Source organism: Geobacillus sp. YF-1 (assembly GCF_052692335.1).
The window spans coordinates 2,509,429-2,567,099 of sequence record NZ_CP199850.1; the positions used below are offsets into that span (position 1 = coordinate 2,509,429).

General features: G+C 56.4%; 55 protein-coding genes, 1 pseudogene and 1 other annotated feature (2 of these 57 only partly in view). Of the genes and pseudogenes, 7 read left to right on the plus strand and 49 right to left on the minus strand.

Annotation, left to right across the window (positions count from 1 at the left end; translation table 11 throughout):
• From ACTVIM_RS12520 to nadB, 7 genes are all read right to left on the minus strand, one after another.
• Nucleotides 1-407 carry the 5' portion of a YhcN/YlaJ family sporulation lipoprotein gene (locus ACTVIM_RS12520; protein ID WP_033020224.1) on the minus strand. The gene continues 328 nt to the left of window position 1, outside the view, so 407 of the gene's 735 nt are visible here — the first part of the coding sequence; it begins with the start codon at nt 405-407; the stop codon falls past the left edge of the window.
• A gap of 306 nt (nt 408-713) precedes the next feature.
• Nucleotides 714-1,454 carry an NAD(+) synthase gene (gene nadE, locus ACTVIM_RS12525; RefSeq protein WP_445612778.1) on the minus strand — a complete coding sequence of 247 codons (741 nt, stop codon included), beginning with the start codon at nt 1,452-1,454 and terminating at the stop codon, nt 714-716.
• A gap of 41 nt (nt 1,455-1,495) precedes the next feature.
• Nucleotides 1,496-2,437 carry a phosphotransferase gene (locus ACTVIM_RS12530; RefSeq protein ID WP_445612779.1) on the minus strand — a complete coding sequence of 314 codons (942 nt, stop codon included), beginning with the start codon at nt 2,435-2,437 and terminating at the stop codon, nt 1,496-1,498.
• On the minus strand, nt 2,421-3,986 hold the full coding sequence (gene safA, locus ACTVIM_RS12535; protein ID WP_445612780.1) for a SafA/ExsA family spore coat assembly protein: 1,566 nt from the start codon (nt 3,984-3,986) through the stop codon (nt 2,421-2,423). Before safA ends, ACTVIM_RS12530 begins: the two co-directional genes overlap by 17 nt.
• 632 nt (nt 3,987-4,618) lie before the next feature.
• On the minus strand, nt 4,619-5,722 hold the full coding sequence (gene nadA, locus ACTVIM_RS12540; RefSeq protein WP_445612781.1) for a quinolinate synthase NadA: 1,104 nt from the start codon (nt 5,720-5,722) through the stop codon (nt 4,619-4,621).
• Between the two features lie 14 nt (nt 5,723-5,736).
• The gene (gene nadC, locus ACTVIM_RS12545) at nt 5,737-6,567 is read right to left on the minus strand and encodes a carboxylating nicotinate-nucleotide diphosphorylase (protein ID WP_445612782.1); all 831 of its coding nucleotides are present in this window, start codon (nt 6,565-6,567) and stop codon (nt 5,737-5,739) included.
• A 31-nt stretch (nt 6,568-6,598) separates the two neighbouring features.
• A complete protein-coding gene (nadB, locus tag ACTVIM_RS12550; protein WP_445612783.1) occupies nt 6,599-8,152 on the minus strand; it encodes an L-aspartate oxidase in 1,554 nt (517 codons plus the stop codon).
• Nucleotides 8,153-8,252: 100 nt separating this feature from the next.
• Here nadB and ACTVIM_RS12555 point away from each other — a divergent pair, with 100 nt between their 5' ends.
• Complete coding sequence (locus ACTVIM_RS12555; RefSeq protein ID WP_445612784.1) at nt 8,253-9,398, plus strand: IscS subfamily cysteine desulfurase; 1,146 nt, start codon at nt 8,253-8,255, stop codon at nt 9,396-9,398.
• Nucleotides 9,395-9,934: a transcription repressor NadR gene (locus tag ACTVIM_RS12560; RefSeq protein ID WP_445612785.1), complete on the plus strand. Its 540-nt coding sequence runs from the start codon at nt 9,395-9,397 to the stop codon at nt 9,932-9,934. Before ACTVIM_RS12555 ends, ACTVIM_RS12560 begins: the two co-directional genes overlap by 4 nt.
• A gap of 50 nt (nt 9,935-9,984) precedes the next feature.
• Here the strand turns inward: ACTVIM_RS12560 and pheA are convergent, their stop codons facing one another.
• From pheA to ACTVIM_RS12705, 29 genes are all read right to left on the minus strand, one after another.
• On the minus strand, nt 9,985-10,836 hold the full coding sequence (pheA, locus tag ACTVIM_RS12565; RefSeq protein WP_033020362.1) for a prephenate dehydratase: 852 nt from the start codon (nt 10,834-10,836) through the stop codon (nt 9,985-9,987).
• A gap of 23 nt (nt 10,837-10,859) precedes the next feature.
• A complete protein-coding gene (locus ACTVIM_RS12570) occupies nt 10,860-11,303 on the minus strand; it encodes an ACT domain-containing protein (protein WP_033020242.1) in 444 nt (147 codons plus the stop codon).
• Between the two features lie 17 nt (nt 11,304-11,320).
• Complete coding sequence (gene obgE, locus ACTVIM_RS12575; RefSeq protein ID WP_033020244.1) at nt 11,321-12,622, minus strand: GTPase ObgE; 1,302 nt, start codon at nt 12,620-12,622, stop codon at nt 11,321-11,323.
• A gap of 142 nt (nt 12,623-12,764) precedes the next feature.
• Nucleotides 12,765-13,310, minus strand: coding sequence for a sporulation initiation phosphotransferase B (locus ACTVIM_RS12580; protein WP_033020246.1), 546 nt, complete (start codon nt 13,308-13,310; stop codon nt 12,765-12,767).
• Between the two features lie 320 nt (nt 13,311-13,630).
• Entirely contained in the window at nt 13,631-13,921 is a 291-nt protein-coding gene (gene rpmA, locus ACTVIM_RS12585) for a 50S ribosomal protein L27 (RefSeq protein ID WP_008881065.1), read from the minus strand.
• Between the two features lie 15 nt (nt 13,922-13,936).
• On the minus strand, nt 13,937-14,269 hold the full coding sequence (locus tag ACTVIM_RS12590; protein ID WP_033020248.1) for a ribosomal-processing cysteine protease Prp: 333 nt from the start codon (nt 14,267-14,269) through the stop codon (nt 13,937-13,939).
• A gap of 1 nt (nt 14,270) precedes the next feature.
• Complete coding sequence (rplU, locus tag ACTVIM_RS12595; protein ID WP_033020249.1) at nt 14,271-14,579, minus strand: 50S ribosomal protein L21; 309 nt, start codon at nt 14,577-14,579, stop codon at nt 14,271-14,273.
• A 14-nt stretch (nt 14,580-14,593) separates the two neighbouring features.
• Nucleotides 14,594-14,674: a sequence feature (ribosomal protein L21 leader region), on the minus strand.
• 136 nt (nt 14,675-14,810) lie between these two features.
• A complete protein-coding gene (locus ACTVIM_RS12600; RefSeq protein WP_445612786.1) occupies nt 14,811-15,674 on the minus strand; it encodes a M50 family metallopeptidase in 864 nt (287 codons plus the stop codon).
• Nucleotides 15,667-16,434 (minus strand): peptidoglycan DD-metalloendopeptidase family protein, encoded by a 768-nt coding sequence (locus ACTVIM_RS12605; RefSeq protein ID WP_445612787.1) that lies wholly within the window; start codon nt 16,432-16,434, stop codon nt 15,667-15,669. The genes ACTVIM_RS12600 and ACTVIM_RS12605 overlap by 8 nt, the downstream gene beginning before the upstream one ends.
• Before the next feature lie 162 nt (nt 16,435-16,596).
• Nucleotides 16,597-17,400, minus strand: a complete 804-nt coding sequence (minD, locus tag ACTVIM_RS12610; RefSeq protein ID WP_033020252.1) for a septum site-determining protein MinD — start codon at nt 17,398-17,400, stop codon at nt 16,597-16,599.
• Nucleotides 17,401-17,402: 2 nt separating this feature from the next.
• Nucleotides 17,403-18,059 (minus strand): septum site-determining protein MinC, encoded by a 657-nt coding sequence (minC, locus tag ACTVIM_RS12615; RefSeq protein ID WP_269320056.1) that lies wholly within the window; start codon nt 18,057-18,059, stop codon nt 17,403-17,405.
• Nucleotides 18,060-18,139: 80 nt separating this feature from the next.
• Complete coding sequence (mreD, locus tag ACTVIM_RS12620; RefSeq protein WP_033020254.1) at nt 18,140-18,658, minus strand: rod shape-determining protein MreD; 519 nt, start codon at nt 18,656-18,658, stop codon at nt 18,140-18,142.
• The gene (gene mreC, locus ACTVIM_RS12625; RefSeq protein WP_445612788.1) at nt 18,655-19,521 is read right to left on the minus strand and encodes a rod shape-determining protein MreC; all 867 of its coding nucleotides are present in this window, start codon (nt 19,519-19,521) and stop codon (nt 18,655-18,657) included. The genes mreD and mreC overlap by 4 nt, the downstream gene beginning before the upstream one ends.
• 20 nt (nt 19,522-19,541) lie before the next feature.
• Entirely contained in the window at nt 19,542-20,564 is a 1,023-nt protein-coding gene (locus ACTVIM_RS12630; protein WP_033020258.1) for a rod shape-determining protein, read from the minus strand.
• Nucleotides 20,565-20,717: 153 nt separating this feature from the next.
• A complete protein-coding gene (gene radC, locus ACTVIM_RS12635; RefSeq protein ID WP_033020260.1) occupies nt 20,718-21,398 on the minus strand; it encodes a RadC family protein in 681 nt (226 codons plus the stop codon).
• Between the two features lie 253 nt (nt 21,399-21,651).
• Complete coding sequence (locus tag ACTVIM_RS12640) at nt 21,652-22,233, minus strand: Maf family protein (RefSeq protein WP_445612789.1); 582 nt, start codon at nt 22,231-22,233, stop codon at nt 21,652-21,654.
• 318 nt (nt 22,234-22,551) lie between these two features.
• A complete protein-coding gene (locus ACTVIM_RS12645; RefSeq protein ID WP_445612790.1) occupies nt 22,552-23,625 on the minus strand; it encodes a stage II sporulation protein D in 1,074 nt (357 codons plus the stop codon).
• A gap of 113 nt (nt 23,626-23,738) precedes the next feature.
• Nucleotides 23,739-24,200, minus strand: a complete 462-nt coding sequence (locus ACTVIM_RS12650; protein ID WP_033844222.1) for a type II secretion system protein — start codon at nt 24,198-24,200, stop codon at nt 23,739-23,741.
• Nucleotides 24,201-24,230: 30 nt separating this feature from the next.
• The gene (locus ACTVIM_RS12655) at nt 24,231-24,941 is read right to left on the minus strand and encodes a pilus assembly protein PilO (protein WP_033844223.1); all 711 of its coding nucleotides are present in this window, start codon (nt 24,939-24,941) and stop codon (nt 24,231-24,233) included.
• On the minus strand, nt 24,938-25,507 hold the full coding sequence (locus ACTVIM_RS12660) for a PilN domain-containing protein (RefSeq protein ID WP_033844224.1): 570 nt from the start codon (nt 25,505-25,507) through the stop codon (nt 24,938-24,940). The genes ACTVIM_RS12655 and ACTVIM_RS12660 overlap by 4 nt, the downstream gene beginning before the upstream one ends.
• Entirely contained in the window at nt 25,497-26,432 is a 936-nt protein-coding gene (gene pilM / locus ACTVIM_RS12665; RefSeq protein WP_445612791.1) for a type IV pilus biogenesis protein PilM, read from the minus strand. Before pilM ends, ACTVIM_RS12660 begins: the two co-directional genes overlap by 11 nt.
• Nucleotides 26,433-26,461: 29 nt before the next feature.
• A complete protein-coding gene (locus tag ACTVIM_RS12670; protein WP_445612792.1) occupies nt 26,462-27,217 on the minus strand; it encodes a prepilin peptidase in 756 nt (251 codons plus the stop codon).
• Between the two features lie 10 nt (nt 27,218-27,227).
• Entirely contained in the window at nt 27,228-27,668 is a 441-nt protein-coding gene (locus ACTVIM_RS12675; protein ID WP_445612793.1) for a prepilin-type N-terminal cleavage/methylation domain-containing protein, read from the minus strand.
• A 93-nt stretch (nt 27,669-27,761) separates the two neighbouring features.
• Entirely contained in the window at nt 27,762-28,973 is a 1,212-nt protein-coding gene (locus tag ACTVIM_RS12680; RefSeq protein ID WP_445612794.1) for a type II secretion system F family protein, read from the minus strand.
• Nucleotides 28,960-30,015, minus strand: a complete 1,056-nt coding sequence (locus ACTVIM_RS12685) for a type IV pilus twitching motility protein PilT (RefSeq protein WP_445612795.1) — start codon at nt 30,013-30,015, stop codon at nt 28,960-28,962. Before ACTVIM_RS12685 ends, ACTVIM_RS12680 begins: the two co-directional genes overlap by 14 nt.
• Before the next feature lie 12 nt (nt 30,016-30,027).
• The gene (locus ACTVIM_RS12690; RefSeq protein ID WP_445612796.1) at nt 30,028-31,692 is read right to left on the minus strand and encodes a GspE/PulE family protein; all 1,665 of its coding nucleotides are present in this window, start codon (nt 31,690-31,692) and stop codon (nt 30,028-30,030) included.
• A complete protein-coding gene (locus ACTVIM_RS12695; RefSeq protein WP_445612797.1) occupies nt 31,689-33,023 on the minus strand; it encodes a G5 domain-containing protein in 1,335 nt (444 codons plus the stop codon). The genes ACTVIM_RS12690 and ACTVIM_RS12695 overlap by 4 nt, the downstream gene beginning before the upstream one ends.
• A gap of 17 nt (nt 33,024-33,040) precedes the next feature.
• On the minus strand, nt 33,041-33,817 hold the full coding sequence (locus ACTVIM_RS12700; RefSeq protein WP_445614362.1) for a PRC-barrel domain-containing protein: 777 nt from the start codon (nt 33,815-33,817) through the stop codon (nt 33,041-33,043).
• Between the two features lie 5 nt (nt 33,818-33,822).
• The gene (locus ACTVIM_RS12705) at nt 33,823-35,547 is read right to left on the minus strand and encodes a hypothetical protein (RefSeq protein WP_445612798.1); all 1,725 of its coding nucleotides are present in this window, start codon (nt 35,545-35,547) and stop codon (nt 33,823-33,825) included.
• A 132-nt stretch (nt 35,548-35,679) separates the two neighbouring features.
• On the opposite strand from ACTVIM_RS12705, the gene ACTVIM_RS12710 reads away from it, so the two are divergent.
• The 3 genes from ACTVIM_RS12710 to ACTVIM_RS12720 are packed head-to-tail and all read left to right on the plus strand — an operon-like array spanning nt 35,680 to nt 38,559.
• A complete protein-coding gene (locus ACTVIM_RS12710) occupies nt 35,680-36,309 on the plus strand; it encodes a type IV pilus modification PilV family protein (RefSeq protein ID WP_445612799.1) in 630 nt (209 codons plus the stop codon).
• Complete coding sequence (locus tag ACTVIM_RS12715; RefSeq protein ID WP_445612800.1) at nt 36,293-36,859, plus strand: PulJ/GspJ family protein; 567 nt, start codon at nt 36,293-36,295, stop codon at nt 36,857-36,859. The genes ACTVIM_RS12710 and ACTVIM_RS12715 overlap by 17 nt, the downstream gene beginning before the upstream one ends.
• An 11-nt stretch (nt 36,860-36,870) precedes the next feature.
• Entirely contained in the window at nt 36,871-38,559 is a 1,689-nt protein-coding gene (locus ACTVIM_RS12720; protein ID WP_445612801.1) for a hypothetical protein, read from the plus strand.
• 193 nt (nt 38,560-38,752) lie between these two features.
• On the opposite strand, the gene ACTVIM_RS12725 is transcribed toward ACTVIM_RS12720, so the two are convergent.
• From ACTVIM_RS12725 to ACTVIM_RS12735, 3 genes are all read right to left on the minus strand, one after another.
• On the minus strand, nt 38,753-41,614 hold the full coding sequence (locus ACTVIM_RS12725) for a VWA domain-containing protein (protein WP_445612802.1): 2,862 nt from the start codon (nt 41,612-41,614) through the stop codon (nt 38,753-38,755).
• A 79-nt stretch (nt 41,615-41,693) separates the two neighbouring features.
• On the minus strand, nt 41,694-42,986 hold the full coding sequence (locus ACTVIM_RS12730) for a bifunctional folylpolyglutamate synthase/dihydrofolate synthase (protein WP_445612803.1): 1,293 nt from the start codon (nt 42,984-42,986) through the stop codon (nt 41,694-41,696).
• 133 nt (nt 42,987-43,119) lie between these two features.
• On the minus strand, nt 43,120-45,741 hold the full coding sequence (locus ACTVIM_RS12735) for a valine--tRNA ligase (RefSeq protein WP_445614363.1): 2,622 nt from the start codon (nt 45,739-45,741) through the stop codon (nt 43,120-43,122).
• A 713-nt stretch (nt 45,742-46,454) separates the two neighbouring features.
• Here ACTVIM_RS12735 and ACTVIM_RS12740 point away from each other — a divergent pair.
• Nucleotides 46,455-46,643, plus strand: a complete 189-nt coding sequence (locus ACTVIM_RS12740) for a hypothetical protein (protein ID WP_033844238.1) — start codon at nt 46,455-46,457, stop codon at nt 46,641-46,643.
• 119 nt (nt 46,644-46,762) lie between these two features.
• On the opposite strand, the gene ysxE is transcribed toward ACTVIM_RS12740, so the two are convergent.
• The 8 genes and pseudogenes from ysxE to hemA form a co-directional block, all read right to left on the minus strand.
• The gene (gene ysxE, locus ACTVIM_RS12745) at nt 46,763-47,794 is read right to left on the minus strand and encodes a spore coat protein YsxE (RefSeq protein ID WP_445612804.1); all 1,032 of its coding nucleotides are present in this window, start codon (nt 47,792-47,794) and stop codon (nt 46,763-46,765) included.
• 43 nt (nt 47,795-47,837) lie between these two features.
• The gene (gene spoVID / locus ACTVIM_RS12750) at nt 47,838-48,839 is read right to left on the minus strand and encodes a stage VI sporulation protein D (RefSeq protein WP_445612805.1); all 1,002 of its coding nucleotides are present in this window, start codon (nt 48,837-48,839) and stop codon (nt 47,838-47,840) included.
• A 210-nt stretch (nt 48,840-49,049) separates the two neighbouring features.
• Complete coding sequence (gene hemL / locus ACTVIM_RS12755) at nt 49,050-50,339, minus strand: glutamate-1-semialdehyde 2,1-aminomutase (RefSeq protein ID WP_033844241.1); 1,290 nt, start codon at nt 50,337-50,339, stop codon at nt 49,050-49,052.
• Nucleotides 50,340-50,354: 15 nt separating this feature from the next.
• Nucleotides 50,355-51,329, minus strand: a complete 975-nt coding sequence (hemB, locus tag ACTVIM_RS12760; RefSeq protein ID WP_339232979.1) for a porphobilinogen synthase — start codon at nt 51,327-51,329, stop codon at nt 50,355-50,357.
• A gap of 99 nt (nt 51,330-51,428) precedes the next feature.
• Nucleotides 51,429-52,094 (minus strand): annotated as a pseudogene (locus ACTVIM_RS12765) (uroporphyrinogen-III synthase); the annotation flags it as partial.
• A complete protein-coding gene (gene hemC, locus ACTVIM_RS12770) occupies nt 52,094-53,023 on the minus strand; it encodes a hydroxymethylbilane synthase (protein ID WP_061912449.1) in 930 nt (309 codons plus the stop codon). The gene hemC and the pseudogene ACTVIM_RS12765, both read right to left, overlap by 1 nt.
• Nucleotides 53,024-53,038: 15 nt before the next feature.
• On the minus strand, nt 53,039-53,905 hold the full coding sequence (gene ccsA, locus ACTVIM_RS12775) for a cytochrome c biogenesis protein CcsA (RefSeq protein ID WP_061912448.1): 867 nt from the start codon (nt 53,903-53,905) through the stop codon (nt 53,039-53,041).
• Nucleotides 53,868-55,235 carry a glutamyl-tRNA reductase gene (gene hemA, locus ACTVIM_RS12780; RefSeq protein ID WP_061912447.1) on the minus strand — a complete coding sequence of 456 codons (1,368 nt, stop codon included), beginning with the start codon at nt 55,233-55,235 and terminating at the stop codon, nt 53,868-53,870. The genes ccsA and hemA overlap by 38 nt, the downstream gene beginning before the upstream one ends.
• A gap of 226 nt (nt 55,236-55,461) precedes the next feature.
• Between hemA and ACTVIM_RS12785 the strand changes: the two genes are divergently transcribed.
• The gene (locus ACTVIM_RS12785) at nt 55,462-55,947 is read left to right on the plus strand and encodes a LiaI-LiaF-like domain-containing protein (protein WP_445612806.1); all 486 of its coding nucleotides are present in this window, start codon (nt 55,462-55,464) and stop codon (nt 55,945-55,947) included.
• Nucleotides 55,948-55,961: 14 nt separating this feature from the next.
• Here ACTVIM_RS12785 and yihA read toward each other — a convergent pair whose 3' ends face one another.
• Both yihA and lon read right to left on the minus strand, forming a co-directional pair.
• Nucleotides 55,962-56,549, minus strand: coding sequence for a ribosome biogenesis GTP-binding protein YihA/YsxC (yihA, locus tag ACTVIM_RS12790; protein WP_144975727.1), 588 nt, complete (start codon nt 56,547-56,549; stop codon nt 55,962-55,964).
• Nucleotides 56,546-57,671, minus strand: the end of a protein-coding gene (lon, locus tag ACTVIM_RS12795) for an endopeptidase La (protein ID WP_445612807.1). The gene runs 1,202 nt beyond the window's last position; only the last 1,126 of its 2,328 coding nucleotides appear in the window; its start codon lies beyond the right edge, outside the window — the gene reads right to left on this strand; the stop codon is at nt 56,546-56,548. The genes yihA and lon overlap by 4 nt, the downstream gene beginning before the upstream one ends.

Below are 57,671 nucleotides of genomic sequence, written 5' to 3' on the forward strand. Positions count from 1 at the left end.
AAGCGGCCGTCATACGTTCGATAGTAGGACGGATGCGGGTCGACGTTTAGCGAGTGCAAATGCCCGTGGTAATTGTAATCGCCATCGCCAAAATCGACATCGGGCGGAAGAGCCGGCACGCCCGTGTCAAAGCGGGTCGCCGCCGGTCCGCCAAGACGGCCGCCATCCGTCAAATAGTCGGTCGCCGGCCCGCGCCGCGTCCATAGATACCGGTTGTCATAGTTGAGCGCGTTCGTGCCATAGCGGCCGTAGCGGAAATCATCGCTCCGTTCCGTCGAGTAATAGCCGATTGGCCTTGCGCTGTCGTTGTAGCGTTGTGCGCCTTCATTTCCTTCCTGATCATTGGCGCATGAAGCGAGCAAGCCGGCCGCTGACAGCGCAGCGAGCCATTTGACCGCTTGTCTCAATGGAAAACCCCCCTTGGTTTCCTAAGCCCCGGGCTGGCCACAAACCAGCCTTACGTTTAGCTTGTGGAAAAAGGGGAGGCGTTATCGCTGTCAGTTTCCGCCAACCGGAACATTGGCGGACCATCAACGAACGGCATCTTGAGCAGGCGTTATGGCGGCCCGTTCCGTGAAAAGCGCTGTTTCTTCCATCATGGGCGGCCTATGCGTTATCGCTGTCCGTTCCCGCCAGCCGCCATTCATCCCATCTACTCTTTGGGCTTTGCCCTGCCCATTCCTTAAGATGGGACACGTCTGTCGGAAATGACGTTAAAACTTCGGCGGCGCTATAGCGAGCTGCCGTTTATGATGCGAACGTTCGTGCAGCTGTTCAATAATGTTCCGGTCCCGCTCTGGGATGTCTTCTCCTTTCAAATATTTGTCAATCATTTCATATGTCGTGCCCATCTCGCTTTCGTCCGTCTGTCCTTCCCATAATCCGGCGCTCGGTGCTTTTGTGATGATTTCTTCGGGAACGCCGAGCACGCGAGCCATTTCTCGCACTTCGCCTTTGGTGAAATGAATGAGCGGCACTAAATCGACCCCGCCATCCCCGTATTTCGTGAAGTAGCCGGTATGCCATTCGGCGGCGTTGTCCGTGCCGACGACAAGATAACCGTAGTTGTTGGCGACCGCGTACAACGTCGTCATGCGCAGGCGCGCCCTCGTGTTCGCATCGCCGAGGCGCGCTTTCTCCTCATTCCACTCCCCGCGGGCTTTCAGTTCGGCTTCCACGGCGCCGAACAGCGCCTTATGCGCCTCGGTCAAATCGATAACCAAATGGCGAATTCCGCAGCTTTCCACCACTTTCAGCGCATCTTCCATGTCTTTTGGATGGCTTTTGCACGGCATGATCAAGCCGAGCGAATCGTCCGGAAAGGCTCGCCGAATCAAATGGGCGACGACCGCCGAGTCAATGCCGCCGCTGATGCCGACGACCGCCCCGTTCAGACCGGCCGCCGCGACTTGTTCCCGCAGCCATTGCACAAGCTTCTCAATCGTTTCTTGCATTCACCTTCGACCCCTTTTCCATCGATTTCATTCCACATGTTTTATTCTAGCATAGCGCACAGGCGGCGGACAAACCGCTCCCGCTTTTCCCTGTCGATCGCCAAGCGGCGACGGCGTTCGACGGCCGGCCGCCACTCCCGAAAGATGTCAGCCGGGAAAAGGAGGGCATGCAAAAACCAGCGCTTTTCCAGCCATTGGCGGAGCGGAGCGAAACGAGCGAGCGCTGAGTACGACCAGCCGATGTGCGGCAACAAGCGGTTGGCATATTGCCAATAATCCAGCCCGGGCGAAGCCATGGCGGCGGCATCATAGTCAATGAGCCATAAATGGCCGGCAGAACACAAAAAATTATGCGGAGCGACATCGCCGTGAATGATCGCCACCGGCTCCGCCGCCAACTCGGCGGCATGCTCGGCGCACGTTGCCAAACAATCGCGCGCCCAGCGCTGCACAAACAAAATGTCTTCCTTTTCCATGATGGTTTCAATGAGCGGCAAGTGGCGACAAAACTCATCATAGCGGCGGCGCCATTTTTCATACAGATGCAGGCGCGGCAGGGCGCCGGCCGCTCGCTCCGTCCGAACAATGAACGCAGTCGCCGCATGGTAGCGCCGCAAAAGAGAGAGGCCGGCGGCGGCAGCGCGTCCATCGGCGAGCGAAAGCGGGCGCCCGTCCTTTACGTACTCCATCAGCAGCCAATAGCTCCCGCCCGCTTCCACCACGCCTCCGCAGCCGATCGGCGCGAGAGCGGGAGCGGCCAAAAACCCGGCGCGCCGCAAAGCCGAAAGCAGCCATGCTTGCCGCCAAGCGGCCGCAAACGAACGATACGCTTTGGCGACCCACATCCCTTGCCGGGCGGCGATGGCGATCACGTGCGGTTTCAATGCCACCGCCTGCTGAATGTCAAGACGGAAGCGGCGCTCAAGAAGAAAAAAGAGACGGCGGGCAGCGTCTCTTTCCATTCCGTTATTCGTTATCGCCATGTTCGCTCTCCTCATCCGGCGGCTCGCCAAACAAACGCGGGCCAGCCTCCGCAGGCCAAAACGGCGGCGCCGATCCAGGCGGGTTGGCCGGGTAACCACCTCCAGGCCACTGAAGCACAGGCGCAGTTGGCGGCAGATACCCATACGGAGCGGACGGAATGTATCCTCCGTAATACGGCGCCGGCGCATAAATGGGCATATAGCCCAATGGCGGATAGCCGGACGGCGGCGCGTACGTTGCCGGTGCGCCATAAACGGGCGCCATCGGGGCAGGATGAACGTAACCGGCGCCGATCGGCGAGGGGAATGGAGGGGCACCGTGCCCGACCGGCGGCAGAGCTGCCGATTCATCGCTGCTTTCTTGAATTCCAGGAAACGGCGCCGAACTGCTTTCCGGGCTGTCGGCAGCGGCCGGCGATGAATGTGGAATAGGCGGCGCTGTCGGCAGCGGCGGGGCGTAATATCCCGCTCCCGGCCAGACCGGAACTGTCGACACGTATCCTTGATTCGCTCCAAACGTCGGCGGAACGAACGGAGCGTTAGGAAGATGGGGCAGCGGCGGCGCCTCATCGCTTTCTTCCGCCTTCCATTCGTTCGGGCTTTCGCCGTTCTCCTCTTTCATGACGTCCGGCAAAATGTTGCTCGGCTTCGGCGGGAGCGGCGGCGCCGCAGCCCAAGACTGGGCAAACGAAAGAGGAGGCGGCGGCGTCACCGGAGGAATGGTGTGCACGAGCGGAGGCGCAGAGGCCTTTGCCTCGGCTTTCGCTGTTTCTTTTTTCTCCTCGACCGGTTCCGCCGCGGCGGGATTGGCCGCTTTGTCCGCTTGCTTCGGCGCCGGCGCTTCGTTGACGGCCGCGGGCGCTTCGTTCACCGGAACGTTGGGGAGCTTATTAACGGGAGCGGCCGCCGCTTGATTTGCCTTCGCATTCGGTGCTTGGCCGATCGGCATGCCGGATCCTGTTTTCGCTCCGGCGTTCGCTTCGTTGGCCGCTTGTTTTGCTTTGTCAACCGGGGCGGCTGGCGTGTTGTTCGCCATTTTTGGCGCGGCTGGCGTGTTGTTCGCCGCTTTCGGGGCAGTCGGCAGTTCGTTCGCCATTTTTGGCGCGGCTGACGTGTTGTTCGCCGCTTTCGCCGGAGCTGGCGTTTCGTTTGCCGCTTTTGGTGCAGGCGGCATTTCATTGGCCGGTTTCGGCGCCACTGACATGTTGTTTGTCGGGTTCGCTGCGGCCGGCGTTTGATTGGCGGCTGGCGCTTCTCCAATAGCGGCGTTGGGGGCCGAGCCGAATTCCGCTTCAAGGTCAATGGAAACAAACGGTTTCGCTTCGGTGTACGGGTGTTCTTTCACCTCGATTTTTTTGGGCGGCGCCGTCGTCTTCGCCCCTTTTTTGACCGGAACGCCGGCCGTTGGCACTTTGATTTTCATACCAGGCATGATGAGATTCGGATCGCTTAGGTGGCCATTTATTTTTTTCAATTGTTCAAAATCGACTCCATATTTTTGAGCGATTTTCCAAAGGGTGTCTCCCTTCTGAACAATATGGATTTTCACTCCGTTCCCCTCCTAAACCGAGACTGTCGGTGCTCGCTCGAACCATTGCTTGTTTCCGGCTAGTGTCTTTCAACACAATGTATGAGCGGAATGAACGATTTATGATAAAAAAATCCCTAGCCGAACGGAAAAGCTCCCGTTCAGCTAGGGAAAGCGAAAGATGCTTCGTCGCAATCGGACAGGCACCTCTTTCTTGCTGGTTTTCGCGCCCCATGCCTCGTACGTCGTCGCAAACGGACTGGGCCCCTCCCGTTGCTATAAACGTACCAGCTGTTTCTGTTGCCTTATCGTGAAAATCTCCCAAGGTTTCTCTAATTGAAAAGAGATCGAATCAGCATATTTTGCACGAAATCACCAGCCTTCTAGGAGGCTGGTGATTTAAGGGGGCAAGCCGCTTATCAAGACCGTTTCTCAAATCGAAAAGCCTTGTCGCATCACGATTACCTTTCAAACGATGCCCCGTTGCTCAAAAGAAACAACCGTTTTTCACCGACCTTCTAGAAGGCCGGTGATTTAAGGGGAAATACTGCTATCCAACATTGTTTATCGAATTGAAAAAACTTGCAACACCATCATTTTATTTCTTGTAATTTCCGACAAGTCGAATGAAGCTGGTGATTTTCACCAGCCCCCTAGGCAAGCGCCAGCATCCGCTGCAGCGCTGTTTTCGCCTCAAAAGCGACATGTTCAGGAACGGTGATCCGGTTGACGATCGTTCCTTGTTCGAGCGATTCGAGCGCCCACACGAAATGCGGCAAGTCGATGCGGTTCATCGTCAAACACGGGCACATATAGGGGTTGAGGGAAACGATTTCCTTGTCCGGATGCTCTTGTTTCAACCGGTTGACCAAGTTCATTTCCGTGCCGATCGCCCATTGGCTTCCGGGTGGAGCGTTCCGAATCGTGTCAATAATGTATTTCGTGGAGCCGGCATCATCGGCCTGCTGAACGACTTCAAAGCGGCACTCCGGGTGAACGATGATTTTCATGTCCGGCTTCGTGCGGCGAATGAACGCGATTTGCTCGACCGTGAAATTTTCATGAACCGAGCAATGCCCTTTCCAAAGAATGACCTTCACGCGCTCCAGCGCACCGGTGCATTGCAGCGTCTCTTCGTGCGGATCCCAGACCGCCATCTCATCCAGGCCGATTCCGAGCGCATACGCCGTATTTCTTCCCAAATGTTGATCAGGCAAAAAGAAAACCCTCTCTTTTTGGGAAAACGCCCACTCCATCATGCGTTTGGCGTTCGATGAGGTGACGGTCGCCCCGCCATGCCGGCCGACAAACGCTTTAATGGCCGCCGTCGAGTTAACGTATACAAGCGGAACGATCGTTTCGCCCAAGCGCTCGTTTAGCGCTGCCCAGGCCCGCTCGACTTGAAACAGATCGGCCATGTCGGCCATGGAACAGCCGGCGCGCAAATCCGGCAAAATGACCGCCTGCGCCGCGCTCGTTAACATATCGGCCGTTTCCGCCATGAAATGGACGCCGCAAAACACGATGTAATCGGCCTCGCTGTTTTTCGCCGCGAGCCTTGCAAGCTGAAGCGAATCACCGGTGGCATCGGCGAATTGAATCACTTCATCTTTTTGATAATGATGGCCCGGAATGAACAAGCGCCGACCAAGGCGTTCTTTGACGGCGCGAGCGCGCGCTTCCAGCTCATCCTTTTCCATCATTTTGTATTTTTCCGGCATTTCATCCATACGTTTCAACTGTTCGAGTACGTTCATCCATTCTCCCCCCATTATTGCAAAGAAAAACTAATATCGAGCGCCGCGGCGGAGTGGGTCAAAAAACCGAGGGAAATATAATCGACTCCGGTTGCGCCATACGCCGTGACGTTGGCGAGTGTAATGCCGCCGGATGCTTCGGTGACGATCGGCTTTGGCACGAGCGGAACAAACGTTTTCACTTCCTCAGGCGTTCGATTGTCAAACATGATCACATCCGCCCCCGCCGCGACCGCCTCAAGCACTTCCGCTTCCGTCTCCGTTTCCACTTCGATTTTCACCATATGGCCAAGCCGCTCCCGCACCGTTTTCACCGCGGCGGCAATCGACCCATAAAACGCGATATGATTGTCTTTAATCATCACGCCGTCATACAAGCCGAAGCGGTGGTTGTAGCCGCCGCCGCAAGTGACCGCGTATTTTTCCAGCATGCGCAGCCCCGGCGTTGTTTTTCTTGTGTCACAAATGCGGGTGCGGCTATCCCCGAGGCGATCGACCGCCTGCCGCGTCACCGTCGCGATGCCGCTTAGGCGCTGGAGCAGATTTAAAATGACCCGCTCCCCGGATAACAGCGACCGCACCGGTCCAGCAACTGAGGCGATCGGTTCGCCGGCGGAAACCCGTTCACCGTCTCTTTTGATCACCGATACGTCAATTTGCGGATCGAGTAGCCGATAACCGGCAGAAATGATGTCAACCCCGGCCAAAACGCCGGCCGCTTTCGCTGTAAACACGCCGGCGGCCCGTTCATGGTCTGGAAAGAGAAGATCGCTCGTCAAATCGCCATCGCCCATATCCTCAAGAAAAAAGTGCCGCAGCAGCTGTTCGAGTTTCAATCGGTTCATCGTTCATCCTTCCTTCGTTGTCTTTTTTCGCCTACCGTCCGGCCGCTTGCCACGCCCATTCCTCACGGGTCCGCACGAGGCGCCGCCCCTGCCAAGCACGGTCTTCGTACGGCACATCGCTCCGGTAATGGCTGCCGCGGCTTTCCCGGCGGCGCAGCGCGGATGAGGCCACAAGCCAGCCGGCAAGCAGCATATACCCTGTTTCAATCTGCTCGGCCGTCAACTGTTCGATGTCGCCATCTAACCAATCGGACAACGAAAACTGTTCCAACCAGCCTACGGCGGCGCGCAGCCGCTCGCCATCGCGAACGATGCCAACCTCTGTCGACAGCCGCTCGCAAAGGCGCGTCCGCTCCGGTAGCGACGGGGCAAACGGACGCCGGCGGTCGGGCCGCCGCACCGCTTGGCGCATCGCTTCAGGCCAAGCAATGCCGCGCCGGATGGCCTGCGCCACCCGATTGCCAAAGACGATCGCTTCCAACAGCGAGTTGCTCGCTAGGCGGTTGGCGCCATGCACGCCGGTGCAGGCGGCTTCCCCAACAGCGTACAAGCCCGGCACCGTCGTCTGTCCCCACTCATTGACCACGATACCGCCCATCAAAAAATGGGCGCCCGGAACGACCGGCAGACGGCCGTCTTCAAGGCGGACGCCATGGGCATCGCACAGCGCGGCAATCGTCGGAAAGCGGCGGCGGAAATTGGAAACAGCAGCAATGTTGAGTACCACGCGGCCGCCCCGATCGAGCTCGGCCGCAATGGCGCGGGCGACGACATCGCGCGGGGCTAAATCGCCAAGCGGATGAACACCCTCCATCAGCCGGCGCCCATCTTCCGTTTCCAGCACCGCTCCTTCGCCGCGCACCGCTTCAGAAATGAGCCCGACCGCTTTTCCATCGACCGCCAGCATCGTCGGATGAAACTGGACGAACTCCATGTCCGCGACCGCGGCGCCGGCCCGATACGCCATCGCGATGCCGTCCCCGACCGCGGTCGGAGCGTTCGACGTCAACGCGTACAACCCGGCGCAGCCGCCGGTCGCCACAATGACCGCCTCCGCTGCCCAAGCCGAAACGACACCGTCGCTTCGCTTTGTTTTCACGCCGACGCAGCGGCCGTTTTCGATCACCAAGTCAATGACTTGTTCACCTTCCACGATCCGCGCGTCCACTTGCCGCCGCAAAAACTCCACGAGCGCCCGCCCGGTTCGATCGCCGCCGGCATGCAAAATGCGGCGATGGCTATGTCCGCCCTCTAGACCGAAACAAAGCCGGCCAGATTCATCGCGGTCAAACTCCAGCCCGGCGCTGATCCAAGCTTGCAGCCGCTGCGGCCCCTCGCGGACAAGGAGCTCGACCATGCGTTCATCATTATGAAAGCGGCCAGCCGCCATCGTATCGCGGAGATGGGCGCGCCAGTCATCCGCTTCCGCCAGCGCCGCCGCCACTCCCCCTTGCGCCCGCCATGAATTGCTGTCGGTCAGCCCTTTTTTTGTGAAAATGGTCACATTTCTTTGCCGTTGTAAACCGTAGGCTGCGGTTAAAGCCGCCAATCCGCTGCCAACAATGATTATGCCGGCTTCTTTCACCTTGCAGCCCCCTTTCTTTTTAACTGTCTTGACATCTATATTTACACATATTTAAACTAATGGCAAGATATTTGTTCAAAAAAGAAAAGGCGGGAGAACGATGATTTATTTGGATTATGCCGCAACGACGCCGATGTGCAAGGAAGCCGTCGCCGCTTATGCGGAAGCAGCAACCGTTTATTTTGGCAATGAAAGCAGCCTCCACGACGCCGGCACTACCGCACGGAAGCTGCTCACGTTATGCCGGCGCGAGCTCGCCCTTATGATCAACGGCGAGGCGGAAGGGGTGTACTTTACTAGCGGCGGGACGGAAGCGAACGTGCTGGCCGTCCGTTCGCTCATCGCCGCCCACCGCCGGAAGGGAACCCATTTGATTACGACTGAGATCGAACACGCCTCGCTGCACCATTTATTCAAGCAGTTGGAAGCGGAAGGATACAAGGTGACGTACTTGCCAGTGGACCGCTATGGGCGCATTCGCCTCACCGATTTGGAGCGGGCCGTGACGCCAGAGACCATCCTCGCTTCCATCCAGCACGCCAACTCGGAAATCGGCACGATCCAGCCGCTCGCCGACATCGGCCGTCTCCTGCGGGCGCGCGGCGTCCTTTTTCATAGCGACTGTGTGCAAACTTTTGCTAAAATACAGCTAGATGTCAAAGCGATGGCGATCGACAGCCTCTCGGTTTCCGCGCATAAAGTGTACGGCCCCAAAGGCGTCGGCGCTGTCTACATCGACCCGCGCCGCCACTGGAAGCCCGTCTTCCCAGGGGCGACGCACGAATCAGGGTTTCGTCCGGGAACGGTCAATGTGCCGGGCATCGCCGCGTTCCTGACAGCGGCAAAACGCCTTTATGAGCGGATGGAAAGCGAGCAACTCCGTTTCGAACAGCTGCGGAGCCGCCTTCTGGACGCCATCGCCGCCAAACGGCTGCCGGTGGCGGTCGAAGGCCATCGCGACGCTCGGCTCGCCCATATCGTCGGGTTATCGGTCAACGGCTTGGAAGGCCAGTTTGTCATGTTGGAATGCAATCGCGCCGGGATTGCCATTTCGACCGGCAGCGCCTGCCAAGTAGGATTGCAAGCGCCATCGCGGACGATGATAGCCGTCGGAAAAACACCGGAAGAAGCAAGGCAGTTCATTCGCGTTTCCTTCGGCACCGCCACAACGGAAGCGGACATTGACCGCTTCGTTTCCGTCTTGGAACGGCTAGTCTCAGCAGGAAAGGGGGCGAACCAAGGGTGAAAGAGGACAAGAAAGTTTTCGGGGAAGCGCGGCGCCAACTTATTTTGCAATGGCTCAAAGAGAGCACAACGCCGCTCACCGGGGCGGAATTGGCGGCCAAAACCAACGTCAGCCGTCAGGTGATCGTTCAAGACATTTCCTTGCTTAAAGCGCGCAATGAGCCGATTATCGCCACAAGTCAAGGCTATTTGTATTTAAAGCCGGCGGCGCCGGCCAAAACGTATACGCGAACGATCGCCTGCTTCCATACGCCAGAACAGACGAAAGAAGAGCTATACCTCCTTGTCGATTGCGGAGTGACCGTCAAGGACGTCAAAATCGAGCATCCGGTGTACGGCGATTTGACGGCGTCCATCATGGTCAGCAACCGCTTCGAGGTCGATCAATTCATCGCCAAAATTAACGCGACCAAATCGGCTTATTTGCTCCAACTGACCGATGGAACGCATTTGCATACGATCGAAGCCGATGCGACCGAAAAGCTTGATGCCGCCTGCCGCGCCTTAAAACAGGCTGGCTTTCTCATTGAAGCGTAAAGCGACAAAACGGGTGTCCCCATCGCGAACGAGGACACCCTTTTGCTCCTTTATCCAACGAAGTAATACGGATAGCTGCCCAACAGCTGCACGGTGCAACCGAGCGCTTCGATTTCCGCCATCGCTCCCGGGATGAGAACGTCATCCTTCGGCGCATCGATGTCAATGATAAAAAAATAGTTGCCAAGCCCCGTTTTCGCCGGGCGCGATTCGATTTTCGTCAAATTGAGCCGCCGCCAGGCGAACGCCGACAATACTTGATGAAGAGCGCCGGGCTGGTCTTTCGGGAGCATGACGACGATGGTCGTCTTGTCGCCGGCGTAAAGCGGCGACCGGAGCGAAAGCGGTTCATTGCGCCGGCTGACAACGATAAAGCGCGTATGATTGGAATCGTAATCATGAATGTTTTCTTGGGCGATGACAAGACCGTATTCATCCGCGGCCAGCCGATTGGCGATCGCCGCCGCCGGCAAGTGCGGGTGCTCGCTCACCCATCTCGCCGCCGCGCTCGTCGAGGTGACGTGCACGTGCTTCGCCTCTTTGAGCACCGTATGCAAAAACTTGCGGCATTGCGCCATGGCGTGCGGATGGGAATACACTTCTTTCACTTCGCGCCAATGCGGGGCGTAATACGGGTGAACGAGCAAATGCTGCTCGATCGGCACGACGACCTCGCCGATAATCGGCAACGGCTGTTCATGAATTAAATAGTCGAGCGTTAAATTGACCGACCCTTCCAACGCGTTTTCCAACGGCACAACGGCCGCTTCAATTTCTCCGGCTGCCGCGGCGTCGATGCAGTCAGGAATCGTATCATACGGCGCCCGCGGCGATGACGGAAAAAGCGCGGCCGCCGCCGCTTCCGTAAATGTCGCTTTCGGTCCTAAATAGCCAATTTTCATCTCCATTTGCCTCTCCCTTTGCCTTAATACACTCCCGAACCGACAATTTCCACTTTTTCGACAAATTCAAGCTGCCGCAATTTCGCCAGCAGTTCATCGATCTCCTCGTTCATCTCGTTCGTGCTGACGGAGAGCGTCACGTTCGCCCGCCCTTGCAACGGGATTGTCTGGTGGATCGTCAGCACGTTGCAGCCGGCAGCCGCTACGACGCCAAGCAATTGGGAAAGAGTCCCAGAGCGATCTTCCAAATGAAAGAACAAGGTGACAATGTTTTCTTTCGTCACGGCTTGAAACGGAAAAATGGCGTCGCGGTATTTGTAAAAGACGCCGCGGCTGATGTTCACAAGCTGCGCCGCCTCGGCGACCGAGGCGGCTTTTTTTCGCTCGAGCAGCTGTTTGGCTTGCACGACTTTTTTCATCGCTTCCGGCAGAACGTCTTCGCGCACTAAATAAAACTTTTTCTCCACCGCACGTTCCCCCGCTTTTACCGTTCATCCCAGTCGTCGACGAACTCGAACTCGTAATCGAGCAAGCGGACGGTGTCTCCGTCTTTCGCCCCGCGCTCGCGCAGCGCGTCATCGACACCCATGGCCCGCAGTTGACGGGCGAAGCGGCGCACCGATTCTTCGCGGGAAAAATCAGTCATCTTAAACAGCTTTTCGATTTTCTCGCCTGACAAACGAAACGCCCCATCGCTGTCACGAGTGATGACAAACGGCGCCTCTTCCTTTTCATATTTATACACGACCCGCTGCACGGCCGGCTCGTTCGTTTCATGCAGCGGAAATTCCGGCGTCGCCTCCAGCAAGTCGGCGACGGCAAACAGCAGCTCGCGCACCCCTTGCCTTGTCGCCGCAGAAATCGGAAACACCGGCACCGCCGCGCCGACTTTTTCTCTGAAACGGCGCAAGTTTTCTTCAGCGTTCGGCATGTCCATTTTGTTGGCGGCGACGATTTGCGGCCGCTCGGTCAAGCGCAAGTTGTATTGCCTGAGCTCCTCATTGATGACGAGGTAGTCATCGTACGGGTCGCGCCCTTCGACCGCCGCCATGTCGATGACGTGAACGATGACGCGCGTCCGCTCAATATGGCGCAAAAACTGATGCCCTAAGCCGACCCCTTGATGAGCGCCTTCGATCAAGCCGGGCAGATCGGCCATGACAAAGCTGCGGCCGTCTTCCGTTTCGACGACGCCCAAATTCGGGGCGAGCGTCGTAAAATGATACTCGGCGATTTTCGGCCGAGCCGCCGAGACGACCGACAGCAGCGTCGATTTGCCGACGCTTGGAAACCCGACAAGCCCGACATCGGCGAGCAGCTTTAATTCCAAAATGACGTTCCGCTCCTCGCCCGGTTCGCCGTTTTCCGCGATTTCCGGCGCCGGGTTGGCGGCGGTGGCAAACCGGGTGTTGCCGCGTCCACCGCGCCCGCCTTTGGCCACGACAAACCGCTGCCCCGCTTCGGTCAAATCGGCGAGCACTTCGTTCGTATCGGCGTCGATGACGACCGTGCCGGGCGGCACTTTGACGAGCAAGTCTTCGGCATTTTTCCCGTGCTGATTTTTCGACATGCCGTTCTCACCACGCGGCGCTTTAAAATGGCGCTGGTAGCGGAAGTCCATCAGCGTGCGCAGCCCTTCATCAACGACCAATACGACATCGCCGCCTTTGCCGCCGTCCCCGCCGGCCGGCCCGCCTTTCGGGACGTATTTTTCCCGGCGGAACGCGACCATGCCGTTGCCGCCGTCCCCGCCTTTCACATAAATTTTCACCTGATCGACAAACATCGTTGTTCCTCCGCTTCGCTTCCATCATCGCAAACATTTGCGTATCCCTAATATGTATTATTGTATACAACGTCCGCTTCATGCTGTCAATAGCCGCGCCCAAGCCACTTTCGCAGCGCGATGCAGCCGCCCTTTTCAAATGTCACCAGCTGGACATCAGTTCCAGCTCCACGGTTAGTTCCCCCGGCTCGATGGCAAACGCCACAAGCCGCAGCGGCGGCGCCGGCTCGCAACGTTCCAGCCAAGCGCGAATCGCTTCGCCGTCCCGCCATGTACCGCGGTAGTCAACAAACAAAGCCGTCCGCCCGTCAGACAAGTCGACCGACACGCATACATGGTTTTCCGTTTCCGCATCAGCTTGGGCTTCAAGCAAGCGCAGAAACGCCTCGCACCATTCGCTCAACCGCTCGTCATACGGCGACAAATCGGCTTCGCCGCCCGTAATCTCATACTCGAGCGAAACGGGGCGCGGCTCCCAATTGTACGTCATGATCAGCTCCGCGAAGCGCTCGGCCTTCAAATTCGTCAGCCGCGCCTCTTGCTGCATCTCAACGACAATGCCCTCAATGATTTCTTTGACCCTCTCTACCTTATTGAGCGCCAAATGCCCTTGAATGAGCTGAATTTTATTCAGCCAGTCATGCCGGGCGTGGCGCAACACTTCAATGACAGTCCATCGCTTCTCCATCCGACGCTCCCCTATCTATCCCGCGCTCCTTAGCCGGCGCGAAGTTCCAGCACTCCCCGCAAAGGAATCGGTACTGGCTCTTTACTAAGAGTTGAACTTGACTGTTTCCAAACATCCCATACTTCCTTCTGTAAAGAAAAAACAGTAAACCGACCATTTTCATACATGGTGACACGAAAAGAAGTCTCATTTGTCAAGTACACGTTGTGGTGATAAACCTCAGTATTTTTACTATAACATTTTTTGACATCGAGCGGGAGCGCTTTTTCGCTTCAAAAAGAAAAAACCCTAACCGAACGGTTAGAGTTTTTTCGCCTTGCTTACGCTTCTTGGCTGACCGGATAGACGCTGACGCGTTTGCGGTCGCGGCCGAGCCGCTCGAAGCGGACGATGCCGTCGATTTTGGCGTACAGCGTATCATCACCGCCGCGGCCGACGTTCAAGCCCGGATGGACTTTTGTTCCGCGCTGGCGGTACAAAATCGAGCCGCCTGTGACGAATTGGCCGTCAGCGCGCTTGGCGCCAAGGCGTTTCGCGATCGAGTCGCGGCCGTTTTTCGTCGAACCGACCCCTTTTTTCGAGGCAAAAAATTGCAAATCGAGTCGCAGCATGGCAGTCACCTCCTGCTAAATGGATGTCACGCGGATGAATTTCCCGTAGTCGCGTTCGATCGTCTTTAGCGAGACGACCATCGCTTCCAACAATAACTGCACTTTTTCTGCCGCCGCTGCTTCTTCCAGCTTCGGAAGCTCACAGCGAAGATAGCCGCCGTCTTGGCCGAGGGAAACGTGCGGGCTTACGCCAACAAGCGCCTCGATGGCGTTGATCGTGCCGAACGAAACCGCCGAAGCGCCAGCGCAAACGATATCTTGGCCGCGTTCGGCAAACTCGGCGTGCCCGTCCATCGTGAACGCGCGAATGCGGCCGTCCGCTTCCCGTTCAATCGTGACGCGAATCATGTTACGCGTTAATTTTCTCGATGACGACTTTCGTGTACGGCTGACGGTGGCCTTGTTTGCGGCGATAGTTCTTTTTCGCTTTATATTTGAAGACGATGATTTTCTTTTGTCGGCCGTGCTTTTGCACTTTCGCCGTGACCGTTGCGCCTTCGACCGTCGGGTTGCCGATTTTCACCGTTTCCCCGCCGATGAACAGCACTTTGTCAAACGTCACCGTATCGCCTTCATTTGCATCCAATTTTTCGATGTAAACTTCTTGGCCTTCTTCGACTTTCAATTGTTTGCCGCCAGTTTCAATGATTGCGTACATGCCTCGCACCTCCTTCATCGACTCAGACTCGCCAGCGTCAAGGCGGTTCCGTGCCGGAACGCTTCACGACCCGCGCTGAGCGGTTGTAGTGCGGGTGCGTCTTTTTGCGACAGCCGCCCTCTTTTGCCCGTTGACGATGGGGCAAAATGTCTACAACGTTATTTATGGTAGCACAGAAACCGCTGTCCGTCAACCGTGATCTTTTTCTCCTTGGCTAGCAGGCGGCTTCGGCTATGAATAAATGAGAGCGCCAAGCGGGGCATCGGTCTGTTTTTCCGAGAAAAACGCGTGCAGCAGCTCATTCTCATCCAGCGTCGTCCGCTCACGGCCGTTGCGGACGACGACGATGGCGTGCTTTTGGCCGCGATAAAAGCGGTGCAACACGTGCGAAATGCGCTCATCGGCGGGAGCCGTGATCGTCCGCAGCCTTGCGTAGTCGCCTTTTTTTCCATAATACCGCTCCAGCAAAAAACGCATGACGACGTAAGGATGCTGCTTTTGCTCCTGCCAGATGGCATGCGCCAAAAAGGCGGCGATGGTCCACAAATCAAGCTGGCGGGGCGCAACGACGAACAGCAGAACGGCAAAAACGGCCAACAAGACAGCGGAGACGGCCACCATGTGGCGATGGGCGGCGCTGAACGGACGGAAGTAAGCCAACAGCAAAAACAACAACTTTCCGCCATCGAGCGGCCAAATCGGCAGCAAGTTCAGGCCAAGCACGGCCAGATTGTAGCGGAAAAACAACTCCCATCCTTCATCGGCTATCCAGCCGGCCTTCCATAAAAAAAACGCCGCCGCTATGAGCCACAGATGCTGGGCCGGGCCGGCGAGCGTGACGATCCACTCTTCGCGGAACGGCCGGTTCCCGTATTCTTCCACTTCCGCTACCCCGCCGAACGGCAGCAGCAAAATCCGCTTCACCCGCCACGAGAAAAACACCGCCGCGGCCGCATGGCCGAGCTCATGAACGAGAACGATGAAAAATAGAAGACAAAGCTGCTTAAAATGAGCGGTCAACACCGCCATGCCGGCGATCAGCCAGAAAAGCGGATGAACGTGCAGCTTGCCAAGCAGCTCGATATACTTATTCAAAGGAAATCACCTGGATCGGATCAATAAATTGATCGCCTTGCTTAATGGCAAAGTAAAACAGCCCTTTCTGTCCATCGGTCTTGCTTGCCCCGGCTGTGCCGACCTCCTGTCCCGTTTCCACGAAATCGTACAATTTGACAGCAATGGCGCCCAAATGCCCATACCATGTCTCACTGCCATCGGCGTGCTGAATAATGACCGTTTTTCCGGTCGATTCTTTCACGCCGGCAAAGGTCACAATCCCCTCTTTCATCGCTTCGACTTTCGCCTGCCGCTCCGTTTCGATCATCACTCCTTGGCCATTTTTCGTGAAGCTCTCCAGCACGCGGCCGGACGCCGGAACGGCGTACGAGGGCGGCGCCTTCGTCTTCGTTTCCTGTTTCGGCGCAAAAAAGGCGAGCGGCTCGCCAAACGTCTTTTCATACCACGACGAAACAGCGGCAAACTGAAACTCCTTCTCCATCGTCCGCGTGACAAACTGGCGCGCCGGCTCCAGCGCAGCGGACGGATGCTTGAACAAAATCGCCGTCACGAGCACGAGTGAGGCGGCGATGAGCGTTTTCAACAAAAACCGCTCTTTCTGAAACACCGGCCGCCCCCCGGATTCAAACGAGTAGCGATCATACGTCACGACCGGCAGCCCGTACCGCTCCTCATCGGCTATGCCCCACTCCGGCTCCTTTCGCCCCCTCGCCCCATACTGGCGTTCTTTCCGCCGCCTCTCGATCCGCTTTTTCATTTCCCGAACGCGTCGGTCCATACGTCCCCCCTCCACCTTTCTCACGGCGTTTGTACTAAATGTATGAGACAACCTGTTGGAATATGAACAAGCATTTTGGTTGAACGAAACCGAAAGCGGCCCGCTCCGCTGCGAGGCAAAAGAAAAAGGGCAAACTCCCGTTGGAATTGCCCGGTGTTTCCCCTATTTCAGGCTAAATATTTTGCGAATCTTGGAAAACAGTCCTTTTTCTTCTTCCTCCAGCGGCGGCAGCGGCACCGACTCGCCGAGAATGCGGCGGGCGATGTTGCGGTAGGCGATCGACGCTTTGCTGTTCGGGTCAAGGACGATCGGCTCGCCGCGGTTGGACGCCTTGATCACGTTTTCATCGTCGGCGATAATGCCGAGCAGTTCGATCGACAGATGCATGACGATTTCATCGACATCGAGCATATCGCCGTTTTTGACCATGTGGCTGCGAATGCGGTTGATGATAAGGCGCGGCGGTTTGACATGCTCCTCAGCTTCGAGCAGCCCGATGATGCGGTCGGCATCGCGAACCGCCGACACTTCCGGCGTCGTAACGACGATCGCCTCATCGGCGCCGGCGACAGCGTTGCGGTAGCCTTGTTCAATGCCGGCCGGGCAGTCGATCAGCACATAGTCGTACTCCTGCTTGAGCTGTTCAACGAGCTCCTTCATCTGCTCAGGGGTGACCGCTGATTTGTCGCTCGTTTGCGCCGCCGGCAGCAAATACAAGTGGTTATCGAACCGCTTGTCCTTCACTAGCGCTTTTTGCACTGTGCAGCGTCCTTCGACGACGTCGACGAGGTCATAAATGATGCGGTTCTCAAGCCCAAGCACGACATCGAGATTGCGCAGCCCGATATCGGTGTCCACCAGACACACTCGCTTGCCGAGAATGGCAAGAGCCGTCCCAAGATTCGCGGTCGTCGTCGTCTTGCCGACGCCGCCCTTTCCGGAAGTGATGACGATCGCTTCTCCCACGGTCATACTCTCCTTTCTAAGCGCGTCAAATTCGGCCGCAAATGCATGAGCAGCTGCAGGCGGTCGACAACAATTTGATTTTGTTCATTGATATAAGCGCATTCCATTTCGTTTCTTTCGTCCGTTTTATAATCGGGAGCCCGATTCATGACATCGCCGATGCCAAGCTGCATCGGCTTCATCACGGAAGCGGCGATGACCGCCTCCTTGTTTCCGCCATAGCCGGCGTGGGCGATGCCGCGCAAGGCGCCGAGAATGAAAATATTGCCCCCGGCGATGACCATTCCGCCAGGGTTCACGTCACCGATCAGCAGCAAATCCCCCTCAACGTGGAGAACTTGCCCGGAGCGGACGATGCGCGAAACGGTCACAATCTCCGCCTTCCGCAGCCATTCCTTCGCTTCCGCTTTTGACACGACATTGCTTTCGATCGACTCGACGACCAAATTTTTGGAACGGCGAATGAGCGCGCGCACCTCCTCCTCCTGCTCAGGCGTCAAATAGCGATTCCCCATGTTCAGATGAACGGAGACAAGCGGGCTGTTGGACGCGATCCCGCCGGCTTGGTTGACGAGCCGCTCCTCGATTTCTTTCAATAAATCCTCGTACGAGCAGCGGTCGTCCAGATGCAGCGTCAGCCCATCTTTCGTTCCTTTCATCGTCACGTACTGCTGCTTCTGTTTTGCCACAACGTTCACCCCAACGAATAATTCTACAAGCCGGACCGTTTTTCCTCTTTTTATTCCCCTTGCTCCAGCCGGCGAATTTTGGCCAGCCACCGTTCCAACACGGGTAAACCGATGAGCAGAAAGGCGGTGTTCAACAGCAGCGTCGGCCATAGACGGCGCTCCCAGAACACAGCAAACGGCCAGTCCGTCCGCCCGATCAGCAGCTGAATGCCGTACACATAGCTGTCAAGCAGCGCGATGGCGAGCAGCGACAGCAAAAACGACACGAGCCAGTTAGGTTGAAGCCATTTCGTTGCTTTGCCCGCCAAATACGCAAGGAGCGTATAGGCAAACGCGTAAACGCCGAGCAGCTCCGTATAAACGCAGTCATACAAAAACCCGAAGATGAACCCGTATCCCATCGCCCGCGTCCCGCCGAAATGCATCGCGGTAAGCACAAGGAAAATAAGAAAAAACCGAGGAACAAAAAAATAGTGGATGTACCAGTCCCCTTTCGGCCAGACATCAACGGCGATACTTTCACTGACAAAACAGAACACCGCAAGGAAAGGGAGCTGCCACTTGTTCATTTTGCTTCCTCCTCTTCTTGCAGTGCCGCATCGATCGTCCGCTTGACAATGATGACATCATCAATGTCATACAAATTGGCAAACGGTTTGACATAGACGATTTTCGTCAAGCCGTACTGGCCTGGTTTGATTTCCGTTACTTCGCCGATCGGCAGCCCTTTGGGAAACACGCCGCCGAGTCCGGACGTCAACACTTTTTGTTTTTTTTCCACTTTGGCGTCGATCGGAATTTCGCCAAGCAGCAGCTCGCGCCGTTTCTCGTCATAACCTTCGATCAAGCCAAACACGTTTTCCTTGCCTTGGACATAGGCGGAAATGCGGTTGTTTTGGTCAAGCGCGCTTAACAGCTGCACGGTTGAGGTAAACTGCGAGGCGTGCTGCACCTTGCCGACGAGTCCGGCCGGGGTAATGACCGCCATATCTTTTTTCACCCCGTGCTGCGCTCCTTTGTTCACGATGATCGTCTCTCGCCACCGATCCGGATTGCGTCCGATCACCGTCGCCTGAATCGGAACAAAGTCGCGCAAGCTTTCTTTTTTATCAAGCAAGGCACGCAGCCGCTCGTTTTCCTGGCGCAGCTCCTCGACTTCCGTCTCCAGCGCCGCATATTCCTCCAGTCTCGCTTTCAGCAACTCGTTTTCCTCGTATGTATGGCGAAGATCGTTGACATTTTCAAGGAAGCCCGCCACAAGCTGTGCAGGCTTCCCGAACAGAAGCTGGACAAAGCCAACCGCGTCTTTGACGAATTGTTCCGGCCATGTGAGCTGCTCACGGCTGCGCAGCGAAAAGCCGATCAACATGACGAGGATGACGATGCTGACAAGCAAAAAAACGAGGCGCTTATTTCCGAAAAACTGTGGCATAGATGAGCACCTTCTTGCCGTCAGCGATGGTCTCTCGCCTTGTTTTTAAACAAGTCGATATGGTCGAGCGCCTTGCCGGTGCCGATCGCTACGCAATCGAGCGGATTTTCGGCCACAATGACCGGCATGTCCGTTTCTTTGCTGATGACTTTGTCCAAATTGCGCAACAAAGCCCCGCCGCCCGTCAGCACGATGCCGCGGTCCATAATGTCAGCGGCCAGCTCCGGCGGTGTTTTTTCGAGCGTGTTTTTCACCGAGTCAACGATCGCATACACGGTGTCGCGCAGCGCTTCGGCGACTTCTTCGGCGCTGATCTCAATCGTTTTCGGCAACCCGGTCAATAAGTCGCGGCCGCGAATTTCCATTTTGCCAATGCCTTCCGGATTTCCAGCCGAACCGATTTCCATTTTAATCGCTTCAGCAGTCCGCTCACCGATCATCAAATTGTACGTTTTGCGAATATACTGAATGATCGCCTCATCCATTTCATCGCCGGCGATGCGGATCGACTGGCTCGTCACGATGCCGCCGAGCGAAATGACCGCCACTTCGGTCGTGCCGCCGCCGATATCGACCACCATGCTCCCGGTTGGCTCCCACACCGGCAAGTTGGCGCCGATGGCCGCGGCGAACGGCTCTTCAATCGTATACGCATCGCGCGCTCCCGCTTGGCGGGTCGCATCGATGACCGCCCGCTCTTCCACCGCGGTGATGCCGTACGGCACACATACCATGACATAAGGCTTGCTTGCGAACAGTCCTTTCGTTTTGATCGCTTTGCGAATATAGTATTTCATCATCGTCGCCGTCGTCTCATAATCGGCGATGACGCCGTCTTTCATCGGGCGAAGGGCCACGATGTTGCCCGGTGTGCGCCCGATCATGTTTTTCGCCTCATTGCCGACGGCGACGATTTGCTTCGTGTCGCGCTGAATGGCGACAACCGACGGCTCGCGCAGAACAATGCCTTTTCCTTTAACATAAACAAGCGTATTCGCTGTTCCTAAATCAATCCCAAGGTCTTTCGTTCCAATTCCAAACATATCGTCGATCTTCCTTTCCGAAACGAAATGCATCCTTTTATTGAAAAAATAGGTCGGATGTCAGTCATTTATAACTTGTACAACACCGCCCGAACCGATTCGGGAAAAACTCATAGTTGATATTATACCTGATTCGACAAAAAATGAGAACCGCTAGACATACCCTTTTTCTTTTAAACTGATGAATTTTTGATCGCCGATGATGAGATGATCGAGGAGCTCGATGCCGATGATGCGGCCGCACTCCGCGAGCCGTTTCGTGACATCGATGTCTTCGCGGCTTGGCGTCGGATCGCCGGAAGGGTGGTTGTGCACGCAAATGACCGAGGCGGCGGAACGCTTGATCGCCTCTTTAAACACTTCGCGCGGATGGACGATGGAGGCGTTTAAACTGCCGATGAACACCGTTTTGCGGTAGATGACTTGGTTTTTCGTGTTGAGGTAAATAGCAACAAAATGTTCCTGCGATAAAAAACGCATGTCTTCCATCACATACTTCGCTCCATCTTCCGGGCAGCGGATGACATAACGTTCAGCGTATCCTGGCTGATGGATGCGGCGCCCGAGCTCCAACGCCGCCAAAATTTGCGCCGCTTTCGTCGGGCCAATTCCTTTGATGTTGGTCATTTCTTCAGCTGTCGCGTCTTTGAGCAAGCGCAACCCTTCGAAATGGCGCAGGAGGCGCTGGGCGAGCTGCACGACCGATTCGTCCTTCGTTCCTGTGCGCAGCAAAATCGCTAACAGTTCATGATCGGATAAGCTTTCCGGTCCGAAAGACAGCAGCCGTTCACGCGGGCGACTGGCTTTCGGCACATCGCGGATCATCCATGCCATCGTATCTCCCCTTTTTAATGATAGTCAAGCTCCCCGGCGAGCGGGGAGAAACTTTTCGTGGCGCGCGTTGTCCGCCATCGGCCCACGAAGGCGCCCTTTTCATGACACGTTTTGTCCGTCATGGATCCACGAAGGCGCCCTTTTCGTGACGCGTTTTGTCCGTCATGGATCCACGAAGGCGGCCACTCCTTTGCTGTGACGCGCGTTATCCACCACTGGCCGCCGAGCAGCCGACCGCAGCGCGGCTGGCCGTTTACACCTCGGAAGGCGGCCAGCCGAGCCGGCGCAGTTCCCGGACCGTGCGCGACAACGGCAAGCCCACGACGGTCAAATAATCGCCTTCGATTCGTTTGACAAACAGGGCGGCGCGGCCTTGGATGCCATACGCCCCCGCCTTGTCCATCGGCTCTCCGGTCGCAATGTAGGCGGCGATGTCCTCGTCCTCCAGCTCCCAAAATGTCACTGCCGTTTTTTCGGCAAACGAGACTATGTCCCCGCCCGGGGTGGCGATGGCGACGCCGGTCCATACGTCATGCGTCCGCCCGGACAATTGGCGCAGCATATGAAACGCTTCTTCGGCCGTGCGCGGCTTTCCTAAAAAACGGCCGTCACACACAACGAGCGTATCAGCGCCGAGCACATACGCCCTAGGCGCGGTCTTCCGCACCGCTTCCGCTTTTCGGCGAGCAAGAAGTTGAACGGCTTCGTCAGGGGTCGTTCCGGGAGGGATCGTCTCATCGGCATGGCTTTCTTGGACGTCAAACGGCCAGCCGGCCAGCTCGAGGAGTTGCCTGCGGCGCGGGGAGCGGGAGGCAAGTACGAACCGAGGGGGCATGGGGCACTCTCCTTTCTTCGTTTCGGTTCGGAAGATTCACTTGTATCGTAGCAAATTTTGCAGGGAAAGGCAATGTTCTCTCTCGGAGGCCGGTGATTTCGTGCAAAATACTACTGCTTCTCCACCTATTTCTCAATTAGAGAAACCTCTTAGAAACAGCCTTCTTTTCTGAATGAAAATGCGATGATTGATGTGTGACAGCGGTTTTTCACCAGCCTTCTCGTTGTCAGGTGATAAAGACGGGGCATGGAGAGGAGAAATTCGATAGTTGCATCGGACGGTATTTTTTCGGTACAGCCATAGAAAAAAACGGGGCCTCTAGCTCCCTAGCGGCACCCATTCGATATAAGCGGCAAGCGCCTCGAGCAACTGTTGCTGAGCCTTGACCAACAGCGCTTCATCGCGTTGCTCTTTGTACGCGGCAAGAGCGACATACGCCTGTTTCAGCGCTTCGATATAGTCCGTGGCTGTTTTGCCGTCATCCATTTTGCTTTTTTCGAACGCATCATACGCGGTTTGCAACGCCTGCCAATCATCCTTGCTGACATTCCGGCCGCTAAGCAAAGCGGCGGAGACGGACGCCATCTGTTTGTACAGAGCCTCCCCCTTTTGGACAACCTCTAAACGGCGCGCGTTTGCATCCGCAGAAAACACCAGCTCTTTGACGTACGTGCTCGACACCGCTTCGCGATAGTTGTTGTTGATCGCCCGCAACGTTTCCTTATCGGCGCCGACGGCGATATAAACAGCGGCCGGTTTTTGCCCGACCACAACAGCCGGGGCGCCCGCCGCTCGGATCGGTTCCGCCGCCCGTTTGGCGGCCGCGACGTTTGAATAAACGCCCGCTTGCATGACCGCGATGGAAAACGGCGCACTGTCTCCTCCTGCGGCGCCTGTTGCTCGTTCGGGTGCCGTCAGCTCCACCATCGCCCTAGCGGCGGGTGACGGCTCTGGTTTGTCTTTCGGAATCATGCGCAGCACCATCATGCCGAAAGCGATCCCAACGAAAGCGGCAAGCGCCGCCGCGATGAGCAATGGCTTGAGAAATGACGGCGTCCGCCGTCTCGGACGAGTCGCCTTTTTGGATGGAAGCCGCTCAGAAACGGGGCGAACCGCTTCATCGGCTTCAAGGGCGGCCGCCTCCAGCCTGTCGGCAGGGAAAGCAGAACCGATCACCGGACCATCCCATCGATCGTTTTCTTCCTTAGCTTGTCCACCGGCAGTCGATCCGTGAACGCGGCGTCGAGCTTCGAGCGATTCTGTCATTGGCCTCTGTTCCGACTGGCGACGCTGCGGCTGTGGGGGGGATTCTTCTGCCTGACGCTCGACGGTAAACGGCTGCGGCTGTCCGTTAATGCTCACCGTAATACTTTGGCGCTGCTTGTCCATCATTTCACCGTCCCTCTTCGCACGTCGATTTCTTTCGCCTATCTTACCATAAGCGAAAAAAAAAAGAACAAGACATTTGTCGTCTTGTCCCCGTTTCTGCTCTTCATTTTCCGACATCATCGGCCGCGAATCGCTTCCGTTGCCAACGCTTCGACAGGAATCGGCTGCTCGCGGCCCTCATACGTGCAAAGCTGCTTCGTCTCGCCTTTCAAGCAAACGGCGTAATCGATGCCGCCGTCGTCGCGCTTTATCACCAGCACGTATGACGGGTTCGCCTCCGGCGCCAGCATGCGGCCGGTGAACGGATCTTTGATCGGTTCCAGCAAATCGTGTTCCACCAGTTCCCGGTAAGATAGCACAGCAGAGGAGCGCGCCGGCAAAAACTCGACCTTTTCCGCCCCGACATACAGCCGCGCCGCCTCGTACAAACTGTACGCATCAGACACAAACGCCCGTTCGCGCGCCTTTTCGATCACCGTCAGCACAGCAACGGCAACGATCGTCGCCACAATGCCGACAATGACGAGCACGGCCAACAATTCGATCAGCGTCATCCCCCGCTTCATCCGAATGAGCATCGGCATTCCCTCCATGGACGATCGGCCGAACTATGGGCGCGTCGCTGGGGCGACTTCGGCCAGCGGATTGTCCTTGCCGCTTGGCGGCGGAACATCATAAATCGGAGCGAGCTTTTTCCATTTCTCAAGCTTTGGCGCATAAAACGCGCGAATCGTCACCGAATACGTCAACGGCTCGATCTGATCGCTCGTAGACGTCAGCTCCGGCGGACCGGTCAGCGTCAGCCCTTCCACCGCCAAAATGCGGTCGGCATTCTCAAGCACTTCTAAAAACCGTTCGAGCTGGTAATAGGAAGGCGATTGCACCGTCAGCTGGGCGGTGATGGACTGGATGCCGCTCGGTGGGGAAACCGATTGCTTTCCCTCGTTTCCTTCGCTCGTTCCGCTACCGTTTGGCTGCGAAGCGGCTGTGTCTTCAGCCGAAAATTGCACGCTCACCAGCCGGCTGTCCGCGAGATATTCGGCTTTTTGAAACAAAAGCAGCAGCTGGTCAGTCAACGGATGGACAGGAACCTTTTTTTGCAGCGCGGCGATCCGTTCCGCCGTTTGCCCCGGCGAAGGAGCCACTGCTTTTTGGAGGGCGGCGAGCACCTGTTTTTCACTTTTCACTGTCATTTCTAATTGTTCCAGCTCGGCGTGCCGCGGCATGATGAGCCACACATACCCTGTTGCTGACAGCAGCGCCACCGCCAAAACGAGTCCGGCGGCAAGAAGCGGCCATCGGTTCAAGCGGCTGATCATCGTTTCCCCTCCTTGCCGGCTTGGCGAAGCTGCAGTTCATACTGGGCTATATATCTCGGGACGACTTGTTGTTCTCGCTGCTCCTCTTGTTCGCCGCTGACGGTGACGCTGGCGAGCTTGGCGCTTTGCACGAGCGGAAGCGCCTGCAGGCGGTTCAAGTAATACGCCGCCTCTTCCGGGGTGTCAAACTGCACCGTCATCGTCATGCTCGTCTGCCCCGCATACGCCACGTTCATGACAAATCCCCGCTCTGGGAGCTGCTTCGTGAGCGCCCGCAGCAACGGCACCGATTTCAACGGATAGCGCTCCGCCCACTTCACCGCCTTCGCCAGCTCTTGACGCTCTTGCGCTTCGCTTTCCTGTTGGCGCTTCGCCTCAAGGACCGCCTGCTCCGCCTTGATCCGCTTCAGTTCCGCCTCCAGCGCCGCCTGCCGCTGATCGGCCCGCTCGATGAACCAATAGAAGAGCGCGGCGACAGCGAAAACAAGCAGTAAACCGATGAGCAAAACGAGGCGAACCGGCTGTTTCGTTTCTCTTTGGGGCAATAAATTGATTTCAGCGATCATCGTGGATCCTTCCTTCTTTCAGCGCCAATCCCCAGGCAAGATGAAAACGGTCCGGCAGCGGGTCGAGCGAAGGGCGAAGCCGCTCCACCGGGACGTCGACCTGCTCCACCAAAGCGGCGAACACATCGTCAAGCCGCGGATGGTCGCCGGCGAGAAACAGACGGGTGATCGACTGTTCGCCTTGCTGAATGGAAAACGAATAAAAGTTCATCATCCGTTCCATTTCCTTATACACATCAATGAACGGGTCGACAAGCCCAGGCGCTGACTCCCCTTGGGACGCTTCGAGCGGCAAGTGACGCATAAACAGCGGCAAATGGCGGTGAAAGACGCTGAAATTGACAGACGATTCATCGAACTGGACAAGCAAAATATGGTCAGAGGCGGCCGCTTGTCCAACGTGATAAAACGGGCGATAGGCGCAAAGCGGTGACACATCGGCCGCGACCGGACGCAAATCGACATCTTCCAAGACGGCCGCGTATTCCATCACCGCTTCTTCCGGAGCGGCAAACAATAACACGTTCAGCGCTTCTTCGGTCCGATCCATGATCAAGTAATCAAACACCGGATCGGCAAACGGAAGCGGAATCGATTCCCCGAGCTCCATAAACAAATAGCTGCGGATCTCCTCTTCGGGCAATCGGGGCGGAAGCGGAAGGGTGCGAATCAAAACGAACGGATCGGGAACGACAAAGCGAATGCGCCGCCCGTCCAATTTCCATTCCTCTACGCACTCATCCAAAATCATCGCCAACGCTTCACCATCGACAATTTTCCCATCGCGGATGATGCCGGGAGGGAGCGCCCGCTCTCCCCATCGCTTCGCTTCAGGAGACGGACCGGGTTTCGCTTCCACATACCGGATCACGTGATCTTTCAGCACGATGTTCGCCTGTTTCGCAGTTCTCCGCCATAACGCCATCGTTCGTCCGCTTCCTTTCTTACCGTCCTTTACATGATCAGCCTCACGTACGCGCGCACGATCGACTCGCCAAAGAAAAACGCCGTCAAGGCGCCGAGGGCGATCGCCGGCGCAAACGGCATCGGCACGCCGCGCCGCACTCGGCCGAACGCCATGCCGACAAGCCCCATCCCCGTGCCGTAGCACGTCGCCAAGAAAAAGGCAAGCACCACCATTTTCCACCCGAGCACCAACCCTAGCACCGCAAACAGTTTCACATCTCCGCCCCCCATTCCGCCGTTAGACAGCACGGCGATCAGCCACAAAAGGAAAAAGCCGACCGCCGCGCCAAGAAGCATATCGACCCACGGCAAAAACGGGATCAACAGCCGCTCCCCGGCAAACAAAGCGGCAAACACCAAAAGCACGCGGTCGGGAATGAGCATGTAGCGAAGATCCGAAACGACAATGATAGCCAGCAAGCTGATCAACGTCCACGCCACGATCAACCGCCCGCCCCAGCCGACCCACAGCGGGGCGGCCGTAAACAGCGCGGCCGTCGCTGCTTCCATCAGCGGGTAAAGCGGAGAGATGCGCCCCCCGCACCCGTTGCAGCGCCCGCGCTGCACAACGTACGACACAACCGGAATGAGCTCCTTCGCCGACAGCGTCCGCCCGCACGCCGGGCAATGCGACCGCGGCCGGACGATCGACTCCCCCACCGGCACCCGCAGCCCGACGACGTTGAAGAACGAGGCGAGGAGGAGGGAGTAAAGAAAAACAAAACTATAGGCGATGGCTGCCATTCCATGCATCCTATTCTAAATTGACGTCACTTCGATTGAGCTCACTCACGTCTTTATCATCGATGTATTTGAATGAGCCATTTGCGTCTACAAGCGTCACCTTATACGTAACCCCATTACTGTCCTTGACAATTTTCACAACGCTTTTCTCAGCATCATATTTATTAGTGGACACTTTTCCCGGCGATTTCGGAATGTTTTCTAAATACCCGCCGTCATACAACTCCTTCAATGTATATGACGTTTTTGTGTTTTTGTCGGCCGCAATGGCGAGCCGCGCCGCGCTGGCAACTTGCTTCGCATTGGCGATATGAGCGTCTTTTTTCGAGTTGTCCATAATAGCGCCAATGGCTGGGATGGCGATCGCCGCGATGATCCCTAAAATGACGATGACGGCGAGCAGTTCGATGAGCGTCAACCCGCGCTCATTTTTGAGAAGACGTTTGAACATGCCTTTCCTCTCCCTTTCTCTTGTGTGATTTAGAACGATTTCCCTATTATTCTACAATATCACTGCAAAAATAGGAAGACATTCTTAGATGAATTATTGTTGAATGTGATTAAAGATATCGTACATTGGAACGATGATCGACGTGACGATCGTCCCGACGACGCCGGCGAGCAGGACGATCATCAGCGGTTCGATGAGCGATTTCAGGCGGTCGGTGCCGGCGTCGACTTCCGCTTCGTAAAAATCAGCGACTTTGCCAAGCATGGCATCGAGTGAACCGGTTTGTTCGCCGATGGCGATCATTTGCGCGACAAGCGGCGGAAACGCCCAATGGCGGCGGAGCGGCTCGGCGAGCGATCGGCCGCGCTCAAGAGCGGCGCGCGCCTCATCAAGCACGGCGGCGATCACTTCGTTTTCGACGACGCGTCCAGAGATGGCAAGCGCCTCTAAAATCGGCACCGAGCTGGAGACAAGCGAGCTGAGCGTGCGCGTCATGCGGGCGAGCGCCGCTTTTTGCATGAGCTTCCCAAAAATCGGAAGGCGCATGGCCGCATAATCCAAGTAATATTTCGTCCGCTTTTGCCGGCGCAAAGCGGCGAACGCCGCGCCAACGCCGATCCCTCCCAGTGCCACCAACCACCAATAGCGCTGCATAAAAGCGCTCGCTTTCAGCACAAACTTCGTGATCGCCGGCAGTTCGGCATGGAAATCAGCAAACATGTCAACAAACGTTGGCACGACCGAGACAAGCAAAAAAATGACAACCGCCGTGGCGATGATGGCGACGGCCACCGGATAGGCGAGGGCGGAAACGATTTTTTGCCTCGTCCGATGCACTTTTTCAAAATGGTCGGCCAACCGGTCGAGCGTTTCGTCAAGCGTCCCGCTCGCTTCGCCCGCCCGCGCCATATTGACAAACAGCGGCGGAAAAATGCGGGGATGCTTCGCCGCCGCCGCGGACAGCGGATTTCCTTCCCGGAGATGCTGCTCCATGTCGAGCAGCGCGCGCGCCAGCGCCTTGCTTTCCGTTTGCTCCGATAAAATGCGAATCGAATCGACGATCGTCACCCCGGCGCGCACCAAGGTGGCGAATTGGCGCAAAAACACGACGAAATGCTGCAGTTTGACCGGGCGGCCGATGGAAATTTCCTTGTTCCATACCGTTGGCGGCACCTCGGCGATGATCGTCGGGCGAACCCCTTTCTCCCGCAATTTGAGCGCGGCTTCGCGCCGGGAAGCGGCCGCGATCACTCCCGACTTTTTCCTTCCTTGCTGGTCCCGCCCTTCGTACTTAAATTGCGCCATCTTTCTCACGCTCCCCCGCCAAGTACGCTTCAGCTGCCGCCGCATCAACCCGCCCGGCCGCAACCAATTCCTTGACGCTCATTTCCATCGTCTGCATGCCTACGCTGCGGCTCGTCTGCATAATGTTAATAATTTGGTGTTCCTTCTCGTTGCGGATGAGATTGGCGACCGCCGCATTGTTCAGTAAAATTTCAAGCGCCGCCGCCCGTCCGGTTCGGCTTCGGTTCGGAAACAGGCGCTGAGCCATAACGGCGACAAGCACCGAGGCGAGCTGCAAGCGGATTTGCGCCTGCTGAGCCGATGGAAAGACGTCAATCATCCGCTCGATCGCCGCCGAGGCGCTGGCCGTATGGAGCGTGCCCAACACCAAATGCCCCGTTTCCGCAGCCGTAATGGCGGTTTGAATCGTCTCCAAGTCGCGCATCTCCCCGACTAAAATGACGTCCGGGTCTTGGCGAAGCGCGGCGCGCAGCCCGGAAGCAAAGCTGCCGGTGTCAAATCCGACCTCGCGCTGATCAATGATCGATTTCCCGTGTTTATGTAAATATTCGATCGGATCTTCCAGCGTAATAATATGCTTCGACATCGTTTTGTTTATATAATCGATCATAGCGGCCAACGTCGTCGACTTGCCGCTGCCGGTCGGTCCGGTGACGAGCACAAGCCCGTGCGGCTTTTCCGCGATGCGCTTCAGCACGCTTGGCATGCCAAGCTCCTCCAACGTCGGGATGCGCATCGGGATGAGGCGGACGGCCAAGGAAACACAGGACCGCTGTTTAAACACGTTCAAGCGGAACCGGGACACGCCGGCGATCCCATAGGAAAAATCAAGCTCCCCGGTTTGTTGGAACTGCAGCCAAAGCGCTTCAGGGATGACGGCGCGCGCCATTCCTTCCGTTTCCTCAGGGCGCAACCGCTCTTGGCCGTAGAGCCTCAGCTCGCCGTTCAGGCGAAAAATCGGCGGCGCTCCGACGGTCAAATGCACGTCGGACGCCCGGTACTCAAACGCCGCGCGCAACAACGCATCCAATTTTTCTTTCATTGCTCTCACCCATCAATGCAAAATCGCCACTTTGAGCACTTCCTCAAGCGTCGTCAATCCTTGCTTCACTTTCAGCAGCCCGTCATCGAGCAGAAAAATCATTTTGTTTTGGATGGCGAGCTCCCGCAGTCTCGAAAACGGTTCATTGTTTAAAATGACGCGGCGCATTTCGTCGGTAATGACCAACAGCTCATGGATGGCGAGCCGGCCGCGGTAGCCGGTCATGTTACACGTCGGGCAGCCGCGGCCGCGGACCAGCTGCTGAACGTCGATGCCGCGGCGGGCGAAAATGTCCCGCTCCCGCTTCGTCGGCTCATACACTTCTTGGCAATCGCGGCAGACGCGGCGCACTAAGCGCTGAGCTATGACCCCAGCGAGCGAGGTCGCGACTAAAAACGGCTCAATGCCCATATCGATCAACCGGGTGATCGTGCTTAACGCATCGTTCGTATGAAGGGTGCTTAACACCAAATGACCGGTGAGCGAGGCGCGAATCGCCACTTCGGCGGTTTCGCGGTCGCGAATCTCGCCGACCATGATGATGTTCGGGTCTTGGCGCAAAATTGAACGAAGCCCTTGGGCGAACGTCAAACCGACGTTCGGATTGACTTGAATTTGATTGATACCTTCAATTTGATACTCGACCGGATCTTCAATCGTAATAATGTTGACCTGCTCGCTGTTTAAATAATTGAGCGCCGCATACAGCGTCGACGATTTTCCCGAGCCGGTCGGGCCCGTAATCAAAATGATGCCGTTGGGCCGCTCGATGAGGCGGATGAAACGGTCCAAATTGACAGCGTTGAACCCGAGCTTATCGATATCGTTCAGCGCCGCGCCCAAGTCAAGAACGCGCATGACGATTTTTTCCCCGTACACGGTCGGCAGCGTCGATACCCGCAGATCAACAGGATGGAAATCGATGTTCATTTTGATCCGCCCGTCTTGAGGGACGCGGTGTTCGGTAATATCCATGTGGGCCAAAATTTTAATCCTCGCCGTCAGCATGCTTTGCATATGCTTCGGCAGCGCCCGCTCGGTGCGAAGAAGGCCGTCGATCCGATAGCGGATGAGCACTTTTGTCTCCTGCGGGTCAATGTGAATATCGCTTGCCCGCTGCTCGACGGCAAGCTGCAAAATTTGGTTCACTAAACGAACGATCGGAGAATCGTCTTCAGCCACCTTCCCATCATCGCGCCCCTCGGTCGGCGGAGCCGGAAGCAGGTCATCAAACGACTCGTCCATGTCATAGTATTTGTTGATCGCACGCAAAATGTCGTCCTTCGATGCGATCGCGGTTTCAATTTGAAAGCCGGTCGACAAGCGCAGATCATCTATGGCAAAAAAATCGAGCGGATCGGCCATCGCCACCAATAAGCGATCGTCTTCCACTTTGAGGGGCATGATGAGATGGCGGCGGGCCAGCTCTTTCGGCACTAGGTTGGTGGCTTTCGGATCAATCGGATAGCGGTACAAGCTGACGTGGGGAATGCCAAGCTGGAACTCGAGCGCCTCGATGAGCTGTTGTTCGGTGATATAGCCGCGCTGCAGCAGCGCATCGCCGAGCTTTTGTTTTGGCGCTTTTTCCCGCAGCGCTTCCGCCAGCTGTTCTTCCGTAATTAACCCCGCTTCCACCAACAAGTCGCCGAGACGTTTTCGCTCGCGTTTTTTGTTCATCGGCTTCCCCCGCTTTCCCCGCTTTGTTTCGTATCGGTTGAACGACCTTCATCCACTTGGTCACCGCCGTCCGTCCGTTGCCCGCTTTCTGACGGCGGCTGCTCTTGGTCGCTTTCTTCATCCTTGTTTTGATTTTCAGAACCATCTTCCGCTGGCGTCTGCTCTTCCTCTTCCGGCGCGGAGACGGATGATTCCGGAACTTTCAGCCCCCGAACTTCAATCGTGTAGGCCGGCGGATAAAAGTCTTCGCTCACCGTTTCCCGGCGGACAAGTTTGGCGCCGTCACGCACCTCCCGCTCCACTTTTACTAGCAACCCTGAGCGCCCGGTCTGTTTGACCACGGACTGCTCCGGAGCCAGCCGCGAATCATACTGGATGATTTTGCGCGGTGCGATCGATTCCGGTTGGCTCGTGCGCACGATATATTGGTAGGCGAACGGCCAGCCATGAATGAGCGCTTTCACCTGACGGCCGTCATAACGAAGAATGAGCGTATAATCCACCGTATTTGGATTCAACCATTGCAAATCGCGCTGGCGGTCAACCTTGGCTTCAAATCCCGGGGCGATGCCGTCCGGAAGCGTGCTCCCTGCATATCTTTCCATCAGCACAAAATTGGTGGAAAGGACGGCGCGATACACGGCCGATGCCAACGCCTCGACGGCGCGGTCGGACAATCCGCCGCCCGCTTGTTCGATCATGGTGCGCAGCGACACGAGCTGATTGGCGCGGACGACAAGCCGGCGCTCCGGCGCAAGAAAGCGGGAAAGGCTTTCATCATAGATCGGAACGGCCGCTTCGCTCACCACCGTTTTCCCTTTTCCAGAAGCCGGGAGATAGCGGGTCAAATCAAGCGGCTGGCTGGGCGCTGACAGCTGGGAAGCCGCCGCTTCCAAATCTTTCTCCAGCGTCTGAACATCTAAGGTGTCTCGCACCGCCGGCGGCAGAAGGCGGCCGACGACCTCGAGGCAAGCGCTCATATCAGCCAGCGCAAGCAGCGGGACAGAGCGCCCGTTGACAATGTTTTGAATGCTTTCCGACAAGCGAAAAGTGAAGAGATCGGCCGACAGTTCCGCCTGTTTTTCTTGATAGCGGAGCGGAATCGAAACCGTCGCCCGCCAGTCGCTCACGCGATCGGCCACCGCCCGCCGGGCTTCCGCCGGCGTCATCCCGGCGAGCGAAATCGGACCGACCGACGTCCCCGGGCGATAGCGGTCTTGGCCGGGGCCGAACGATTCATAAGCCAAAACGCCTAAACGGACAAACGAAAGAAAATAGACTGTGCAGACCGCCATCACGAGAAACAATTTCCCTATGGAAGCGGCTCTCACCCCGAGCTCCCCCTTTTTCATTCGGCTTCAATGTTCATCGAGACGTCGACAATGACGCTAGGGCCGGCTTCCTGCGCTTTGCGCACGTCCTCTTCGCGAAGCACGGTGCCCGCTTGGAATAAAAGTTCGCCGTTCATGTCATAAATGTCTTTGGTCAGCCGTTTTCCCGAAAGAAACGCCACTTGTTTTTCGCGGAGCGATTCCAACGCTTCCACGTTTTCGGCCGTCTCTGTCATGGCCTGCATTTGTTCGGAAATGTCGCTCTCCTCCGTCCCGCTTTCGCCGTCATCCGGCCCGATGAGCTGCGCCGCATCAGAAAGGAGCGCTGTCTGCGCATCGTCAGCGACGATCAGCATCTCTTTTCCATACGTAAGCACTTGGGCGGACGGCAGCACCGCTTCGCCGCTTTCCAGACGAACGGACACGCCGATAATCTCTCCGGTTTCCTCGTTTAGGAAAAACTCTTGCACCTCGCCAAGAAGTTGCCCCTTGCGCGTAATCGCTTTTGTCTGTTTGATGCGGATTTGTTTGTTGACCAACTGATTGGCGATCGGAATTTCCGATAAATCGATCACATCATGGCCGCTGGCCACCGTGACGGCAAACTCTCCGATCCCGACGATTTTTTTGAACGGGATCGCTTTTAAGCTCACTTGCACGTCTTCGTGCTCGACCGTCAAAAAGTCGACAGAACCTTTATCCGGATTGATGACAAAGTTTTTCACGGTGCCGATTTGTGTCCCATCAGCGATGCTGATGATCGGCAAACCGATGATTTGCGCACTCGCTTTCATTTTCTTCACCTCAACGATCTTCCTAATGTTGCAGCCATTTCCCGCCAGAGCCTTAGTTCTGCGGCAATGGCCGGGTAAGGCGAAAAGCGCCGCTCGAGTTGATCGAGCCAAGCAGCTAGCGGCTCAGCCCGGCGCTCGAGCACATAATGTTCCAACAGCAAGCGGGCGAATACGTAATAGTCGCGATCAGTGAGGGGAGCCTGCAGGCATTGGTGCAGACACCGCTCATACGCCTCGCTCGTCAACTGGGAGCGGCTCAGCCTCAACTCAGCCGCCGCCAGTTGCGCTTTTTCGGAAACCATTCGCGGCAGGGCCGTCAAAGCCGGTCGTTCTTCTTCAGCGGAACGATCGTCGCCGGCCATCGTCGCTGGCGGAGACGGCTCAGCGGCTGAATGCTCGCTGACAGCGGCCGCTTCAGCAGCGAGCGGCACCGCAGCGCTTCCGCCAGCGAGCTTACCCGCTCCTCCAGCGGCGCAGTCCGCGTCTTGCTCCCCGATCTCTAGAAGGTCATCCGTAGCGCCATCGTCGTCGCCAGCCACTCCTGCTTTCCGATGCTCTTCGCCGTCATGGCGAACATCACCTAGCAACGCCATCGAATCAGATCGAGCTTCTTCGAAATCCGGGCCGACCTCGTCTCCCCAGCCGTCGATATCCACTTTCAAAAGAAGAGCTTCGTGAGGATCATTTTCCTGCTTCCGAAGCACCGCGGCCTCAAGCTCCGGCGTCACCGCGCCCGGCCATTCGTCAAGCCAATCGGCAACGCGACGCAGCGGTTCGACGGACTCAACGCCCGAAGCCGCGAACTCGGACAGCGGCGCGGCTTCTTCGGCCGCCTCCATCCACCGATCCGCTCGCGAAGACGCCGCCGTCTCCTCGGCAGGCCGCAGCGGTTCGACGGACTCAACGCCCGAAGCCGCGAACTCGGACAGCGGCACGGCCTCTTCGGCCGCCTCTATCCACCGATCCGCTCGCGAAAACGCCGCCGTCTCCTCGGCAGGCCGCAACGGTTCAACGGACTCAACGCCTGAAGCCGCGAACTCGGACAGCGGCACGGCCTCTTCAGCCGCCTCTATCCACCCATCTGCTCGTGAAGACGCCGCCGTCTCCTCGGCAAGCCGCAGCGGTTTGACGGCGGCTTCGCCCTCTTCCCGGCGCAATATCATCGCTTGTTCCAACGGCTCATCAGCAGGAGAAGCCGGCGCCGCTTCCCCGCTCGATGGCTCAACGGCCTTAAGCGGCTCAAGGAACGGTTCCCCTTCCTCCGCCGCTTCCCCAAACGAATCGATGGGAGAAGACGGAGCTTCCTCCGTTTTCCTCTCCTCTAGTTTGGGAAGCAATCCGTCCGGTTCGGCGGAAAGCCGCGGTTGGTGCAAGTGGGCCGCCGCCAGCGGAGCGGCCGAGAAAACGGAACCGGCGGGCGAACCACCGTGCCCGTTCGCCTCTTTGTCCTTTTCGCCTTGAAAGCTTGTTTCTCGAAAGTCATTGCGCCGGTAGAGAATCGCTCCCAAACGGCGGTCAAGCAAAAGCGAAGCCGCGGCCAACAGCACGAGAACCAACGCGGCCGTCTGCCAAAGCGGAATGACGGAACTCGCCATATCGGCCATAAGGGCGGCGACCAGCGCGACAGCGACCGCCATCAGTCCGCCCAAACGACTAAACCCAAGCGGAAGCAGCCAAATCAACAACAATGCCACGACAAAAGCACCAGCATACATCAGCGCCTCTTTCATCGCGCCCCCCCATTTCTATGACAAAAGGCCTCTTTTTAGGCAAAAATCTGCAACATTCGACTCTTACTTATTGTATAATAAAGTTACATATTTTGAAAGAAGGTTTTATAGATAGAAAGAAAGGTTGCGATCATGGTGGATCAGAATCGATTCGTTTGCCGATGTTCCGCTGGATTCACCCTCGTTGAGACGTTGTTGTCGATCGCCTTGCTGTCGGCGGTAGTGATCGGTCTGTTTTCGTTTTTCACCAACGCCATGACCTATACAGCCGGCAATGAACGGCGAACGGTCGCCATCAATTTGGCGCGCGGGACGGCGAACTATTTCGAAAAAAATACGAACTTTGCTTCGTTGCAAACTTACTTACAAACACAAACGAGAGGGTTTATCAAGCTAGAAAAGACAAGCTGCAGCAACAACGCTTTGCGGTCTTTGTTTTTCCCCAGCTCGCAGCAAGGAACGCTCGATCCGCAGCAAGCCTGCGCCGTGCAGCTCGCTCCGACCGTCAATGACGTCCCGTACGCCGTCACCGTATATATCGTCCGCGCCGACCGCGAAGGGTGGGACGCGTTTCTCGCCTCCCCGGAGTTTCGCTCTTTGCCGGAACAGCTTCAAGCGGACGTGCAAAGCGAACGAACCGCCGTTCTGTCTTCACAAGCCGGCCAATATATGGCTAAGTTGTACACGCTCGTTCGCTTCGGAGAACGAAACCGTGACATCACATGGGTGGAAGGAGCCATTGCCGATGAAACGATTCGCTGACGGTGAAAAGGGGATGACGCTTGTTGAAGTGCTGGCGGCGATAACGATTTCGATGCTCATCGTCGGCGCCGTGTATGCGGTCTTTCTTGGCGGCGTCCGCGCCTACCAGCATATCGGCATCGAAAACGAATTGCGCAGCGAAGCCGACTATGTGGCCGCCCGTCTCATGAATGCCCTGTACGCGTTCGCGCCCGACGGCCTTGAAGCCGAGCGAAGCCAAGAAAACCAAACGCTGCGCGAACTGCGGTTCATCAAAAACGAACAATTCCAAACAAACAACCAAGTCGGGCTCGTCTCGCGCGCAGAAACCGAACAGCCAACCTATCAATTGGTGGCGATCAAAGACGGCAAGCTGATGATCGATGGCGCGGCGGTCACCTCTCCGGCTTTTCGGCTGGACGATACGTCGTTTTTTTCGTTTCGCTGCGCGCGCTGGCAAAAAAACATTTGCCGAAGCGGGGTGCTGACGATGACCTTTACGGTGCGGGATGGGGAAAGCGCCGCCTTTCCGGTTCAACCGTTCACCGTCAAAACCGAATTCGGATTTTAGGAGGGCGAAGCATGCGCCGGACTGAACAAGGCTACAGTTTACTTACGACCCTTTTGGTCGTCACCGTCTTTTTTTTGCTCGGCTTGACGATCATCGCCGTCTCCCTTCAACACGCCCGATTCGCGACGGTGCGCGTTGATGATGTGCAGTCGCTCCACAAGGCCAAAACGGAAGTGAACGAGGCGGTCGCCGATTTGAAAGCGGAATTGTCCGATCCGAATTTTTTTACGAGCCATCGCATTTTTTCGCCAAATGAATGGGATCATTTTCTCGGCCTTGACAGCTCCAATCCCGGGAAAAACACGATGACCGGACGCTTGCTGGAACGCTACGGAGTGATGGTGAAAGATGAGAGCGACCAGTATCAAATCGACAAGCAACAAGTGTTTCTGCGCGTCTTGAGATTAGAGAAATCGTTCGATGACGGACACCGAACCCGGACCGTCGTCCGTCGCGTTTTTGTCACCAACACGCCGAGCTTTTTAAAATACGCGCTCGGCTCCAACCGCGCTGTCGTATTAAACGGGGGTGTCTACATCGAAAAAGGTGATGTTTACGCCGGCGAAACCGGGTATGCCAGCAACGCCACAACGTACGTCAGCCGAACGAACGAACTGAAAATCGAAACCTATGACAGCGGAATGCCGCGGTTCTCCAACTCTTCGGTTTGGTATTTAAACGGGGCTTTCCAAGCGTGCGGGCAAACGAAGAGCTGCTGGAAAGTAGACGAAACGCAAACCCGCTTTCAAATGACGAATCAATGGGAGTCGTCCTGGCCGGCAGGAACAACGGAACCGCCCCCGTCCTTCCAGCCAAGCAACGAAGACTTTGTGGACGTCGATTTTGAACTGACCGTCGCCGATAAACTGTTGCAGGCAGCCGGCTTCTCACCATCATCGCCCGAATATATTGCGAAAGTGGAAGCTGTTCAAGAAGCCGCGGACAAAACCGAAGCGCTGCGCCAATTAGCCAACAATCTGAAAGACAGGTTCAACGAATTGAACGGAAACGATCCGCTTGAAATCATCAAGCAAAAGAAAGACAAACCGCTTTACGTTAATGGGGGCATCAACCTGATCGGGGATGTGGACATTCGAACAGACAAAGGGGTCAACCAATGGCTGATTGTCAATGGCCCTCTGAATCTCAATGGTCCGCAAAACGATTTTATCAACATACACGGAAACTTTATCGTTTTCGGCGACTTGACGATCACTGGTAACGTTAAACTCGATGCCAGCGTTTATGTGACGGGAAAAACGAAGATTTATCAAAGCCGCATCGAGCGGGCGGACAACGGCAAAGGGGTCGTGCTGTTGTCGAAAGGAAAGCTCGATTTGGCCCGCATCAATGAATTTGATAACCCGAGAGGGGAAGCAAACTTGAAAGGATATTTTTACACCGACAGCAGCGCTACCATTTACGCCGTCGGCTCGTACTTATATATCGACGGAGGGCTGTTCGCCCGTGGAAACGGCGACCCCGCCCCCGATACAGACATTTATGGATTGGTGGTCAATGCGTTCCGTGGCCGGGTCGAGGGAAGCAATGGGGAGCCTTCCGGTTTCGTTCCTAATCCCGATGTGGCATTATCGCGGCTAGTCGTCCGCTATCGCCCGGAAGTGCTCGTTGAGCAAGGGACGGGGCTCCCGTTTGTCAATCGTTTATCACTTGTCGTCGATCGCTTGGAAGTCCGGTGAACTCCCCTTCGCTTCCCATCGTTGCGGGCTGCTTGAAGTGGGGGCTTCTCACGTAATCCCATCTATGGACGGGACTTCTTTCGGAAATTATGTAACAAAAAGAGGCCGGCTCGAAAAGTCGTTCAACCGACTTTTCGAGGGCCTTCTTTTTTTAAAACGCGGATCTCATCTTTGGTTGGGCCGCTTTTTGTCGTTACCATCGTCCGCCGCTGTTGCCGCCGTTGTCGCCGTTATTGCCTGTAGGCGGGCGGACGATAACGAGGGCCTTCGCTTCAATATCCCGTCCATCCGCTGCCTTCACCTTCGCGGTCGCCGTGATCTCTGCATACCCAACATCAACGGCTTGCAAATACCATTTTCCGTTTTCCTGAACGATCTTGACAAATCGCTGATCCGACGAAATAACAGAACGAAGCGCCTTATCTGTGGCATTTTCTGGGATAAAACGGAGCAGTGACGTCACGTCAAGCCGCTCGCCGCGATTCATGTAAATGGGCGTCTGAAATGCCATCCCTTCGAGGGCGACATACGGATCGACGACCTGAATCGATGCCGTCGCTGATGCATTTCCTCCATCTGTAGAGCGCACCGTGATGGACACCGTTCCCGGCTTGAGCGCCGTTACTATTCCATTTTGCACAACAGCCACCGCCGGATCGCTCGACGACCATACTAACGTTTTGTTCGTCGCATCGCTCGGCACGATCGTCACCGGAATCGTTTGCACGTCACCGACATTCATTGTTGCTTGATAAGAGCCGAGTTTCAATTCCTTGATCCGCTTCGTATACGTAAACGACGCGCTCGCCAATCCTGTTCCCCTCGTCAACCCTCCCGACGACTGGACAGTGACCGTATACGCCCCATCGTTCGAAATGGCGATTTCATACGGTGAAGGGAGCGCTGCCCAAGCGGCCGAGACCCCATTTCGAACGATCTGATAGCGATACGACACCCCTTCGCCGGCCACGGGTCCGGTCAACTTGACCGTCGGCGCTTCGTACGCTGTCGCTCCGTTTGCCACAGCGCCGGCGGACGTCGTGACGGCTAGATGCGGCTTAATATACACGGGCACCGTCTGGCCGTTGCTATAGGTGACAAGTAGCACCCCGTCATCGCTCGGATCGTATTGCAGCGCTTTGACCGGCAGCTGCAGCAGTCCATAGGAGTTAGGATGCTTCGTTCTTCCCACGATGTCGACCCCTTGCCATTTGGTGATCAGCCCGCTTTCATCCCCTTCATAATAAACATTCGGAAAATCATCCAAACGCACCTTCATTCCGATTCGTTCCGACGGCGGCGTGAGCGTCGAAGTCCGCTCGCCGTAGCGGCTGTCGGTGAACGTTACGAGCGCCGGCGGCAATTGGGTGCCGCTCATGGCGTAGTCGGCTTGCATGACCCATTGCGCGGTCAGCGTCAGCTTGTTCAGCTGGCTGTAGTCAAAGGTTTGCCCGCCGAACGACCACTGCGCGTAACGTTTTCCGTTATTGACAAACGTTGCTACTTTTCCGTCAGGGATGACCGAGATTCCGTCCGGAAGCTCTTGAATGATGCGGACATTGCTGATCGTCCCAGAGACATTGCCGACGTATCCTTTCAACGCCAATGAATAAGCAACACGGAAGCGGTTGTCATCGCCGTCCGTTGCCCCTTGCTTAACGAGTTGGTCGATCGGTTTCGTCAGCCCCTGCAGCTTGACCGTCCCATCAAACCATGGCGGGGCTTCCGCCTTGACGGTGACCGTTACCGTTTTCGTTGTCACCGGCTGGAGCTGACCGTAGACGTCCCGATACGTTAATTCCGCTTGAAACGTGTACGTCCCTGTTGCCTTGAACGCCAACGGAATGGACACGGTGATAGGATTTGGCGTCCCTTGTCCTGATGAATACGGAATGGAAAAAGAAATATAGGCGTTTTGTTTGCTTTCATCGAGCCGCACTTGTCCGTTCTCGGCAATCGAAACGTTGCCGCCGAGCGACGAAAGCGGAATGCGGACCGTGCCAGTGAGCGCGGGAGTGTTGGCCAGCTGGGAAAACTGCTGGAACAAAGCGTTCAAGTTTTGCGGCGTCCCTTGCCGCGCTTCCCCTCCAGTCATCATTGAAAGCGTCCGCAAATAGTCCATATCGACATCGCCATCACTGCCGAAGCCAATCGAATAGAGAGTGATGTTGTTTTTGCCAAGGTCTTTCGCTATATTGACCGCATCATCGCGGATGTTGTCTTCCAACGTCGAATACGTAAACGGATAGTCATTGTCCAAAGAAAACAGCCAGCCGTTTACATAATCGGCGCCATTGTTAAGAAACAACCGCTTATAGCCGTTACGATCGACAAACTGAATGCTTGCATCTTTTCCGTTGCTATACAAGGTGTACGTCACGGGGATCGAAGCGGTCACCTTGTCCCCGTACTTCCAGCCGGAAAACGTTTTTTTGATCTCCTTATAGGTGATCGTGCTCGTCGTATTCAGCACCGTCGGCATTCCATCGGTCAAGAAAATGATGTACTTTTTCCGCGCCGGGTCATTAAAATACGACCGGGCGAGCGACAAAGCGGCTGAATAGTTCGTTCCACCATTGGCCGTCAGGCTGTTTCCTTTCTGCAAAATCGCGTCAAGCTGGTTGATGACGTTCGCATTGGCGTCAAACGGAACAAGGCTGTCAAAACGCACGCCATCGGAAAATGGAATGAACGCGAAGCGGTCATTGACATTGGAATTCTCCTTAAAGTAGCTGACCGCTGTTTGCAAAGCGGATTTGGCGCTTTGCAGCTTGGTTAAGGTCATGGAACCGGATACGTCCATGACAAAGACGACATCGATCGGCGGGCGAATCACTCCTGACACCGCTCCTTGCGGAATGAGCGTCACATCGAGCCGGCCTTGGGCATCGCCGTTAGGCGGTTTGGCGTACTCCGGCTGCGAGGAAGTGAACTGCCATTGGAGCGAGGGAAGCGTTGCCGCTTGCACCGGTGCCACCTTCCCGCCTACGACAAACATAAGCCAAAACGCCCATCCGAGCGCGAAAAGCGCGCGCAAAATCCCCCTTTTCTCCATGCTCCTCTCCCCGTTTCGCGACAATTTTCCTATATTTCTATTATACCATCGTTCAACCATTGTCGATAGAAAAATTTTCTTATCGGAACTGTTTTTTTACGTCCGAAATAAAGTACAGCGACCCGGTGACAACTAACAGCTCGTCATCTCCCATCCGTTCTTGCTGGGCGCGAATCCAGCCGGCCCAATCATTGGCAGCGGCCTTCTGCCGGTGGGAAGAGAGGGCGGCTAATGCTTCTGCTTGAGCGGCGCGCGGAAAATCGAACGTCGTAAACGTGATCGTGTCAGCCAGCTCGTCAAGCAGCCGGATCATTGGCGCAAGCGGCTTGTCCGCCAACGCGGCCAACAAGACGTGGACGCGTTTGTCCCGGTAATGCGCGCGCACCGTGTCAACGAGCGCGCGAATGCCGGCTTCGTTATGGGCGCCGTCGACAATGACGAGCGGTTTGTCGCTCACCCGCTCAAAGCGGCCGGGCCAAGCAGCTGAAGCCAGCCCAGCGGCGATATGCTCCGGGTCGATCAAAAATGAATAGCCAAGCCGCAATAGTTCGGCCGCCATCACCGCCACCGCCGCGTTTTCGACTTGATGGGTGCCGGGCATGGAAATGCGCACATCGCGGTACTCAGAAAACGGTGTGACAAGCGAAAATTGCTCTCCTTCCGCGGTCGTTTGCTGGTCGGAGACGGTAAAATCAACGCCGAGCCGATATGTTTTCGCTTTCCGCTCCGCGGCCGTCTTGGCGATCACTTCCCACGCCTCAGGCTCGTTGACCGCTGTCACGAGCGGCACCCCCGATTTGATGATTCCCGCTTTCTCGGCGGCAATTTGCCCAAGTGTATCGCCTAAAATGTTCATATGGTCATAGCTGACGTTCGTAATGACAGAAACGAGCGGATAAATGACGTTCGTCGAATCGAGCCGGCCGCCGAGCCCGACTTCAATGAGCACAATATCTTGAATATGTTGCTTGCCGAAGTAATAGAGCATCATGGCGGTGATCACTTCAAACTCGGTCGGTCCGCCAAGTTCCGTCCGTTCAAGCTCGTCCGCAAGCGGCTGAACGACTCGCACTAGCTCCACGATTTCGTCATCGCCGATCGGTTCGCCGTTGACGCTGATCCGTTCGTTGAACTGCTCGACATACGGCGAAGTGAACGTCCCGACCGAATACCCCGCCGCCTGCAAAATCGAGCGCAAATAGGCGACCGTCGACCCTTTGCCGTTCGTTCCGCCGATATGGACGGCGCGGACGCGGCGTTCCGGGTGGCCGAGCTTTTCCATCATCCATTCCATCCGTTTTAATCCCGGCTTCATGCCAAGCCGCAGCCGCCCGTGAATCCAAGCGACGGCTTCCTCATATGTGCGGATCATCTTCACGACTCCTTCCTTGAGAAGATCAAGATCGAAAGGCTGGCGATGGGCCGGATGGCTTCCGCCAGCGAAAAAGACGAACCCGCCTGATGGCGGATTCGTCTTCATCATAATCAACCAAACAATCGTTTGTCTACCGTTTCAGCTCAGCAAGGCGCGCTTTCACCGCTTCGCGTTTTTCGATGTAGTCTTGCCGCTTGCGGCGCTCTTCTTCGACGACATGGGCCGGCGCTTTCGCCAAAAAGCCTTCGTTGGCCAGTTTCTTTTCGACGCGCTCGACTTCGTTGTTCCACTTGTCAAGCTCTTTTTCAAGCCGCTTGATTTCTTCTTCAATATTGATCAGCCCTTCAAGCGGCAAAATGAGCTCCGCTCCGGTGACAACAGCGGTCATCGCTTTTTCTGGCGCCGGGACATCGGTGTCGATGACCAGCTCGCTCGGGTTGCAGAACCGTTCCAAATAAGCGCGGTTTTTCAAAAGCGCTTCCCTCACGTGCTCGTCTTTTGTCTTAATGTAGAGCGCAATCGGTTTGCTCGGCGGCGTGTTCACTTCCGCGCGGATGTTTCGGACCGCGCGGATGATGTCCACAAGCAGCCGCATTTCTTCAGCCGCTTCTTCGTTCGACAGTTCAGGACGCACTTGCGGCCACGGAGCAACGGTGATCGATTCGCCGTCATGCGGCAAGTTTTGCCAAATTTCCTCGGTAATGAACGGCATGAACGGATGAAGCAGGCGCATCGTGTTGTCAAGCACATATGCCAACACCGAACGCGTCGTCTTTTTCGCCGCCTCATCATCACCGTACAGCGGCAGTTTCGCCATTTCGATATACCAGTCGCACAAATCGTCCCAAATAAAGTTGTACAGCGTGCGTCCGACTTCGCCAAACTCGTATTTGTCGGCGAGCTTTGTCACCGTGTCGATCGTTTCGTTTAAGCGCGTTAAAATCCAATGGTCGGCGACCGTTTTTTCGCCGCTCAAATCGAGCTCGTCGTACGTCATGCCGCCCATGTTCATCAAGGCAAAGCGCGAGGCGTTCCAAATTTTGTTGGCAAAATTCCACGTCGCTTCGACTTTTTCCGTGCTGAAGCGCAAATCTTGCCCCGGCGAGCTGCCGGTCGCCAAGAAATAGCGGAGCGCATCGGCGCCGTACTGGTCGATCACATCCATCGGGTCAACGCCGTTGCCGAGCGACTTGCTCATTTTCCGTCCTTGGGCGTCACGGACGAGACCGTGGATCAACACGTCTTTAAACGGCCGCTTCCCGGTGAATTCAAGCCCTTGGAAAATCATGCGCGACACCCAGAAGAAAATGATGTCATAGCCGGTGACAAGCACATCGGTCGGGTAGTAGCGCTTGTAGTCCGGCGAGTCGGTATCGGGCCAGCCCATTGTCGAGAACGGCCAGAGTGCCGAGCTGAACCACGTATCAAGCACGTCGGGGTCTTGCTCCCAGTTTTCAATGTCTTTCGGCGGCTCGTGGTCGACGTAAATGTCGCCCGTTTCTTTATGATACCACGCCGGAATCCGGTGCCCCCACCAAAGCTGGCGCGAAATGCACCAGTCGCGGATGTTTTCCAGCCAGTGCAAGTACGTTTTTTCAAACCGCTCCGGCACGAACTGCACTTTTCCGTCCGTTTGCTGGAGCTTGATGGCGGCTTCAGCGAGCGGCTTCATTTTCACGAACCATTGCGTCGACAAATACGGCTCAACGACCGCGCCGCTCCGCTCGCTATGGCCGACCGAGTGGACGTGTTCCTCAATTTTAAAGAGGACGCCTTGCTCCTGCAAATCGCGGACGATTTGCTTCCGGCATTCAAACCGGTCAAGCCCTTGATATTGCATGGCGTTTTCATTCATCGTGCCGTCTTCGTTCATGACGAGAATGCGCGGCAAGTTGTGGCGGTTGCCGATTTCAAAATCGTTCGGGTCGTGCGCCGGCGTAATTTTGACCGCCCCGGAGCCGAATTCCATATCGACATATTCATCGGCAATGATCGGAATTTCGCGGCCGACGATCGGCAATTTCACCATTTTGCCGATCAAGTGCTTGTATCGCTCATCATCCGGATGAACCGCCACGGCCGTGTCGCCGAGCATCGTTTCCGGACGGGTCGTCGCCACTTCAATGTAGCCCGAGCCGTCAGCGAGCGGATAGCGCAAATGATAGAGCGCGCCTTTTACTTCTTTATACACCACCTCAATGTCCGACAACGCCGTTTTCGTCACCGGGTCCCAGTTGATGATGTACTCACCGCGGTAAATGAGCCCTTTCCGGTAAAGCGAGACGAACACTTCGCGCACCGCTTTGGAAAGCCCTTCATCCAGCGTGAACCGCTCGCGCGTGTAATCGAGGCCAAGCCCTAATTTTGCCCATTGGCTGCGAATATGGCCGGCGTATTCTTCCTTCCACTTCCACGTTTCTTCTAAAAATTTTTCCCGGCCTAAATCGTAGCGCGACAATCCTTGCTGACGCAGCTTCTCTTCCACTTTCGCCTGGGTGGCGATGCCGGCGTGATCCATCCCCGGAAGCCAAAGAACGTCATAGCCTTGCATCCGCTTCATGCGGGTAATAATGTCTTGCAGCGTCGTATCCCACGCATGCCCTAAATGGAGTTTGCCGGTGACGTTCGGCGGCGGAATGACGATCGTAAACGGTTGTTTGTCCGGATCGCCGGTCGCTTCAAAAAATTTTCCTTTCAGCCACCAGTCATAGCGACCCGCCTCAACGGCGCGATGGTCGTATTTGGGCGGCATTGACACTTCATGCTGTGTCACTTTTGTTCCCTCCTTCATGTGATCGACAATGGCTGTTGCCTACGGAGTGTATCATCCGATCGGCAAGCAAAAAAGCCCCTTTCATCCGAAAAGGACGAAAGGAGCTGCTTTCGCGGTACCACCTTTTTTCTTAAGCCTAGAAGGCTGGGGATGGAAGGGGAGCCAGACGCTTCCCAACCTCGTTTCTCAAGTCGAAAAGCCCTGTCGCATCAGGACCGCCTTTCGCACGCTCCCCACTGCTCAAGAGAAACAACCGTTCTCACCAGCGATCTAGGGGATGGCAACAGAGCGCCGTTCCCATACCACAGCCGCATCTCCGGCTTGGGAAAAAGGCATCTTGAAACGGCGTTTTCCAACCACCGCCCTCTAGGGCTTAAGCGCTTCATTGGCATAACGGCAATCAACCGGCTTCCTCTACTCGGCAGCAGCGCCTTTCAACGAAGCAGCTCAAGGGCGACCTTCCAGCAGCCGCCATCCTAGGAAATCTCGCAGCTTTCTGATTTCCCTCTCTGCAGGCGCGGGCCGCTGTACTCCTCCCCGTCTTCGCTTTTATCGTCATCGTTCGATTATTATACTACCATTGTCCATCATCTTTGCCAAGTTTTTATTGATTTATTCGACAGAAAGCCATTTGGTGACAAACGTTCGCCCGTCTCATATTGTATAGTAAACCGGAGAAGGAGGGACGACCGATGCGGCGTTTCAATCCGTACTCATGGCCGCCGTGGCTGCGGCAAGTGCGCGCCATCTGCGCCCAAGTGATCATTCCGCTCGCCGTTTTTCAGGCGATCCGCACCATTTTGCTGCCGACAACGTTTGACGTGCTTTTATTGGCCATTCTTGTGTTGGCGGCTGTCGCGTTCCGTTTGGAATGGATTTAGAAAATGGGATGTAAAACAAACATTCAACTTATCATCGCTCAAGGCAACGAGCGGTTTTTCACCAACGTTTTCGGCTTCCATGGCCATAGGCGTTTCCGGATTTCTGTTGGAGGATGGATTTAGCCTTGACCGTGTTCATCGATCGGCGCTTCGGCGTCACTCATCTCTTTTTGTTGCTGTGCGGCATCGCGCTGGACAAGATGCATGACGACCGCTTCCATGTTTTTAAAGGCAAAATAACAGCGCTGCAAGGCGGCGACGTAGGCCCGCTCGTTCCGTTCCGTCCGCCGGGTGGCTTCATATCGCGCCAAACAGCGGACAAACCCGCGCGGCTCGGCCAAGTGGCCGTATAAAAACGCCCGCTCCCCGGCGGATAGTGGCAGCGCTTTTTCATATTCATCGATGCCATCAAGCCACGCCCGCGCAAGCGGCGGAAACGTTTGAACATGAGTGCGAAACGCGGCGATCAAATCGTATACCGGCGAATTCCAATGCGCCCGCTCCCAGCTGATCCAATACGGCGCCACGTAGTGGGAGAGGCGCGCTTTTCCGTGCACCCAAGCCGTCCGCCATTGCTTCGTTTCCTTGAGCGCCTCCTCCCACGCAGCCAACTGCTCCTCGGCGAACGAATACGCGCGCATCACTTCATGAAAATAGGTGCAGCATTGGAGCTGAAACGGCGACATGTACCACGCCGATTCATACGTTTCGACTCGCTCTTCCCATAAAGCTCGCGCTCGTTGCCATTCGTTCTTTTTTTGCTGGCGATACGCTTCGATTTCTTCCTCTTTTACCGCCACCGTGCGGATGGTGGCGCGGTGCAGCTCGGCCAACCCGCGAAAGAAAGAGCGGACAACCTCGTCGTCCGCTTTCGCCCCTTGGTCATGCCAAGCCTGCAAATAATAAAGGCGGCCGCCGTCGACCGCAAACGGTGACTGTTGGCGCGTCCCGTACACCGGTGGACAACGGCGGCCATAGTAGCGAAGCGACTGCCAAACCGCTGCCGCCTCCCGTTCGTCATGGAGCGCCTTTAAAGCGAAAACGCCGTTTGTCGTGTACACTTTCGCTACTTTGCCCCGCTGTTCGATGCGCTCCGGCGTCACCCCATATTGGGCAAGCAGAGCGCGCTGGCTGGCAAACCGTCCATCCATCGTGATGCCCCCTTGACGGCAAAAGAAGCGGAAAGCGCCCTGTTCATGAGAACGAACGGCTTCCCGCCATGGCCGGAATATAGAGCAGCTGCCCTTCGTGGACGTCATCCGGGCTTTCCAAATCGTTGGCGCGCAAAAGCTGAGAAACGGTCACCTCATATCGCTCCGCAATCTTGTCCAACGAATCCCCTTGCTGGACGATGCAAATTTTCACTTTCGTAAACTCTTCCGTCTCGCTTTTCGCAAACAGTTTTGTCAAATAGAGCGCATTTTCGCTTTTCGTTTTCGTCTCCTCTGTCCCTTCTTCCTTCTCTTTTTTCGCCGCCCCGATCGATACTTTGGCCTCGGCGGATGGCAAGAGGGAATCGGTCTCGTCATCCGCTGGCGCGCTGACCGCCTTCGTTTCCGTCTCAAGCGGCAAAAACGGCTCTGTTTCATTTTCTACTTCTTCATGGCGGCTAGCGGCAAGCGCCGATGATTCATCCGCTTCATAGCGAAAAGGAGAAGCGAATGCGGACGGTTCGGGATCATCCGCCTCTTTGCGGGCCACTGATTCAAACGGGGCAAACAGCGGCTCTTCTTCCTCATCAGCTGGCAACTCGGAAGCGAGCGGCGCGTCGCTGATGCCGCTGATGGAAATATCGGCGGTCACCACCAACCGGCCATTGTCGCCCAACTCATAGTCAAACGATTCGACCGTCACGTACACGTCATCAAGCGAGCGAATCCGGTTTTTCGGAATCGTGATATCAATAGGGAATCGGTGCGACAGTTCGCTGATGCCGTCGTCGCGCACCGCGATGTGCTGAATAAACCGATAGCTCGCCAAGTCAAACGCGTCCTCTTCCTCGGCAGCAGCTAGTTTCGGCTGCGCTGAGCGGAACTCCCCGCTTAACTCAAGCGCGCCGCGAATCGTGATATATTGATCATACTCCTCAACGGAAATGACCGGATCGAGAGAAATGGACAAAAACTCGGCGACTTCCTGTCCGCTTTGAAACCAGACCGATTCTTCGAGCGAAAAACGCAAATACGACTGCTCCAACCGGGCCTCCTCCTTCCGTCCCTTCGCCAAATGGTTTCTATGACAGTATCCATTGTATGAGCGAAAAAAGGACAGTATGATAAAAAAATCGGGCTGACCCAACAGGTTGGCTGCCTTTACGATCGGCACCACCGATCACGGCAGAAGCAGTCAGCACGTCTATGCAGCAACGAAAGAGGGTATCCCGCTTTTGGGACACCCTCGTTTCGTTTAGCCGCGCAGGCGGGTAAACACCCGTTCGGCAGCGGCGATCGTATATTCAATGTCTTCATCGCTATGCGCCGTCGACAAAAACAGCCCTTCAAATTGCGACGGCGGCAAGAAAACGCCTTCGTTCGCCATCTCTCGGTAATAGGCGGCAAACAGCTCCAAATCGGACGTTTTGGCCGTCTCGTAATTGATGACCGGCTCGTTTGTGAAGAAAAAGCCAATCATCGATCCAGCGCGGTTGATCGTGTGCGGAATGCCGTACTTTTCCGCCGCCTGATGAAGACCGTCGGCAAGGCGAGCCGCCTTGCGACCAAGCTCTTCGTACACTTCCGGTGTCAATTGCCGAAGCGTTTCGTAACCGGCCGTCATGGCGAGCGGGTTGCCGGACAGCGTGCCCGCTTGATAGACCGGCCCGCTCGGGGCGACAAGCTCCATGATCTCCGCTTTGCCGCCGTACGCTCCGACCGGCAGGCCGCCGCCGATCACTTTGCCGAGGCACGTCAAATCCGGCTCCACGCCGTAATACCCTTGCGCGCAATGGTAGTCGACGCGGAATCCGGTCATGACCTCATCGAAAATCAACAAAGCGCCGTATTGTTTCGTCACCTCGCGCAGCCCTTCCAAAAAGCCGGGAACGGGCGGCACGACTCCCATGTTGCCGGCGACCGGCTCGACGATCACCGCCGCGATGTCTTCGCCAAACCGCCTAAACGCATAGCGGACGCTGTCCAAATCGTTGTACGGAACGGTGATCGTATGCTGGGCGACCGCTTCCGGCACGCCCGGGCTGTCCGGCAAGCCGAGCGTCGCCACGCCGGAGCCGGCTTTAATGAGCAGCGAATCGCCGTGGCCATGATAGCTGCCCTCAAATTTAAGGATTTTGTTGCGTTTCGTATAACCGCGCGCCAAACGCAAAGCGCTCATCGTCGCCTCGGTGCCGGAGTTGACCATGCGCACGACCTCGACGGACGGCACCCGCTCGATGACGAGCTTGGCGAGCTCATTTTCAAGCAGCGTCGGGGCGCCGAAGCTCGTTCCTTGCTCCGCCACCCGCTTCAACGCCTCAACGACGTGCGGATGGGCATGTCCTAAAATGAGCGGTCCCCACGACAGCACATAATCGATATATTCATTGCCGTCAACGTCGTAAATTTTCGAGCCTTGGCCGCGCGCCATAAAAATCGGGGTCATGCCGACCGACTTGAAGGCGCGCACCGGGCTGTTCACTCCGCCCGGCATCAGCCGCACTGCTTCTTCATAAGCCGCTTTTGAACGATCATAGCTGCGCACGATTCCGCCCCCTTTCTATTCGGCAAGCCAACGGGCTACATCTTTCGCAAAATACGTAATGATCAGATCAGCGCCCGCCCGCTTCATTCCAGTCAGCATTTCCATCACGACCGCCTTTTCGTCAATCCAGCCGTTTTGCGCCGCCGCTTTGATCATCGAATATTCGCCGCTCACATTATAGGCGACAAGCGGCAGCGGGAACCGGTTTTTGATGTCGCGGATGATGTCCATGTAGGCGAGCGCCGGCTTCACCATCAAGAAATCAGCGCCTTCTTTGACATCCGACTCCGCTTCCCGGAACGCCTCGAGGCGGTTGGCCGGATCCATTTGGTACGTTTTCCGGTCCCCGAATTGCGGCGCGCTGTCCGCGGCTTCGCGGAACGGGCCGTAAAACGCCGACGCGTATTTGATCGCGTACGACATGATCGGCACGTTCACAAACCCGGCTTCGTCAAGCCCGCGGCGAATGGCGGCGACAAATCCGTCCATCATGTTCGACGGGGCGATGATGTCAGCGCCCGCCTGCGCTTGGCTGACCGCCGTCTTGACGAGCAGCTCAAGCGACGGGTCGTTCAGCACTTGATCGTTTTCCACGACGCCGCAATGGCCGTGGCTCGTATACTCGCACAAACACGTATCGGCGATCACGACCAGTTCCGGATGCTGCGCTTTGATTTGGCGAATCGCCCGCTGAACGATTCCCGTTTCACAGTACGCCTGCGAACCGACCTCGTCTTTTTCATTGGGCACGCCAAACACCATCACCGCCCGAATGCCAAGCTTGGCGATGTCATCGATTTCTTCTGGCAGACGATCGAGCGATAAATGGTACACCCCCGGCATCGACGACACTTCGCGGCGAATGCCGCTCCCTTCCACGACAAACAGTGGGTAGATGAAATCATCAACATGAAGATGCGTCTCCCGCACCATCGCCCGAATGGCGGCTGTTTGCCGCAGACGGCGATGGCGGTCAAACAGTAATGTCATGCGCGTCCCCTCCATGGAAAAATATTGTTCCATCGCTCTGATGATACCATCGGCCGTGTAATCAGTGGGACAAATCTGGACGGCGATTCCTTCCCGCTCCGCCGCGTCTTTCGTCACCGGCCCGATGCAGGCGACAGCCGTGCCGGAAAGAAGGAGGGCGGCTTCGCGGCCGAGCAGGCGGACGAGGCTGGCGACCGCTGATGGACTCATCAATGTCACGACATCGACCTTGCGCGCGCGAAGCAGCGACAAGAGCTGCTCTCGTCCGCTCGCATCTGGCACCGTCTCATACACCGTCAACTCCTCGACGACCGCGCCGGCTTCCCGCAGCATGGCCGGCAGCACAGGACGCGCCAAATCCCCCTTGACAAACAGCACCCGCGCTCCGGGGCGCAGACGTCCAGCGAGCAACACGGCGAGCCGCTCGGCGGTGAAATCATCCGGCACGAGCGCCGGCGCCACCCCGTACTCCGCGAGCGCCGCCGCCGTTTTCCGGCCGACGGCGGCGACGTTCGGCAGCGGCTGCGACGGCGAAACATAGGGAAAAAAGCAGCGGACCGCATTCGCGCTCGTAAACACAAGCCAGTCATAGTCCCCAAGCCGCGTGGCCAGCGCCGCCAGCGCATCCGGCCTCGCCGCCTCACGGATGGCAATGAGCGGAATCTCGACCGGGATGGCGCCGGCTTCCCGCAGCTTCGCGGAAAACGGCGTCGCCTGGTCCTTCGCACGCGTCACCAGCACGGTCTTGCCGACAAGCGCGCCCATCAACCTTCCAGCCCCTTTTTCACCCGTTCGATCAGCTCCTTCGCCCCTTGTTCGCTCAAGATGGCAGCCGCCTGCCGGCCGACCGCTTCTGGATCGGCGCCGGCGACGATTTCTTTATACACTTCTTTGCCGTCCGGGGCGGCGACCAAGGCGGTCAGGCGCACCATGCCGCCATCCGTTTCGGCATAGCCGGCAATCGGCACTTGACAGCCCCCTTCCATCTGCTGCAAAAAGGCGCGCTCCGCTCTGACCGCCCGCTCCGTCTCTTCATCGTTCAGACGGCTCAACCACTCGCGCAGCTCGCGATCATCGGCGCGGCACTCGACGGCAAGCGCCCCTTGACCGACCGCCGGCACGCATACATCGAGCGGCAAATAGTCGCTGATGACCTCATCGCTCCAGCCCATGCGCGCCAAACCGGCAGCCGCCAGCACGATGGCGTCGTACTCGCCGTTTTCCAACTTCGCCAGCCTCGTATCGATGTTGCCGCGAATCCATTTGATCGTCACATCCGGGCGGTAGGCGAGCAGCTGAGCGGAACGGCGCAGACTGCTCGTGCCGATCACCGCTCCGGCCGGCAGCTCCGCCAACGTCCGCTTTCCTTTGCTGACGAGCACATCGCGCGCGTCTTCGCGGCGCGGCACCGCGCCGATGACTAACCGATCCGGCAGCACCGCCGGCATATCTTTCATGCTGTGGACGGCCATATCAATACCGCCGACGAGCAACTCATGCTCGATCTCTTTCACAAACAGCCCCTTGCCGCCCACTTTGGAAAGGGTGACATCGAGCACGCGGTCCCCTTTCGTGACGATTTCTTTCACCTCGAACGTAAACGGCGCCCCGCGCCGCTTCAATTCGTTGATGACCCAATTCGTCTGGGTCAACGCCAGCTTGCTGCGCCGCGAGCCAACGACAATGTTCCGCATCTCGCTCCTCCTCAATCATGAGTACCAAAAATGAAATTTTGACAAACTGCCAAACAAGAAAAAGTTAACGAGCAAAAACAAAAACGAGCCGATGTTCCATAGCGCGATCGTCTTGCCTTGCATCTGCCGAACCACTCGTTTGTAAAAATAGATCGCATAAACGAGCAGAACGACAAACGAGCCGAGCACCTTCGCGTCATACCAATGAAAATGGTCGATTTGGATATACGCCCAAATGACGCCAAGGATCAATCCCAATAACAACATAGGCAAACCGAGCAAGTTTAAAACATACGACCAAAAATCAAGCCGGGACAAATCGGCCATCCGCCAAAGCCGCGCCCCCCACTTTTTCTTTTTCAACAAGCTGTATTGCAGCATATACAGCACGGAAAACAGAAACGACAACGTAAACGCCGCGTAAGCTCCAAGAGCGAGCGTAATATGAATGATCAACAGTTCGGAAACGAGCCGCTCCGCCACCGCGGGCGACTGCGAGGACGGCGCAAACGTATGAATGGCCAAAATGAAAAACGCGAGCACATTGGTAAAGAACACGATAAAATCAACGCGCAGCAGCCGATTGATGACGAGCGACAGCGTGATGAGCAGCCAAGCGTAAAAATAAAGACCTTCCGACATCGTCAAAATCGGAAAGCGCTTCGTCTCGATGATGCGGAAGGCAAACGTCAAGGTTTGCAAAAACCATACAACAGAAAGCAACCAGAAGGCGATTTCGTTCGCCTTCCGGTTTTGCTGCAAAAAATCGATAAAGTATAGAAGAATCGATACAATATAAAGCGAAATGGACAATTCATAGACAAGCGGCACGACAAATCCCACCTTACAGCTGCCATGACGGACGGGCAGCGCGGGCCGCATCAACGCCCTGCTCATCGCGCCGTTCGGCGTTCGCCTGCTGCATGTGATGGCGCTCGGCGTTCACCATGTCCTCGATGTTAAAAATTTTTGCAAACAGCTGGAGCGCTTCGTCGGCGTTCGGTCCGGCGGCGAGCTCCTTCGCCTGCAAAATCGGGTCGCGCAACAACTGATTGACGATGCTTTTCGTATGCTTGTTCAGCACTTTCCAGTCACGCTCCGACAAATGCGGCAGCTTCCGCTCTAAACTTTTCATCGTTTCTGCCTGAATGGCGAGCGCTTTCTCGCGCAAAGCGGCGATCACGGGCACGACGCCAAGCGTTTGCATCCATTGGCCAAACGCCGCGAGTTCCGCTTCGATCATCGTTTCGATGCGGGCGGCCGCTTTCTGCCGCTCCGCCACGTTCGCCGCGACGACGTCTTGCAAATCGTCGATGTCGTACAAAAAGACCGTCTCAAGCTCGGCCAACGCCGGATCCAAATCGCGAGGCACGGCGATGTCGATCATCAAGAGCGGCCGGCCTTTGCGCATTTTCTCGAGCGGCGCCATCATCTCTTTGGTCAACAGATAGCCTTTGGCCCCTGTGGAGCTGATGACAATATCGGCTTCAAGGAGCGCACACGACAGTTCGCCGAGCGGCTTCGCCTCGCCGGCCAATTGTTCGGCGAGCTGCTTCGCTTTTTCCAACGTTCGGTTGACGACCGTCACTTTGCCGACGCCGCTGCCGTGCAAGTTTTGCGCCGCCAACGTCCCCATTTTGCCAGCGCCGATAATGAGCACATGCTGATGGGCAAGGCGGCCAAAAATTTTCTTGGCCAGCTCGACCGCCGCATAGCTAACCGACACAGCATGGGCGCCGATGCCGGTTTCCGAATGAGCGCGTTTGGCAAACGTCACCGCCTGCTTAAACAAGTGGTTGAAAATCGTTCCGGTCGTGCCCCGCTCTTGAGCCAGCAAATAGCTCGTCTTCACTTGTCCTAAAATTTGCGTCTCCCCAAGCACCATCGAATCGAGTCCGGCGGCGACGCGAAATAAATGCCGGATCGCCGCTTCCCCTTCCAACGTGCGCAAATACGGGGCGATCGCCGCCACTTCGATGTCGAACCAGTCGGCTAAAAACGATTTTATATAGTAGCGGCCGGTATGCAGTTGATCAACGACCGCGTAAATTTCCGTCCGGTTGCACGTCGAAACGATGACGTTTTCAAGCACGCTCTTTTGGTTGGCGAGCTGCGCCATCGCTTCGCCGAGCTCTGCCTCGCTAAACGCCAACGTTTCGCGAATTTCTACAGGGGCGGTCTTGTAGTTGACGCTAACAGCCAAAATTTGCACGATGCCATCTCCCCTTACAGATGCGTTCCTTTCATCATTATACCACAACTGTCCATCGTTCCGTTTGAAAAAATTGTGAACATGGTAGCCAAGCTAGCGGATTGGATCCATAATGGAATCAACCGCTTTCGCAAAAATTGTGAACATGGCGGCCAAGCTATGCTAAACTGTAAACAGTTCTTCTGCTCTCAGCAGGTGCAAAAAAAGAAGAAACGGGGGCGCAGCGATGAAAAACAAAACAGCATTTTCCGGCATCTTGTTCATCGGCCTCGGGCTGTATTTTCTCGCCGGGCAGCTCGAGGCGCCAGTGTTGCGGTTATTTCAAGGCTGGCCAGCATTGCTTGCCATTTGCGGCGCATCGTTGCTCGGTCAAGCGTATTCGGCGCGCGAGCATCAGTTTATTTTTCCCGGCTTCCTGTTACTAGGCTTCGGCCTCGAATTAATGCTCGCCGCCGCGTTTCCATCGTGGCCCCGCGGCGTCAACGTCTTTTTTTTGATCATGGCCATCGCTTTTTTCGCCAGCGGCCGCAAACAAAAAAGCGGGGCTGGCTTCGGTGCGCTGTTTTTGCTTCTTTTCGCCATAGCGACGTTTTCCGGGCGCGGCCAGCCGCTTTTTTCCCTTGTCCAAGCCGGCTTGTCTTCCTTCTTATCGTTTTGGCCGCTCGGGCTGGTCGCTGTCGGCGTGTATTTGTTGTGGGCAAGGCGAAAATAGCGAGGCGGCGAAGCCTAACCGGAAACAAACGGCAAAAGCGCCGCCCACGCCTCCTCTTTCCCTTGGCCGGTCTCGGCGGAAAACAAAAGAAGCGGGTCGCCGTCAGCCATCCGCAACGTCTCGCGCGCGATGTTCGCGTGTTTTTGCTGTTTGCCGCGCGGCACTTTATCCGCTTTCGTTGCGACGACGATCACCGGGATCCCGTAATGCTTCAAAAACTCGTACATCATGATGTCGTCTTTCGTCGGCGGATGGCGCAAATCGACAAGAAGGACGGCGGCCCGGAGCTCCTTGCGCTTCGTAAAGTACGTCTCCATCATTTTCCCCCATTTTTGCCGCTCCTGCTTCGAGACGCGGGCAAAGCCGTAGCCAGGGACATCGACAAAATAAAACGAGTCATTAATCAAGTAAAAGTTCAACGTTTGCGTTTTTCCCGGCTTGGAGGACGTTCGCGCCAAGTTTTTCCGGTTGATCATTTTGTTGATAAACGACGATTTGCCGACGTTCGAGCGACCGGCGAGCGCCACTTCCGGCCGCCCGCCGTCCGGATATTGCTCCGGTCTGACCGCGCTGATGATGAGTTCCGCTTTCGTGACGTTCATGGCTTCCATCCCACCAATGCGTGCGGCAGCACTTCATCAAGATGAGAGACGAGCACAAAATGGAGATCGCGCTTCACGGTGTCGGGAATATCGGCTAAATCTTTTTCATTGTCCTTCGGCAAAATGACCGTTTTCAGCCCGGCGCGATGGGCGCTTAACGTTTTCTCTTTCAGGCCGCCGATCGGAAGCACGCGGCCGCGCAGCGTAATTTCCCCGGTCATGCCGACGAAGCGGTTCACCGGTTTGCCGGTCAAGGCAGAAATGAGCGCCGTCGCGATCGTGATGCCGGCGGACGGGCCGTCTTTTGGCACCGCGCCTTCCGGAACATGGATATGGATATCGTGCGTTTCGTGAAACGCCGGATCAATGCCGAGCTCCTCGGCGCGCGAACGCACATAGCTGAACGCTGCCTGCGCCGACTCTTTCATCACATCGCCGAGCTTCCCGGTTAACACGAGCTTGCCGCTTCCTTTGGCCAGCGACACTTCAATCGCGAGCGTATCGCCGCCAAACGCGGTGTAGGCGAGCCCGGTCGCCACGCCGACTTGGTCTTTCGCTTCGGCCTGGCCGTAGCGGTATTTCCGTTTCCCTAAAAACTCCTCGATATTGGTTTCCGTGATCACGACCCGCTTTTTCGCCCCGGAAACGATCAGACGGGCCGCTTTCCGGCAAATGGCGGCCAGCTGCCGCTCCAGCTCCCGCACGCCGGCTTCGCGCGTGTAATGACGAATGATCGTCAGCATGGCCTCGTCACGAATTTGGAGCGCCGCCTTTTTCAAGCCGTGCGCAGCCAGCTGCTTCGGCAACAAATGCCGCTTAGCGATGTGCAGCTTTTCTACTTCCGTATAACCGAGAATGTGGATGACTTCCATCCGGTCCAACAGCGGCTGCGGAATGGTGGCCAAATGGTTGGCGGTGGCGATAAACATGACTTTCGATAGATCGTACGGTTCTTCAATGTAATGGTCGCTGAACGTATGGTTTTGCTCCGGATCGAGCACTTCCAACATGGCGGCTGACGGATCGCCGCGAAAATCGCTTGACATTTTGTCGATTTCATCGAGCAAAAAGACCGGATTGATCGTGCCGGCTTTTTTCATTCCTTGAATGATGCGGCCCGGC

Coding starts and splice junctions, on each gene's coding strand:
- hemB (WP_339232979.1), bottom strand. CDS start 51,329: ATGACATTACTGTTTGACCGCCATCGCCGTCTGCGGCAAACAGCCGCC.
- minC (WP_269320056.1), bottom strand. CDS start 18,059: ATGAAAGGAACGAAAGATGGGCTGACGCTGCATCTGGACGACCGCTGC.
- ACTVIM_RS12650 (WP_033844222.1), bottom strand. CDS start 24,200: ATGCTCATTCGGATGAAGCGGGGGATGACGCTGATCGAATTGTTGGCC.
- ACTVIM_RS12530 (WP_445612779.1), bottom strand. CDS start 2,437: ATGGCGATAACGAATAACGGAATGGAAAGAGACGCTGCCCGCCGTCTC.
- ACTVIM_RS12725 (WP_445612802.1), bottom strand. CDS start 41,614: ATGGAGAAAAGGGGGATTTTGCGCGCGCTTTTCGCGCTCGGATGGGCG.
- yihA (WP_144975727.1), bottom strand. CDS start 56,549: ATGAACGTCACGAAAGCGGAACTCATCATCAGCGCGGTCAGACCGGAG.
- ACTVIM_RS12730 (WP_445612803.1), bottom strand. CDS start 42,986: ATGATCCGCACATATGAGGAAGCCGTCGCTTGGATTCACGGGCGGCTG.
- nadC (WP_445612782.1), bottom strand. CDS start 6,567: ATGAACCGATTGAAACTCGAACAGCTGCTGCGGCACTTTTTTCTTGAG.
- ACTVIM_RS12640 (WP_445612789.1), bottom strand. CDS start 22,233: ATGCCCCCTCGGTTCGTACTTGCCTCCCGCTCCCCGCGCCGCAGGCAA.
- rplU (WP_033020249.1), bottom strand. CDS start 14,579: ATGTACGCAATCATTGAAACTGGCGGCAAACAATTGAAAGTCGAAGAA.
- ACTVIM_RS12705 (WP_445612798.1), bottom strand. CDS start 35,547: ATGAAAGAGGCGCTGATGTATGCTGGTGCTTTTGTCGTGGCATTGTTG.
- mreC (WP_445612788.1), bottom strand. CDS start 19,521: ATGCCACAGTTTTTCGGAAATAAGCGCCTCGTTTTTTTGCTTGTCAGC.
- ACTVIM_RS12735 (WP_445614363.1), bottom strand. CDS start 45,741: ATGCCGCCCAAATACGACCATCGCGCCGTTGAGGCGGGTCGCTATGAC.
- ccsA (WP_061912448.1), bottom strand. CDS start 53,905: ATGCGGCCCGCGCTGCCCGTCCGTCATGGCAGCTGTAAGGTGGGATTT.
- ACTVIM_RS12680 (WP_445612794.1), bottom strand. CDS start 28,973: ATGGCGCAATTTAAGTACGAAGGGCGGGACCAGCAAGGAAGGAAAAAG.
- ACTVIM_RS12630 (WP_033020258.1), bottom strand. CDS start 20,564: ATGTTTGGAATTGGAACGAAAGACCTTGGGATTGATTTAGGAACAGCG.
- ACTVIM_RS12590 (WP_033020248.1), bottom strand. CDS start 14,269: ATGATTCGCGTCACGATTGAACGGGAAGCGGACGGCCGCATTCGCGCG.
- ACTVIM_RS12685 (WP_445612795.1), bottom strand. CDS start 30,015: ATGAAAGAAAAATTGGATGCGTTGTTGCGCGCGGCGTTTGAGTACCGG.
- ACTVIM_RS12710 (WP_445612799.1), top strand. CDS start 35,680: ATGGTGGATCAGAATCGATTCGTTTGCCGATGTTCCGCTGGATTCACC.
- ysxE (WP_445612804.1), bottom strand. CDS start 47,794: ATGGATGGACGGTTTGCCAGCCAGCGCGCTCTGCTTGCCCAATATGGG.
- ACTVIM_RS12700 (WP_445614362.1), bottom strand. CDS start 33,817: ATGAAAGCGAGTGCGCAAATCATCGGTTTGCCGATCATCAGCATCGCT.
- ACTVIM_RS12740 (WP_033844238.1), top strand. CDS start 46,455: ATGCGGCGTTTCAATCCGTACTCATGGCCGCCGTGGCTGCGGCAAGTG.
- hemC (WP_061912449.1), bottom strand. CDS start 53,023: ATGCGGAACATTGTCGTTGGCTCGCGGCGCAGCAAGCTGGCGTTGACC.
- pheA (WP_033020362.1), bottom strand. CDS start 10,836: ATGAAAATTGGCTATTTAGGACCGAAAGCGACATTTACGGAAGCGGCG.
- ACTVIM_RS12555 (WP_445612784.1), top strand. CDS start 8,253: ATGATTTATTTGGATTATGCCGCAACGACGCCGATGTGCAAGGAAGCC.
- ACTVIM_RS12675 (WP_445612793.1), bottom strand. CDS start 27,668: ATGTTCAAACGTCTTCTCAAAAATGAGCGCGGGTTGACGCTCATCGAA.
- ACTVIM_RS12655 (WP_033844223.1), bottom strand. CDS start 24,941: ATGATCAGCCGCTTGAACCGATGGCCGCTTCTTGCCGCCGGACTCGTT.
- ACTVIM_RS12720 (WP_445612801.1), top strand. CDS start 36,871: ATGCGCCGGACTGAACAAGGCTACAGTTTACTTACGACCCTTTTGGTC.
- nadA (WP_445612781.1), bottom strand. CDS start 5,722: ATGAACGTACTCGAACAGTTGAAACGTATGGATGAAATGCCGGAAAAA.
- radC (WP_033020260.1), bottom strand. CDS start 21,398: ATGGCATGGATGATCCGCGATGTGCCGAAAGCCAGTCGCCCGCGTGAA.
- nadE (WP_445612778.1), bottom strand. CDS start 1,454: ATGCAAGAAACGATTGAGAAGCTTGTGCAATGGCTGCGGGAACAAGTC.
- pilM (WP_445612791.1), bottom strand. CDS start 26,432: ATGGCGTTATGGCGGAGAACTGCGAAACAGGCGAACATCGTGCTGAAA.
- rpmA (WP_008881065.1), bottom strand. CDS start 13,921: ATGCTGCGACTCGATTTGCAATTTTTTGCCTCGAAAAAAGGGGTCGGT.
- ACTVIM_RS12605 (WP_445612787.1), bottom strand. CDS start 16,434: ATGGACCGACGCGTTCGGGAAATGAAAAAGCGGATCGAGAGGCGGCGG.
- ACTVIM_RS12580 (WP_033020246.1), bottom strand. CDS start 13,310: ATGGAGAAGCGATGGACTGTCATTGAAGTGTTGCGCCACGCCCGGCAT.
- obgE (WP_033020244.1), bottom strand. CDS start 12,622: ATGTTTGTCGATCAGGTGAAAATTTATGTGAAAGGCGGGGACGGCGGC.
- ACTVIM_RS12670 (WP_445612792.1), bottom strand. CDS start 27,217: ATGGCAGCCATCGCCTATAGTTTTGTTTTTCTTTACTCCCTCCTCCTC.
- ACTVIM_RS12645 (WP_445612790.1), bottom strand. CDS start 23,625: ATGATGGACAAGCAGCGCCAAAGTATTACGGTGAGCATTAACGGACAG.
- mreD (WP_033020254.1), bottom strand. CDS start 18,658: ATGAACAAGTGGCAGCTCCCTTTCCTTGCGGTGTTCTGTTTTGTCAGT.
- ACTVIM_RS12660 (WP_033844224.1), bottom strand. CDS start 25,507: ATGATCGCTGAAATCAATTTATTGCCCCAAAGAGAAACGAAACAGCCG.
- ACTVIM_RS12715 (WP_445612800.1), top strand. CDS start 36,293: ATGAAACGATTCGCTGACGGTGAAAAGGGGATGACGCTTGTTGAAGTG.
- ACTVIM_RS12785 (WP_445612806.1), top strand. CDS start 55,462: ATGAAAAACAAAACAGCATTTTCCGGCATCTTGTTCATCGGCCTCGGG.
- ACTVIM_RS12690 (WP_445612796.1), bottom strand. CDS start 31,692: ATGAACAAAAAACGCGAGCGAAAACGTCTCGGCGACTTGTTGGTGGAA.